The organism is Vibrio sp. A1-b2 (genome assembly GCF_021726015.1).
GTDB lineage: Bacteria > Pseudomonadota > Gammaproteobacteria > Enterobacterales > Vibrionaceae > Vibrio > Vibrio diazotrophicus.
The window spans coordinates 980411-1038081 of record NZ_JAKKCI010000001.1; the positions used below are offsets into that span (position 1 = coordinate 980411).

51 protein-coding genes, 1 tRNA gene and 4 pseudogenes (2 of these 56 running past the window's edge) are annotated in these 57671 nt (G+C 44.1%); 23 read left to right on the forward strand and 33 right to left on the reverse strand.

Translation table 11 applies throughout. From position 1 onward, the window contains the following. The 3 genes from cysW to cysP form a co-directional block, all read right to left on the reverse strand. Positions 1-498: the 5' portion of a sulfate ABC transporter permease subunit CysW gene (gene cysW / locus L3V23_RS04480; protein WP_042480575.1), read on the reverse strand. It extends 381 nt beyond the left edge of the window; only the first 498 of its 879 coding nucleotides appear in the window; its start codon is at positions 496-498; the stop codon falls past the left edge of the window. 14 nt (positions 499-512) lie between these two features. Continuing rightward, the gene (gene cysT, locus L3V23_RS04485) at positions 513-1382 is read right to left on the reverse strand and encodes a sulfate/thiosulfate ABC transporter permease CysT (RefSeq protein ID WP_042480579.1); all 870 of its coding nucleotides are present in this window, start codon (positions 1380-1382) and stop codon (positions 513-515) included. 82 nt (positions 1383-1464) lie between these two features. Next, complete coding sequence (cysP, locus tag L3V23_RS04490; RefSeq protein WP_042480581.1) at positions 1465-2466, reverse strand: thiosulfate ABC transporter substrate-binding protein CysP; 1002 nt, start codon at positions 2464-2466, stop codon at positions 1465-1467. Between the two features lie 213 nt (positions 2467-2679). On the opposite strand from cysP, the gene cysM reads away from it, so the two are divergent. Continuing rightward, the gene (cysM, locus tag L3V23_RS04495) at positions 2680-3570 is read left to right on the forward strand and encodes a cysteine synthase CysM (protein ID WP_237291938.1); all 891 of its coding nucleotides are present in this window, start codon (positions 2680-2682) and stop codon (positions 3568-3570) included. A gap of 201 nt (positions 3571-3771) precedes the next feature. Further along, entirely contained in the window at positions 3772-6357 is a 2586-nt protein-coding gene (gene mutS, locus L3V23_RS04500; RefSeq protein WP_237291939.1) for a DNA mismatch repair protein MutS, read from the forward strand. Positions 6358-6436: 79 nt separating this feature from the next. Here the strand turns inward: mutS and rpoS are convergent, their stop codons facing one another. The 11 genes from rpoS to folB all read right to left on the reverse strand — a co-directional run bounded on the left by rpoS (position 6437) and on the right by folB (position 14102). Beyond that, on the reverse strand, positions 6437-7435 hold the full coding sequence (gene rpoS, locus L3V23_RS04505; protein ID WP_042480590.1) for an RNA polymerase sigma factor RpoS: 999 nt from the start codon (positions 7433-7435) through the stop codon (positions 6437-6439). 71 nt (positions 7436-7506) lie between these two features. Continuing rightward, positions 7507-8430 (reverse strand): peptidoglycan DD-metalloendopeptidase family protein, encoded by a 924-nt coding sequence (locus tag L3V23_RS04510; protein ID WP_042480594.1) that lies wholly within the window; start codon positions 8428-8430, stop codon positions 7507-7509. Continuing rightward, entirely contained in the window at positions 8430-9056 is a 627-nt protein-coding gene (locus L3V23_RS04515) for a protein-L-isoaspartate(D-aspartate) O-methyltransferase (protein ID WP_042480597.1), read from the reverse strand. The genes L3V23_RS04510 and L3V23_RS04515 overlap by 1 nt, the downstream gene beginning before the upstream one ends. Further along, positions 9049-9816, reverse strand: coding sequence for a 5'/3'-nucleotidase SurE (gene surE / locus L3V23_RS04520; protein WP_102955399.1), 768 nt, complete (start codon positions 9814-9816; stop codon positions 9049-9051). Before surE ends, L3V23_RS04515 begins: the two co-directional genes overlap by 8 nt. Next, entirely contained in the window at positions 9809-10855 is a 1047-nt protein-coding gene (gene truD, locus L3V23_RS04525; protein WP_102967126.1) for a tRNA pseudouridine(13) synthase TruD, read from the reverse strand. Before truD ends, surE begins: the two co-directional genes overlap by 8 nt. 10 nt (positions 10856-10865) lie before the next feature. Then, positions 10866-11342, reverse strand: coding sequence for a 2-C-methyl-D-erythritol 2,4-cyclodiphosphate synthase (ispF, locus tag L3V23_RS04530; protein ID WP_102967125.1), 477 nt, complete (start codon positions 11340-11342; stop codon positions 10866-10868). 2 nt (positions 11343-11344) lie between these two features. Further along, the gene (gene ispD / locus L3V23_RS04535; RefSeq protein WP_102967124.1) at positions 11345-12040 is read right to left on the reverse strand and encodes a 2-C-methyl-D-erythritol 4-phosphate cytidylyltransferase; all 696 of its coding nucleotides are present in this window, start codon (positions 12038-12040) and stop codon (positions 11345-11347) included. Further along, entirely contained in the window at positions 12040-12321 is a 282-nt protein-coding gene (gene ftsB, locus L3V23_RS04540) for a cell division protein FtsB (RefSeq protein ID WP_042480612.1), read from the reverse strand. The genes ispD and ftsB overlap by 1 nt, the downstream gene beginning before the upstream one ends. Positions 12322-12447: 126 nt before the next feature. Then, positions 12448-13251 carry an undecaprenyl-diphosphate phosphatase gene (locus L3V23_RS04545; RefSeq protein WP_042480616.1) on the reverse strand — a complete coding sequence of 268 codons (804 nt, stop codon included), beginning with the start codon at positions 13249-13251 and terminating at the stop codon, positions 12448-12450. A 9-nt stretch (positions 13252-13260) separates the two neighbouring features. Then, on the reverse strand, positions 13261-13752 hold the full coding sequence (folK, locus tag L3V23_RS04550; protein ID WP_102967123.1) for a 2-amino-4-hydroxy-6-hydroxymethyldihydropteridine diphosphokinase: 492 nt from the start codon (positions 13750-13752) through the stop codon (positions 13261-13263). Next, positions 13749-14102 carry a bifunctional dihydroneopterin aldolase/7,8-dihydroneopterin epimerase gene (folB, locus tag L3V23_RS04555; protein ID WP_102967122.1) on the reverse strand — a complete coding sequence of 118 codons (354 nt, stop codon included), beginning with the start codon at positions 14100-14102 and terminating at the stop codon, positions 13749-13751. The genes folK and folB overlap by 4 nt, the downstream gene beginning before the upstream one ends. A 235-nt stretch (positions 14103-14337) precedes the next feature. On the opposite strand from folB, the gene plsY reads away from it, so the two are divergent. Further along, complete coding sequence (gene plsY, locus L3V23_RS04560; RefSeq protein WP_042480627.1) at positions 14338-14934, forward strand: glycerol-3-phosphate 1-O-acyltransferase PlsY; 597 nt, start codon at positions 14338-14340, stop codon at positions 14932-14934. A 69-nt stretch (positions 14935-15003) separates the two neighbouring features. On the opposite strand, the gene tsaD is transcribed toward plsY, so the two are convergent. Beyond that, positions 15004-16020 carry a tRNA (adenosine(37)-N6)-threonylcarbamoyltransferase complex transferase subunit TsaD gene (tsaD, locus tag L3V23_RS04565; protein WP_102955394.1) on the reverse strand — a complete coding sequence of 339 codons (1017 nt, stop codon included), beginning with the start codon at positions 16018-16020 and terminating at the stop codon, positions 15004-15006. A 240-nt stretch (positions 16021-16260) separates the two neighbouring features. Between tsaD and rpsU the strand changes: the two genes are divergently transcribed. The 5 genes from rpsU to L3V23_RS04590 all read left to right on the forward strand — a co-directional run bounded on the left by rpsU (position 16261) and on the right by L3V23_RS04590 (position 20992). Further along, the gene (rpsU, locus tag L3V23_RS04570) at positions 16261-16476 is read left to right on the forward strand and encodes a 30S ribosomal protein S21 (RefSeq protein ID WP_001145625.1); all 216 of its coding nucleotides are present in this window, start codon (positions 16261-16263) and stop codon (positions 16474-16476) included. A gap of 27 nt (positions 16477-16503) precedes the next feature. Next, complete coding sequence (locus L3V23_RS04575; protein ID WP_102967121.1) at positions 16504-16947, forward strand: GatB/YqeY domain-containing protein; 444 nt, start codon at positions 16504-16506, stop codon at positions 16945-16947. A 107-nt stretch (positions 16948-17054) separates the two neighbouring features. Continuing rightward, the gene (dnaG, locus tag L3V23_RS04580) at positions 17055-18800 is read left to right on the forward strand and encodes a DNA primase (RefSeq protein ID WP_102967120.1); all 1746 of its coding nucleotides are present in this window, start codon (positions 17055-17057) and stop codon (positions 18798-18800) included. A gap of 97 nt (positions 18801-18897) precedes the next feature. Next, positions 18898-20760: an RNA polymerase sigma factor RpoD gene (gene rpoD, locus L3V23_RS04585; protein ID WP_042480640.1), complete on the forward strand. Its 1863-nt coding sequence runs from the start codon at positions 18898-18900 to the stop codon at positions 20758-20760. Between the two features lie 156 nt (positions 20761-20916). Then, positions 20917-20992: transfer RNA gene (locus L3V23_RS04590), tRNA-Ile, on the forward strand. A gap of 976 nt (positions 20993-21968) precedes the next feature. On the opposite strand, the pseudogene L3V23_RS04595 reads toward L3V23_RS04590, so the two are convergent. Beyond that, positions 21969-22679: pseudogene (locus L3V23_RS04595) on the reverse strand (IS3 family transposase); the annotation flags it as partial. A 456-nt stretch (positions 22680-23135) separates the two neighbouring features. Beyond that, positions 23136-24137 carry a LacI family DNA-binding transcriptional regulator gene (locus L3V23_RS04600; RefSeq protein WP_102967119.1) on the reverse strand — a complete coding sequence of 334 codons (1002 nt, stop codon included), beginning with the start codon at positions 24135-24137 and terminating at the stop codon, positions 23136-23138. 242 nt (positions 24138-24379) lie between these two features. Between L3V23_RS04600 and L3V23_RS04605 the strand changes: the two genes are divergently transcribed. The 7 genes from L3V23_RS04605 to L3V23_RS04635 all read left to right on the forward strand — a co-directional run bounded on the left by L3V23_RS04605 (position 24380) and on the right by L3V23_RS04635 (position 30553). Further along, positions 24380-26140 carry a class I mannose-6-phosphate isomerase gene (locus tag L3V23_RS04605; protein WP_102967118.1) on the forward strand — a complete coding sequence of 587 codons (1761 nt, stop codon included), beginning with the start codon at positions 24380-24382 and terminating at the stop codon, positions 26138-26140. Positions 26141-26142: 2 nt separating this feature from the next. Beyond that, positions 26143-26571 (forward strand): PTS fructose transporter subunit IIA, encoded by a 429-nt coding sequence (locus tag L3V23_RS04610; RefSeq protein WP_102967117.1) that lies wholly within the window; start codon positions 26143-26145, stop codon positions 26569-26571. Between the two features lie 11 nt (positions 26572-26582). After that, a complete protein-coding gene (locus L3V23_RS04615) occupies positions 26583-27077 on the forward strand; it encodes a PTS sugar transporter subunit IIB (protein ID WP_102967116.1) in 495 nt (164 codons plus the stop codon). A gap of 80 nt (positions 27078-27157) precedes the next feature. Continuing rightward, positions 27158-27961, forward strand: a complete 804-nt coding sequence (locus tag L3V23_RS04620; protein WP_102967115.1) for a PTS sugar transporter subunit IIC — start codon at positions 27158-27160, stop codon at positions 27959-27961. Then, positions 27961-28809: a PTS system mannose/fructose/sorbose family transporter subunit IID gene (locus L3V23_RS04625; protein ID WP_102967114.1), complete on the forward strand. Its 849-nt coding sequence runs from the start codon at positions 27961-27963 to the stop codon at positions 28807-28809. Before L3V23_RS04620 ends, L3V23_RS04625 begins: the two co-directional genes overlap by 1 nt. 51 nt (positions 28810-28860) lie before the next feature. Further along, positions 28861-29988, forward strand: a complete 1128-nt coding sequence (locus L3V23_RS04630; protein WP_102967113.1) for an AGE family epimerase/isomerase — start codon at positions 28861-28863, stop codon at positions 29986-29988. Between the two features lies 1 nt (position 29989). After that, the gene (locus L3V23_RS04635; RefSeq protein WP_102967112.1) at positions 29990-30553 is read left to right on the forward strand and encodes a glucose-6-phosphate isomerase family protein; all 564 of its coding nucleotides are present in this window, start codon (positions 29990-29992) and stop codon (positions 30551-30553) included. A 150-nt stretch (positions 30554-30703) separates the two neighbouring features. Here L3V23_RS04635 and L3V23_RS04640 read toward each other — a convergent pair. The 6 genes and pseudogenes from L3V23_RS04640 to L3V23_RS04665 all read right to left on the reverse strand — a co-directional run. After that, positions 30704-31682 (reverse strand): annotated as a pseudogene (locus L3V23_RS04640) (IS3 family transposase). 73 nt (positions 31683-31755) lie between these two features. After that, a pseudogene (gene fecE / locus L3V23_RS04645) lies at positions 31756-32516 on the reverse strand (Fe(3+) dicitrate ABC transporter ATP-binding protein FecE). Positions 32517-32518: 2 nt separating this feature from the next. After that, on the reverse strand, positions 32519-33490 hold the full coding sequence (locus L3V23_RS04650; protein ID WP_237291940.1) for an iron chelate uptake ABC transporter family permease subunit: 972 nt from the start codon (positions 33488-33490) through the stop codon (positions 32519-32521). Next, positions 33487-34527, reverse strand: coding sequence for an iron chelate uptake ABC transporter family permease subunit (locus L3V23_RS04655; protein WP_237291941.1), 1041 nt, complete (start codon positions 34525-34527; stop codon positions 33487-33489). Before L3V23_RS04655 ends, L3V23_RS04650 begins: the two co-directional genes overlap by 4 nt. After that, the gene (locus tag L3V23_RS04660) at positions 34524-35447 is read right to left on the reverse strand and encodes a Fe(3+) dicitrate ABC transporter substrate-binding protein FecB (protein ID WP_237291942.1); all 924 of its coding nucleotides are present in this window, start codon (positions 35445-35447) and stop codon (positions 34524-34526) included. The genes L3V23_RS04655 and L3V23_RS04660 overlap by 4 nt, the downstream gene beginning before the upstream one ends. Before the next feature lie 113 nt (positions 35448-35560). Then, a pseudogene (locus tag L3V23_RS04665) lies at positions 35561-35848 on the reverse strand (TonB-dependent siderophore receptor); the annotation flags it as partial. 462 nt (positions 35849-36310) lie between these two features. Here L3V23_RS04665 and L3V23_RS04670 point away from each other — a divergent pair. After that, a complete protein-coding gene (locus L3V23_RS04670) occupies positions 36311-38074 on the forward strand; it encodes a lysophospholipid acyltransferase family protein (RefSeq protein ID WP_102967108.1) in 1764 nt (587 codons plus the stop codon). Between the two features lie 86 nt (positions 38075-38160). Here L3V23_RS04670 and L3V23_RS04675 read toward each other — a convergent pair whose 3' ends face one another. The 3 genes from L3V23_RS04675 to hutX form a co-directional block, all read right to left on the reverse strand. After that, the gene (locus tag L3V23_RS04675) at positions 38161-40245 is read right to left on the reverse strand and encodes a TonB-dependent hemoglobin/transferrin/lactoferrin family receptor (protein ID WP_180980363.1); all 2085 of its coding nucleotides are present in this window, start codon (positions 40243-40245) and stop codon (positions 38161-38163) included. A 184-nt stretch (positions 40246-40429) separates the two neighbouring features. After that, the gene (gene hutZ, locus L3V23_RS04680; protein WP_102955389.1) at positions 40430-41005 is read right to left on the reverse strand and encodes a heme utilization protein HutZ; all 576 of its coding nucleotides are present in this window, start codon (positions 41003-41005) and stop codon (positions 40430-40432) included. Next, entirely contained in the window at positions 41002-41523 is a 522-nt protein-coding gene (gene hutX / locus L3V23_RS04685; protein ID WP_237291943.1) for a heme utilization cystosolic carrier protein HutX, read from the reverse strand. The genes hutZ and hutX overlap by 4 nt, the downstream gene beginning before the upstream one ends. A gap of 379 nt (positions 41524-41902) precedes the next feature. Here hutX and L3V23_RS04690 point away from each other — a divergent pair, with 379 nt between their 5' ends. Genes L3V23_RS04690 through L3V23_RS04715 form a run of 6 tightly spaced genes read left to right on the forward strand, consistent with a single transcriptional unit; the run spans position 41903 to position 46445 of the window. Further along, positions 41903-42547 carry an energy transducer TonB gene (locus L3V23_RS04690; RefSeq protein ID WP_237291944.1) on the forward strand — a complete coding sequence of 215 codons (645 nt, stop codon included), beginning with the start codon at positions 41903-41905 and terminating at the stop codon, positions 42545-42547. 8 nt (positions 42548-42555) lie between these two features. Next, on the forward strand, positions 42556-43239 hold the full coding sequence (locus tag L3V23_RS04695) for a MotA/TolQ/ExbB proton channel family protein (RefSeq protein WP_237291945.1): 684 nt from the start codon (positions 42556-42558) through the stop codon (positions 43237-43239). Beyond that, the gene (locus tag L3V23_RS04700; RefSeq protein ID WP_237291946.1) at positions 43239-43661 is read left to right on the forward strand and encodes a biopolymer transporter ExbD; all 423 of its coding nucleotides are present in this window, start codon (positions 43239-43241) and stop codon (positions 43659-43661) included. The genes L3V23_RS04695 and L3V23_RS04700 overlap by 1 nt, the downstream gene beginning before the upstream one ends. After that, positions 43658-44527 carry an ABC transporter substrate-binding protein gene (locus tag L3V23_RS04705; RefSeq protein ID WP_102967101.1) on the forward strand — a complete coding sequence of 290 codons (870 nt, stop codon included), beginning with the start codon at positions 43658-43660 and terminating at the stop codon, positions 44525-44527. The genes L3V23_RS04700 and L3V23_RS04705 overlap by 4 nt, the downstream gene beginning before the upstream one ends. Positions 44528-44565: 38 nt before the next feature. Further along, positions 44566-45606, forward strand: coding sequence for an iron ABC transporter permease (locus L3V23_RS04710; RefSeq protein ID WP_102967100.1), 1041 nt, complete (start codon positions 44566-44568; stop codon positions 45604-45606). Continuing rightward, positions 45606-46445: a heme ABC transporter ATP-binding protein gene (locus L3V23_RS04715; protein WP_102967099.1), complete on the forward strand. Its 840-nt coding sequence runs from the start codon at positions 45606-45608 to the stop codon at positions 46443-46445. Before L3V23_RS04710 ends, L3V23_RS04715 begins: the two co-directional genes overlap by 1 nt. Positions 46446-46506: 61 nt before the next feature. Here L3V23_RS04715 and L3V23_RS04720 read toward each other — a convergent pair whose 3' ends face one another. The 7 genes from L3V23_RS04720 to L3V23_RS04750 all read right to left on the reverse strand — a co-directional run bounded on the left by L3V23_RS04720 (position 46507) and on the right by L3V23_RS04750 (position 56799). After that, positions 46507-48663 (reverse strand): TonB-dependent receptor, encoded by a 2157-nt coding sequence (locus L3V23_RS04720; protein WP_102967098.1) that lies wholly within the window; start codon positions 48661-48663, stop codon positions 46507-46509. A gap of 278 nt (positions 48664-48941) precedes the next feature. Beyond that, a complete protein-coding gene (locus tag L3V23_RS04725; RefSeq protein WP_102967097.1) occupies positions 48942-49892 on the reverse strand; it encodes a GntR family transcriptional regulator in 951 nt (316 codons plus the stop codon). A 96-nt stretch (positions 49893-49988) separates the two neighbouring features. Beyond that, a complete protein-coding gene (gene fhuB / locus L3V23_RS04730) occupies positions 49989-51989 on the reverse strand; it encodes a Fe(3+)-hydroxamate ABC transporter permease FhuB (protein ID WP_102967096.1) in 2001 nt (666 codons plus the stop codon). Then, positions 51989-52882, reverse strand: a complete 894-nt coding sequence (locus tag L3V23_RS04735; RefSeq protein WP_102967095.1) for an iron-siderophore ABC transporter substrate-binding protein — start codon at positions 52880-52882, stop codon at positions 51989-51991. The genes fhuB and L3V23_RS04735 overlap by 1 nt, the downstream gene beginning before the upstream one ends. A gap of 17 nt (positions 52883-52899) precedes the next feature. After that, a complete protein-coding gene (locus L3V23_RS04740; protein WP_102967094.1) occupies positions 52900-53667 on the reverse strand; it encodes an ATP-binding cassette domain-containing protein in 768 nt (255 codons plus the stop codon). Between the two features lie 435 nt (positions 53668-54102). Continuing rightward, on the reverse strand, positions 54103-55935 hold the full coding sequence (gene glmS / locus L3V23_RS04745; protein WP_102955381.1) for a glutamine--fructose-6-phosphate transaminase (isomerizing): 1833 nt from the start codon (positions 55933-55935) through the stop codon (positions 54103-54105). A gap of 102 nt (positions 55936-56037) precedes the next feature. Continuing rightward, positions 56038-56799, reverse strand: a complete 762-nt coding sequence (locus tag L3V23_RS04750) for a DeoR/GlpR family DNA-binding transcription regulator (protein ID WP_102967093.1) — start codon at positions 56797-56799, stop codon at positions 56038-56040. A 427-nt stretch (positions 56800-57226) separates the two neighbouring features. Here L3V23_RS04750 and pykF point away from each other — a divergent pair, with 427 nt between their 5' ends. Further along, positions 57227-57671 carry the 5' end (the start) of a pyruvate kinase PykF gene (pykF, locus tag L3V23_RS04755; protein ID WP_042480699.1) on the forward strand. It continues 968 nt past the right edge of the window, so the window shows 445 of its 1413 coding nt (coding positions 1-445); it begins with the start codon at positions 57227-57229; its stop codon lies beyond the right edge, outside the window.

The window sequence follows — 57671 nt, forward strand, 5'->3', positions numbered from 1 at the left end:
TTCTCTGGCAACAAATGGACAGGTCACAAACACCGTCACAAGCACAATACCCGGCCAAGCAAACATGATTTGTAGATCGCGTTCATATAACCATTCACCGAGCCAACCGCTGCTGCCATAAAGCAGCAGGTAAAGCAGTCCTGCAACAACAGGCGATACCGCGAATGGAATATCAATTAAGGTGGTAAGAAATTTACGCCCTGTAAACTCAAAGCGAGTCACTGACCACGCTAGCATCACACCGAATACTAAGTTAATCGGCACCGTCAGTAACGCCACCACCAAAGTTAGGCCGATTGCATGCAGGGTATCTGGTTCACTGAGGTTAGTAATGTAAGTTTCTAGGCCACTGGCAAAGGCTTGTTGAAATATGCTCAGCAGTGGAATCAACAGCAGCACTGCCACAAAAAATAACGCCAGAGAGATTAAACTCCATTTAACCCAAGGCTGTTCACCGACTCGTAAAGGTCTTTGATTTGCCGTTCTTTGACTAGACATAACGAATAGACTCCCTATCGACCATGAATTCGGCGTAAATACGCGCCTTGCCACAGGTTGATCACCAACAGAAGTGACAACGAGGTAAGAAGAACGACTGAAGCAATCGCACTCGCCGCAGGGAAATCAAATTCCTGTAAGCGGACAAAGATCATCAGAGAAGTGATTTCACTGACATAAGGCATGTTGCCCGCAATAAATATCACCGCACCAAACTCACCTAAACTACGTGTGAATGATAAAGCAACGCCCACCAGCAAAGCTGGCCAAAGCGAAGGCATTATCACACGCCAAAATACTGCGCTGTCAGAAGCACCAAGCGTCATACCCGCTTCTTCTTCCTCACGGGAGATTTCTTCAAGTACTGGTTGTACGGTACGAACAACGAAAGGAATACTGGTGAAAGCCATAGCGACAATAATGCCCAAAGGGGTATACGCCACTTTCAAACCGATACTTTCCAGCACACTGCCTATCCAACCGTGGCTTGAATACAAAGTTGCAAGGGTAATACCCGCAACCGCTGTAGGTAACGCGAAAGGCAAGTCAACTAATGCATCAAGAATTCGTTTACCCGGAAAGGTGTAGCGAACTAATACCCAAGCCAGTAGCAGACCGAAAGCACCGTTAAACAGTGATGCAACGAATGCGGATAACACGGTTACTTTGTAACTTGCTACCACGCGAGGATCAGCAATCACCTGCCAATATTCACTAAGAGACATGCCTTTGGTTTGCATTACCAGACCTGTTGCTGGGAGCAACAAAATCAAGCTAACAAACAACAATGAGATACCTAAACTTATCGCAAATCCCGGTAAAACACGGGTTTTCTTAGGTACACCATGATGTTTCGGGCGAGATGTCACAACAGATCCGCTCATAAACTCTCAATCTAACTTATCAAAGAGAAAAATAACCGCCTCTCAGCCCTGATTTAGCAGTGTAAGAGGCGGCACTTATCGATTAACGACGTTGTAGTTGGTCTAACTTAGCGCCATTAGAGAATTGGGTTTTCATCGCTTGATCCCAACCACCGATGATCTGCTCAACAGTCAGTAGTTCTACTTCAGGGAAACGGTCAGCAAATTCTGCTTTTACTGTTTCATCGTGCACGCGGTAGTTAAAGCCAGCCAACATACGTTGTGCATCTTCACTGTACAGGTATGAAAGATACTCAGTTGCGACTTCTGTAGTCCCGTTACGTTTCGCATTGCGCTCAACAACTGCTACTGGGAACTCCGCAAGAATTGACGTTTTCGGTACCACAACTTGGTAGTTATCTTCGCCGTACTGTTTGCGGATATTGTTTACTTCTGATTCGAACGTGATAAGAACGTCGCCTAATTGACGTTCAACGAATGAAGTTGTCGCGCCACGGCCACCTGTATCAAATACCGCGACGTTTGCTAGGAATTGCTTCAAGAATTCATCTTGTTTCGCTTCGTTATCTTTACCAAACGCTTTCTGAGCGTAGCCTAGAGCCGCTAGATATGTGTAACGAGCGTTACCCGAAGTTTTCGGGTTAGGGAAAACAGATGACACATCTTCACGAGCTAAATCACCCCAGTCTTGAATATTCTTAGGGTTACCTTTACGCACCAAAAATGCCGTTGTTGAGTAATAAGGTGAACTTGCGTTTGGTAGCAAATCTTGCCAGTTGGCAGGAATCAATTTTCCTTTGTCATGCAGTACTTGTACGTCTGTGACTTGGTTAAAAGTCACAACATCCGCAGACAGACCTTGAAGAATAGAACGAGCTTGCGCAGATGAACCGCCGTGCGATTGCTTAATCTCAATCGTTTTGCCTGTTTTTTCTTTCCAGTGTTCTGCAAACAACGGGTTATATGAAGCAAACAACTCACGAGCAATATCGTAAGAAGAGTTCAAGATTGTTTGATCTGCTGCTGAGGCGTTAAATGATCCCGCAATTAATAAAGCTGCGAGTGCTGACTTCATCTTTTTCATTATGTTCATACTCCAAAATCATCTTGCCGATATGGCTTCCTTTTAGACTAGAGTATGTGCATAAAACGATTATAACAAAGGTTATAAATAGAACCTTTTGGAATAATATCAAACAATAAATTGTATGCTCATCACTAATAGAGACTTGTGCAGGAGTGGAGAAGAATTAGACAATAGCAGCACTTAAAAGACTGACAATAAAAGGCTGATAACGTGTCTGACTTTCCAACCATTGAAGCTTATGTAGGCCAAACGCCTCTGGTAAAACTGCAACGTCTAGCATCGGGTAGCCAAAGTACCGTGCTCGTGAAACTGGAAGGAAATAACCCTGCTGGCTCGGTTAAAGATCGCCCTGCACTGAATATGATTATTCAAGCCGAAGCTCGCGGCACTATTCAACCAGGTGACACCATTATTGAAGCGACGAGCGGCAACACAGGTATCGCTCTGGCGATGGCAGCGGCTATCAAAGGCTATAAGATGATTCTTATCATGCCGGATAACTCTACTCAGGAGCGTAAGGATTCGATGCATGCTTATGGCGCAGAGCTGATTCTGGTGAGTAAAGAACAAGGGATGGAAGGCGCGCGAGACCTAGCATTACAAATGCAAAGTGAAGGCAAAGGTAAAGTTCTCGATCAGTTCAACAACCCAGACAATCCTGATGCACACTTTCACTCTACTGGGCCGGAAATCTGGCAACAAAGCCAAGGCAAGATCACTCACTTTGTTTCAAGCATGGGTACAACCGGCACTATCATGGGTGTGTCTCGCTACCTAAAGAGCCAGAATCCTGAAATTAATATTGTTGGTCTGCAACCTTCAGAAGGCAGTGCCATTCCGGGTATTCGCCGCTGGCCGCAAGAGTATTTACCGGGCATCTTCAATGCCGCTGACGTTGACCAAGTGATAGATATTAATCAACAAGATGCAGAAAATACAGCCAGAGCACTGGCGCGTGAAGAAGGCATCTGTGCAGGCGTAAGCTCTGGTGGTGCAGTATTCGCAGCGATTGAAATTGCAAAACAAAATCCGGGCTCGGTGGTGGTTGCGATCATCTGTGATCGCGGTGATCGTTATCTTTCTTCAGGTCTTTTCTCTTAGCACTTCTTCCCTTCGTAGCATTTGTCTCGCATTCATCCCCTTATTATTCGCATTGTAAGGGGATAATTGCTCTGTCGTTGTTTGATTTGTTATCATCACTCACCGTTTTCAAGTGACCTTACGCGTGACTTAGCTCATGACTATTTATCTGATAGTTAGAGCAAAAGGACTGCCAACGATACCAACAAGTGATGTAACGCCATGAATCAATCGAGCGAGTCTCTTTCGCACCACACTCCAATGATGCAGCAGTACCTAAAACTCAAGGCTGAAAACCCTGAGATATTGTTGTTCTATCGTATGGGGGATTTTTATGAGCTTTTCTACGATGACGCCAAACGTGCGTCGCAACTGTTGGATATCTCTCTGACCAAACGAGGCGCATCTGCCGGAGAACCGATTCCAATGGCGGGCGTTCCATTCCACGCGGTTGAAGGTTACTTAGCGAAATTAGTTCAGTTGGGTGAGTCTGTCGCAATCTGCGAACAGATTGGCGATCCTGCCACCAGCAAAGGTCCTGTTGAACGTAAAGTAGTACGAATTGTTACTCCGGGTACAGTCACTGACGAAGCACTGCTATCTGAACGCCTTGATAACCTTGTGGCTGCTATTTATCACCACGACGGCAAATTTGGTTACGCTACTTTGGATATCACTTCTGGTCGTTTCCAACTGAGTGAACCTGAAACCGAAGAGGCAATGGCGGCAGAGTTACAAAGAACCGCGCCTCGTGAACTGCTTTTCCCTGAAGATTTCACACCAGTTCAGCTAATGGCGAGCCGCAAGGCTAATCGTCGTCGCCCTATTTGGGAATTTGAACTTGATACCGCGAAACAACAACTTAACCAACAATTTGGCACTCGTGATCTAGTCGGCTTTGGGGTTGAAAATGCAAAATTGGGATTATGTGCCGCTGGCTGTTTGATCCAATACGTCAAAGATACTCAGCGCACTGCGCTACCGCATATCCGTTCACTAACGTTTGATCGCCAAGATCAGTCGGTGATTCTCGATGCTGCAACACGTCGCAATTTAGAGCTGACGCAAAACCTCGCAGGTGGTACAGACAACACATTAGCGGAAGTGCTTGATCACTGTGCAACGCCTATGGGCAGTCGTATGCTCAAGCGTTGGATCCACCAGCCTATGCGTTGCATTAAGACACTGAATCAACGTCTGGATGCGATTGGTGAGATCAAGCAACAAGGTCTATTCGCCGATCTTCATCCTGTTTTAAAACAAATTGGCGACATTGAACGAATTTTAGCGCGTCTGGCACTACGCTCTGCCCGACCAAGAGATTTGGCTCGCCTGCGTAATGCCATGCAGCAGCTTCCTGAACTGAGCGATACATTGACTGAGCTGTCGCATCCTTATCTGGCGAAGTTACGTGATTACACTCAACCGATGGATGAACTGTGTGATCTGTTAGAAAGAGCTATCAAGGAAAACCCTCCAGTGGTCATTCGTGATGGTGGCGTGATTGCTGAAGGCTACAACGCAGAGCTCGATGAATGGCGAGCTCTCGCCACTGGCGCGACCGAATATCTGGAAAAACTGGAAGCGGATGAGCGTGACCGTCATGGTATCGACACGCTTAAAGTCGGTTACAATGCGGTTCACGGTTTCTTTATTCAGGTGAGCCGAGGACAAAGCCATCTTGTTCCACCGCATTATGTGCGTCGCCAAACCTTGAAGAATGCAGAACGCTACATTATCCCAGAGCTGAAAGAACACGAAGATAAAGTGCTGAACTCAAAATCGAAAGCACTGGCTTTAGAAAAGCAACTTTGGGATCAACTGTTCGATTTATTACTGCCTCATCTTGAACAAATGCAGAACCTTGCATCCGCTTTGTCACAGCTGGATGTACTGCAAAACTTAGCAGAGCGCGCAGAAAGTTTAGATTACTGCCGCCCAACTATTACCGAAGCTCCGGGGATTCATATCCAGTCAGGTCGTCATCCTGTGGTTGAGCAAGTAATGAATGACCCGTTTATTGCTAACCCAATAGAACTGCACGCTCAACGCAAAATGTTGATCATTACAGGTCCAAATATGGGCGGTAAATCCACCTATATGCGTCAAACTGCGTTAATTGCGCTGCTTGCACACATTGGCTGCTATGTTCCTGCCGAATCGGCACAAATCGGTTTGTTAGACAGAATCTTCACCCGTATCGGCGCTTCGGATGATCTTGCTTCTGGACGTTCAACCTTCATGGTGGAAATGACAGAAACAGCTAATATCCTGCATAACGCAACAGAGAAAAGCTTAGTCTTAATGGATGAAATAGGCCGAGGTACCAGTACTTACGACGGCCTTTCATTGGCTTGGGCAAGTGCCGAGTGGTTGGCGAAACAGATCGGCGCTTTAACCCTGTTTGCTACTCACTATTTTGAGCTCACTGAATTGCCGAATGTGTTGCCAAACTTGGCGAACGTTCACTTAGATGCGGTTGAGCATGGTGACAGTATTGCCTTCATGCACGCGGTACAAGAAGGCGCTGCCAGCAAATCTTATGGCTTGGCAGTAGCAGGTCTGGCTGGTGTACCGAAAACGGTGATCAAAAATGCGCGCAGCAAACTGACTCAACTTGAGCAGCACAGTCTACAACAAGCGGGGCAACCTTCATCGGCATCAAGCTCTAAAGTCGATATCGCCAACCAGTTAAGTTTGATCCCTGAGCCAAGTGAAGTTGAGAATGCATTAGCCGCTATTGACCCTGACGATCTAACTCCACGCCAAGCGTTAGAAGAGTTGTACCGTCTGAAGAAATTGCTGTAACTATCTTTGTAGGATTCAATAACAAAAAGGCACTCATTGAGTGCCTTTATACTAGATAAAATTTGTGAACTTAAGAGTATTAAGCTTCTGCTTCCACATTGAACAAAGATTCCATGTTCAAACCTTGTTTCATCAGAATCTCTCTCAAACGACGTAAACCTTCTACCTGAATCTGACGAACACGTTCACGAGTCAGGTTAATTTCACGTCCAACTTCTTCCAAAGTTGATGGCTCATAGCCTAACAAACCAAAGCGTCGTGCTAACACTTCTTTTTGTTTAGGGTTTAGTTCTTCAAGCCACGCAATCAATGAATCTCGGATATCATCATCTTGAGTCGAAACTTCAGGATCGGAGTTATTAATATCAGGAATAATATCGAGTAGCGCTTTATCCCCGTCACCACCAATAGGTGTATCTACAGAGCTGATGCGTTCATTTAAACGCAGCATCTTGCTGACATCATCAACCGGTTTATCCAGTTCAGAGGCGATCTCTTCCGCTGTTGGCTCATGGTCGAGTTTTTGCGAAAGTTCACGTGCGGTACGTAGATAGATATTGAGCTCTTTAACTACGTGTATAGGTAAACGAATCGTACGAGTTTGATTCATCAGCGCACGTTCAATCGTTTGACGGATCCACCAAGTGGCGTAGGTTGAAAAGCGGAATCCACGTTCAGGATCGAATTTTTCAACCGCGCGGATCAAGCCCAAGTTACCTTCTTCAATAAGATCCAGTAAAGCGAGACCACGATTGCTATAACGACGGGATATTTTCACCACCAAGCGTAAGTTACTTTCTATCATACGTCGTCTTGCAGCTTCGTCTCCACGAAGTGCTCGGCGAGCATAAAGAACTTCTTCTTCGGCGGTTAAAAGAGGTGAGAAACCAATCTCGCTGAGATACATCTGAGTCGCATCTAAGCTTTTGGTTGAAGCATCGAACTCTTCACGGACTTCTTCCGCTTGGTCAATGTCATCGTCTTCGGTAGTAAGCTTAGCGTCAACTTCAACAGCCTCTGTTGAATCAATATCTAAGTCAAACTCTTCTTCCTTGGTTACTGTATTGCTGATACTCATAGCGCCTCCCCCGGCGAGCTAGCAAGACATTACTGCTCAATATGTCACTACATAACTCTTCACAAGTATGTTTAAGGTAAATACCGTTTTGGATTAACAGACTTACCTTGATAACGAATTTCAAAGTGTAGACGAACACTGCTCGTACCGGAGCTGCCCATTGTTGCTATTTTTTGGCCAGCTTTAACACTTTGTCCTTCTTTAACCAACAGCCGGTCATTATGGGCATAAGCACTTAAATAATGCTCATTATGCTTTACGATGATTAAGTTGCCGTAACCTCGTAATGCATTACCCGAATAGACCACGGTTCCAGCAGCAGTAGAAGTAATGGATTGACCTCGCTGTCCTGCAATGTCGATACCTTTATTCCCTTGATCCCCTGCTGAAAAGTTTTTAACAACTCTCCCCTTCGTTGGCCATAACCACTTATCGACTTTATCGTTTTGTGGTTTGGGTTTACTTATAGTTTTGTTAACATTTTGTTGAGTATTAGAACCAACATACTCTTTTGTTTTCGATTGATCAATCGTCTTATTTGGATCTTTTTTGACCGAACTTTTCGATTTGTTAGCTTGAACAGCATTAGAATTTTTGCTCGATTTCGGGGGAGAAACCGACGTTGATGTGGCTGCAACTGCCGCTGGAACACTAGATGTAGTAGCAACCACTGCTCCAGCCCCTGTACCACCGTAAGCAGGTGCAGTGTATGCCGGACGCCAAAGTCTTAACTTTTGACCAGGATGAATGGTGTAAGGAGGAGTGAGTTTATTGTAACTAATTATATCGTTTACATCTTTGTCTGTGACATAAGCTATAAAATACAGCGTATCACCACGGTTCACTTCATAGTAACTACCACGGTAACTACCACGCCCAATTTCTCGATAGTCTTTCTTTAGCCCAGAAACTGGCGCAGGAGAGCTTGCTGTACAGCCTAACAATAGGCCACACAGTCCACACGCCAACAATGTCTTAAGCTGAAAACGCTTCATTACGCTAAATCACCAGCGACTAAAGGAACAAAACGCACCGTTTCTATTAGCTGAGAAATAAACTCATCACCTTTACGAATTATCTTGTACAACTGCTGCTCATCTTCACCGACAGGGATGACTAAACGCCCTCCGTCAGCAAGCTGATCCAGCAAAGCTTGTGGCACTTTCTGTGCCGCTGCCGTCACTATGATCGCATCAAATGGGGCTTTTGCTGCCCAGCCCTGCCATCCGTCGCCATGTTTAGTCGAGATGTTATAAATATCGAGCTGCTTTAGACGACGTTTCGCTTCCCATTGCAAAGATTTAATCCGTTCAACAGAAAACACATGCTCAACTAAGTGAGACAAGATCGCGGTCTGATAACCAGAGCCAGTCCCTACTTCCAACACTCGGCTATTTCGTTGCAGTTCGAGCATTTGAGTCATTTTTGCAACAATATACGGCTGAGAGATAGTTTGCCCCTGACCAATCGGCAGAGCATTGTTGTCATACGCCTGATGAACCATTGCTTGAGAAACGAAGTATTCACGAGGCAACTGATGTATTACCTGCAACACTTGTTGATCAGTAATACCGTTTGCTAATAAAAACTGAATTAATTTATCGGCTTTTGGATTAGCCATCAGTTCTGTCCTTTAACCAATGATCCATACTACCTAAAGACTCATGAGCGGTAAGATCTACCTGCATTGGAGTCAGTGAAACAAATCTATGCTCAATGGCATAGAAGTCAGTCCCTTCACCGGCATCTTGCTCTTTACCTGGAGGGCCTAACCAATAAATATCATGACCTCGAGGATCTTTCTGCTTAATCATGCTTTCTGCGTGATGACGAGCACCTAATCGAGTCACTTGGGTACCGGCAAGCTCTTCAAATGGGACATCTGGAACATTCACGTTCAATAAACGATTAGTTGGAATAGGTCGACGCAGATGTTGCTCTACCAATTGGCGGGCAATTTTTCCTGCTGTAGAAAAGTGTTGGTTTCCAACTAACGAAAAAGCAATCGACTGGACACCGAGGAAGTGACCTTCCATTGCAGCGGCAACAGTACCAGAATAAAGAACGTCATCGCCAAGGTTTGCGCCATGGTTGATTCCGGTTAACACCAGATCCGGCATTGAATCTTTAAGCAGTTCATTCAACGCGAAATGGACGCAGTCCGTTGGCGTACCTTGTACTGAGTATGTATTCGGCGCAACTTTAGAAACACGCAGTGGCTGTTCTAATGTCAGAGAGTTCGACGCACCAGAGCGGTTTCGGTCTGGTGCAACAATAATAACTTCTGCGAGATCCGAGATAGCAGCCGCTAGAGCATGGATGCCATCGGCAAACACGCCGTCATCATTGCTTAACAGTATTTTTAGTTTCTTATCACTCATAAACACGCTCTACAGGAATCTCTTCTATTAGTTCTCTCACTATCGAAGTCGCAAAACTGCCAGCATCAAGAGCGAATTTTAACGTAATAGAATCACCATCCACTTGCCAACTCAAATCTTGAGCTTTCAATGCTATTGCTCTGCGATCATGACGCATGCGATTGCCGCGAATCAGCTTCATTAAGTCTTCTTCAGCATCGATAAAGTGCTGTTCAATCTTCTGCGCTTCTGCTTGTGTCGGCAATGCGTTATCACCAGCTAAAGCCGCAGAAATCTGTGCTTTATCTTGCTCAAGCAGTTGGTTGAATTCTGAAACCTTGTCCGCACTCACCGACGTTTGCTCACCGTTAACCAGAGCGATATCACCGTCGATGAAACGATAGAAACAGTTTTGCTCAATACGCGAAGAAACAATGCGGTTGAAAATCCATGAACGAGCAGTCGAAAGATAAAGACTACGTTGGTTCTGGTTACGAGTACGGACGTTTTCACGCCCCCAACGGCGAGCTTCTTCTAAATTGTTACCATCTTTACCAAAACGCTGATTACCGAAGTAATTAGGCACACCTTGTTTTGCCACCACTTCCAAACGTTTAACCACTTCTTCAACATCGGTGACTTCTGACATAGTGACTTCGAAGTAGTTACCCGCTAAGTCACCCGGACGTAACTTTTTGTTGTGGCGAGTCATCGTTAGCACTTCAATGCTCGGATGCTGTGATTGAAACAGCGCAAGATTCGGAAAACCTGCGGTAGGTAAATGAACACTTAACCATTGTTCTGTCACTGCATGGCGGTCTTTCAAGCCTGCCCAGCTAACATCTTTTGACTTTACGCCACACGCTTTAGCCAGTTCATTCGCAACAAAACTGGTATTTTCACCCGTCTTACGAATAGAAACCATGAGATGCTCACCGCTACCCGTAAACTCATACCCCAGATTTTCAACGACTTTAAAATCTTCTGGTTTAGCTTTAATTTTGCCTTTCGCTGTGGGTTTACCACACAAGTAAGCGAGTGAAGATAGAATATCTGTCATTTTCGACTCTTTATGCTTTCATCAGTAGTACAACGGCTTCACACGCAATGCCTTCTTTGCGGCCAGTGAAACCTAAACGTTCAGAAGTCGTTGCTTTGACATTGATATTACCAATATCTGTTTCTAGATCCTGAGCAATAGCCGCACACATCGCTTCTATATGAGGAGCCATTTTAGGTGCCTGAGCAATAATGGTGACGTCCGCGTTTCCTAGGCGATAGCCCGACTCTTTTACTCGACGATAAACATCTTTCAATAGTTCACGGCTATCTGCTCCTTTCCATTTATCATCAGTATCCGGAAAGTGCTTACCAATATCACCCGCAGCAATCGCGCCGAGCAGCGCATCACATAATGCATGCAAAGCAACATCACCATCAGAATGTGCAATTAAACCTTGTTCATAAGGAACGGTAACTCCGCCAATAATGACAGGACCTTCACCACCAAATTTATGCACATCAAAACCATGGCCAATTCGTATCATGCTTATTCCTTATTTCGGCTCAAATAGAACTCAGCCAATGCGAGATCTTCTGGCTGAGTAATTTTTATGTTATCTGCTCGACCATTAACTAAAGCCGGGCTTAAATTCAGTCTTTCGAACGCGGATGCTTCATCGGTAATATTCGCTTTGCTCGCTAACCCATCAATCAAAACTTCGCGCAAAGGTAGTGTGCGGAACATTTGTGGTGTCAAAGCATGCCAGAGATTCGAACGTTCAACCGTATGATCTATATTCTGCAGCTCATCGCTACGCTTCATCGTATCTCTGACTGGAGCGGCGAGAATGGCGCCAACAGAATGATTTTCAGCACATTCGATGAGTCGTGTAACATCCTGATCTGTGAAGCAAGGGCGGGCCGCATCATGAACAAGAACCCATTCGCTGACTTCATGTTTACAGATGTAATTCAATGCTGAAAGAACAGAATCTGCTCGTTCTTTGCCGCCGTTAACTCGGATAACTTGAGGGTGGTTAGCAAGTGCTAACGTAGAAAAATAAGGATCATCTTCGCTGACGGCAACAACCACTTTAGAGACTTTAGGATGTGCCAGTAGCTTGGACACGGTGTGCTCAAGTACGGTTTTTCCCAAAAGTTTTAAATATTGTTTCGGACGGTCGGCTTGCATCCGACTGCCAACGCCCGCAGCAGGGACAACCGCAATGATTGATTTATCCATTAACGATTATCCTCTCCGGTAATACGGTAAAAAGTTTCTCCACTTTTCACCATTCCTAATTCATGACGAGCTCTTTCTTCAATCGCATCAAGGCCTTGTCGCAAATCATCAATTTCCGCGAACATCTCTTGATTACGTTGATGTAAGTTAGTGTTCACTTGCTCTTGAACTTCTATCTCTGCCGCAACAGCATGATAATCAGATATTCCGTTCTTCCCCTGCCATAAGCTGTATTGTAGAAAACCAAGCAGCAGGGTTAATGTCACCGCAAGTACTCGCATTACTTTCACACTCGTCAATATTGATAAAAAATCGGTGTATATAGAAGAAAGGCCGAATAAAAACGGCCTTTTTGTCAATTTGGGTAGAAACGCCCTATTTATACCATAAGCCCCCTTTTCAGGCGACTAACGGCTTAATAGAAAGGCAAATAACCCGACACCTAAAATCAAACGGTAAATTACAAATGGGGTCATACCCATTCGAGAAATAAGCTTTAAGAAAAAGAAAATACAGATATAGGCGCTAACAAATGACGTCAAAATACCTGTCATCAAGAATCCTAGATGGATTGGTTCACCACTGGTAACCAGTTTCAAACCTAGGTAGCTTCCCGCCAGTACGATAATCGGAATCGACATTAAAAACGAAAAACGCGCTGCCGCTTCACGAGTAAAACCAAGATAAAGAGCCGCAGTAATGGTAATACCAGAACGAGAGGTCCCCGGAATCATTGCCACCGCTTGTGCGAAACCGATGAAGAGCGCTTTCTTCCAACCCGCTTGATACTCATTAATATTCTGTTTAGCAGCTTTATCAGCGTACCAAAGAAGAATACCGAAAATAATGGTAGTAGCAGCAATAACCCAAGCGCTGCGTAAGTAGACTTCGATGACGTCTTTCATCACCAAGCCAAAAATACAAGCTGGTATAGTCGCTAAAATAATGCACCAAGCTAAGTTTGCTTCTTTGCTTCGATCTCCTTTGAAAATAGAGGCAAAAAATGCGCTTAACAATGCTTTAACTTCGTTTCTAAAGTAAATCACAACCGCAGTTAGGGTGCCGACATGAACAGCCACATCAAACGCTAAACCCTGATCAGCCCAACCTAATACTGCCGATGGCAAGATAAGATGTGCAGAGCTGGAAATTGGCAAAAATTCAGTAAAACCCTGAATTAAAGCCAACATAAAAGACTCGAAATAACTCATTATTTTCTCTTACTTGATACTAAACCAGAGGGGAACTGGTTTTAGTTGTTCTAAAAGTTCAGCGTTTTGCCAGACCTTTTCGATAGACAAATCTGTTCCCGGAATATTGAGTTCGGGGCATAACTCATACAAAGGCTGTATCACAAATGGATATTGATAAATATCCGGACGCGGGACAACAGGTGAGCTTGGGGATATGACATCACCAAACAGAATAATATCCATATCCAGTGTACGATCTTGATACTTTTTCGCATCAATATCGCGCCCCCAACGATACTCAGCATCTTTTAAACACTGCTGAAAATCGTGTAGAGACAATGAAGTTTTTAACTCCACCACTAAATTGAAAAAAGGATGACTATCAAACCCTTGAGCTGGGCACTCATATATCGTTGAAAGACGTAATTCGCTTCCCACTAAGCTCAGCTCTTGAATTCCCGCTTCAATATGACGGCGTCGTTCTATGTTAGAACCTACGCCAACATAGGCAGTGATCATAATGATCCTCTTTCGATGATCACTCCTACACCTTTCGCCTGCGGAACTGCACCCGGTTTTGTTAGTCGAATACGAATCCAAGGCACACTAAAGCGTTGCATGATTAAGCTAGCGACTTCTTCTGCCACCCTTTCAACCAATAAGAAACGGCCTGATTCAATATGTTCAATCACAGCTTGGCTGACTTGAGAGTAGTCTAGAGCATGCGCAACATCGTCGCTGTTGCCTGCTGGCTTATTGTCATGAGCCATTTCCAAATCGAGAACCAGTTTTTGTTTAATGGTCTGTTCCCAGTCATAAACACCTATTGTGGTAATGACTTCTAGCTGCTCTATAAAGACTTTATCCATCTTCTATCGAATTCCTTCCAACAGTTACACTCAATTACAGGTCGGATACCTATATTGAGTAAAAAAACGTACTATCGTCGCCAATCGCGATATCATATACGAAACCGCGTTTAGATGGGTAAAGCAAACAGAATTTTTACTTAAAGACACTCATGCCAACTTGAAGTTACCAGTCGCATGGGTATAACAAGACAATGTAAAGTCCAGTTCAAAAAATCACCGTATTGAGGCAATAATGACGCCATTGGCACTAATAATGATAATTTCCGCTTATTTACTGGGGTCGATCTCCAGTGCGGTGCTGATCTGTCGTTTATTACGCCTACCAGACCCCAGAGGTGTCGGTTCAAATAATCCGGGCGCTACAAACGTATTACGAATTGGTGGAAAAAAAGCCGCTGCTGCTGTGTTACTGTGCGACATGCTCAAAGGCACGATTCCTGTTTGGGCGGGTTACTTTCTAAAAATAGATCCACTTATTTTAGGTTTGGTTGCCATCGCGGCATGCCTTGGTCATATGTACCCAATTTTCTTTCACTTTAAAGGTGGGAAAGGTGTCGCTACCGCTTTAGGTGCTATCGCCCCTATCGGATTAGATTTAACAGCCATGATTATGGCGACTTGGCTATTTGTGGCGGTCATTTTCCGCTATTCATCTTTGGCCGCGATAGTCACCGTGTTGCTTGCCCCTCTTTATACATGGCTGGTGAAACCCCAATACACTCTGCCAGTAGCCATGCTCTGCTGTTTAATTATCTTGCGCCATCACCAAAACATTAAGCGTCTCTTTGCCGGAACTGAACCTAAAGTCGGCGAAAAAAAGAAAGCTTAATCACTTAGTTACACAGGCTCCAAGCATAAAAAACGGCCGCAATTGCGACCGTTTTGTTATTCGGCTTTGTTACTCAATCGGTGTCAATTGATCAATTGGCCAGCGAGGACGAGCTTCGACACTCAAATCTGTCACGTCACCATTCTTCAAACGCTGCATACCAGCAAACGCAATCATGGCACCGTTATCAGTACAAAACTCGGTACGTGGGTAATACACTTCACCACCGATTTTTTCTGCTAGCTTAGCTAAATCAGCGCGTAACTGTTTATTGGCACTTACACCACCGGCAATAACAATTCGCTTCATGCCAGTTTCTTCCAACGCACGTTTACACTTAATCACCAGCGTTGAACAAACTGCATCTTGGAATGCATAGGCAATATCGGCACGAGTTTGTTCATCGTCACCGTTTGCTGCAATGGTATTAGCCGTAAAAGTTTTCAGGCCAGAAAAGCTCATATCTAAACCAGGGCGATCCGTCATAGGACGAGGAAACTTAAAGCGCCCCGGTGTGCCTTTTTCTGCTAAGCGTGAAAGCAAAGGACCACCAGGATAATCCAATCCCATTAGCTTCGCGGTTTTATCAAACGCTTCACCCGCCGCATCATCAATAGATTCGCCAAGAATGCGGTACTCACCAATACCTTTTACTTCAACCATCATGCTGTGACCACCAGAAACAAGCAGTGCAACAAATGGGAACGGAGGTGGATTGTCTTCCAACATTGGCGCGAGTAAGTGGCCTTCCATATGGTGTACAGCTACCGCTGGAACATTCCACGCGTAAGCAATACTGCGTCCAATGGTTGCACCAACTAATAAAGCCCCTACTAGACCTGGTCCTGCTGTATATGCAACACCATCAATGTCTTTAGGCGTTAAATTCGCTTCTGCCATTGCCGCCTTAATAAGAGGTATGGTTTTCTTAACGTGGTCACGCGAAGCCAGTTCTGGCACAACACCGCCGTAGTCAGCGTGAAGTTTAACTTGGCTATAAAGCTTATGTGACAGCAATCCCTTTTCGTCGTCGTAAATCGCTATACCCGTCTCATCACAAGAGGTTTCAATACCAATAATACGCATATTTTTCTCAGCACACTGCCATCTAAAATTTCAAATTGGCGCAATGTTACAACGGCTTCGCTTCACAAACAAATTTTGTACAGAGGCTAAGCGACAAAGTACTTTACAAAGGCACAACGATCGGATTAAAATTCCGCACCATTTTTGATCTAGCTGATTAAAGACCAAACGAATAAGAAACCTTGTTGATTTGGTCACTGAATATCAGCATTAACGAATAACCCCTGAGGTGAAAGGCATATGCCAGTAGTTAAAGTACGTGAAAACGAACCGTTCGACGTTGCACTACGTCGTTTCAAACGCTCTTGCGAAAAAGCAGGTATCCTTTCTGAAGTGCGTCGTCGTGAGCACTACGAAAAACCAACTACAGTTCGCAAACGCGCTAAAGCAGCAGCTCAAAAGCGTCACGCTAAGAAGCTTGCTCGCGAAAACGCTCGTCGCGTTCGCCTGTACTAATAACTTTTCCTAACTAAGGAACGAGTTATGGCTCTTATTGATAATCTCAGAGAAGAGCAAAAATTAGCGATGAAAGCCAAGGACAAAGCGCGCCTTGGCACTATTCGTTTAGCCCTTTCAGCAATCAAACAACGTGAAGTTGACGAGAAGATTACTCTGACCGATGACGATATCGTTGCAGTGCTGACAAAAATGGTTAAACAACGTCGCGACTCTGTATCGCAATACGAAGCAGCAAATCGTTTAGATTTAGCTGAAGTGGAGCAAGCAGAAATCACTATACTTGAGGAATTTATGCCTCAACCATTGAGTGAAGAAGAAGTGTTAGCACTGATTGAAGGTGCTATCGCAGAATCCTCTCCAACGGGCATGCAAGACATGGGTAAAGTGATGGCTATCTTGAAACCACAAATTCAAGGGCGTGCAGATATGGGTAAAGTCAGCGGTTTAGTTCGCGCTAAGCTGGCTTAATCCAGAACTCTATTGCAGCAAGCCGTGCTATTCTCTGAATGCACGGCTTGTTTGTATCTAAGGTCTGTTGACCTTGCACATTCGTTTTTATCTTTTTTTTAGGTTTTATGGCAGGACAGATCCCTCGTAGCTTCATCGATGACCTCCTAGCTCGACTTGATATTGTCGATGTTATCGACGCACGTGTGAAACTTAAAAAAAAGGGCAAAAACTACGGTGCATGTTGTCCGTTCCACAATGAAAAAACCCCGTCATTTAGCGTAAGCCAAGAAAAGCAGTTCTATCACTGTTTCGGCTGCGGCGTGCATGGCAACGCCATCGACTTCATGATGGAGTACGAACGTCTTGAGTTTCCCGAAGCAATTGAAGAATTAGCTTCATCTCTCGGATTAGAAGTACCCAGAGAAGAGCGCTCAAATAGCGGTTTTAAAAGTAATACGCCAAAAGTCAGCAGTGACGAAAAACGTAATCTTTACGATTTAATGGGCAGCATCGCTCAGTTTTATCGTCAGCAACTTAAAGTTCCTGCTAACCGCCATGCCATTGAATATTTAAAAAATCGCGGTTTATCCGGCGAGATTGTTCAAAAGTTCGGTATTGGCTATGTGGCTGACGAATGGGATTTAGTTCGTAAGAATTTCGGACAACAAAAACATGCACAAGACATGCTAGTTTCTGGCGGCATGTTGATAGAAAACGACAACGGTAAACGCTATGACCGTTTTCGAGGCCGCGTTATGTTCCCTATTCGGGATCGTAGAGGCCGTGTAATTGGCTTTGGTGGTCGTGTGATTGGTGATGGTTCGCCTAAGTACTTGAACTCACCAGAAACGCCTATCTTCCACAAAGGCAAAGAGCTGTACGGACTTTATGAAGTTTTACAGGCTTACCGTGAACCACCGCAGATCCTAGTGGTCGAAGGTTATATGGATGTGGTTGCTCTGGCTCAATATGGCATTGATTATTCCGTAGCTGCTCTAGGAACATCAACCACAGGTGACCATCTACAATTGCTGTTCAGACAAACCAATACTGTGGTTTGCTGTTATGACGGTGACCGTGCAGGTAAGGAAGCGGCATGGCGAGCACTGGAAAACGCGCTTAGCTATCTGAAAAGTGGCAACATATTAAAATTCCTGTTCCTTCCAGATGGCGAAGACCCTGACAGCTTTGTTCGTAAGAACGGTAAAGAAGCATTTGAAGAAATGGTTCTAAATGCAGAACCATTATCAAAATATCTGTTTTCTAATTTGCTTACCCAAGTAAATGTAGGTAACAACGAAGGCAAAGCCGCATTAGAAGCGCTTGCTCTTCCTTTGATCAATAAAGTACCTGATGAGTCCATGCAAAATCAGCTACTTAAGATTTTAGGCCAAACGACCGGGATTTATAAAAAGCCAACATTGCCGACGGATTCTAAAACTAGACCTCAGCCGCATAAAGAAATAAAGCGAACACCGATGAGAGATGTCATCGCTTTGCTTCTTCAGAATCCGAGCTATGCTGATATGGTGCCAGACCTTTCTACAACACAAGGTTTGGACATTCCGGGACTGAAATTGTTAACAGAAGTGCTTGAAAAATGCCGACAGCATCCCAATATAAAAACGGGTCAATTGTTAGAGCATTGGCGAAACACAAAAAACGAGGCACTGTTGTCTCGACTTGCAAGCTGGGATATCCCGCTTGTAGAAGATAATCAAAACGAACTATTTTTTGACTCATTGGACAAAATTATTGCCCAGTGCGTAGAGAAACAAATTGAAAACCTGCTGGCTAAATCAAGAAGTATCGGTTTATCAAGCGACGAAAAAAGGGAGCTTCAAGAACTCATGAGAGATTTGAAAGCGTAACCCTGTTTGAATAGTCAGCAACAATTTAATTTGTTATTATCCGTGGTTTGCATTTCGCATACTATTCCTTCACCAGATACGAAGTTGGATACCGTCTATGGATCAAAATCCGCAGTCACAGCTAAAGCAACTTGTCATTCGCGGCAAGGAGCAGGGCTATCTGACCTACGCCGAAGTAAATGACCACCTACCAGCAGAAATCGTAGATTCTGAACAGGTAGAAGATATTATTCAGATGATCAACGACATGGGTATCAAAGTTGTAGAAACTGCCCCTGACGCTGATGATCTAGCTCTTAATGATGATGAAACCATCACCGATGAAGACGCAGCTGAAGCTGCTGCTGCTGCGCTGTCTAGCGTAGAAAGCGAGATTGGTAGAACAACTGACCCTGTTCGTATGTATATGCGTGAGATGGGTACAGTAGAACTACTAACTCGTGAAGGTGAAATCGATATCGCGAAGCGTATCGAAGATGGTATTAACCAAGTACAAAGTGCTGTTGCTGAATACCCTGGAACTATTCCATACATTCTTGAACAATTTGACAAAGTTCAAGCTGAGGAACTTCGCCTAACCGATATCATTAGTGGTTTTGTAGACCCTGATGATGTTGAAAGTGAAGCACCAACAGCAACACACATCGGTTCAGAGTTAACAGGTTCAGACCTAGATGACGAAGACGACACCGATGATGAAGATGAAGACGAAGATGGCGACGACGATAGCAGCGATGAAGAAGAAGTTGGTATCGATCCTGAACTTGCTTTAGAGAAATTTACTGAGCTTCGTAATCAATATCAGAATCTTCAACTTGCTATCAACGAGCATGGCGACAACAGCCCCAAAGCTCAAGAAGCGACTGAACTTGTGTTAACGGTCTTCCGTGAATTCCGTTTGACACCTAAGCAGTTCGATCATCTTGTAAATACGCTACGCAATTCTATGGATCGCGTACGTACACAAGAACGTCTGATCATGCGCTCTGTTGTTGAAAAAGCTAAAATGCCGAAGAAGTCATTTATTTCGGTATTTACTGGCAATGAATCTGATGAAGCTTGGTTTGACCAAATTCTTGCATCAGATAAGCCATACGTAGCCAAGATCCGTGAAGATGAAGAAGATATTCGTCGTTCAATTCAAAAGCTACGTATTATCGAACAAGAAACATCTTTAACGGTAAACCGTATTAAAGATATCAGCCGTCGCATGTCTATTGGTGAAGCGAAAGCTCGCCGTGCGAAAAAAGAGATGGTTGAAGCGAACTTACGTCTTGTTATCTCTATCGCGAAGAAATACACCAACCGTGGCTTACAATTCTTGGATCTTATTCAGGAAGGTAACATCGGTCTGATGAAAGCGGTAGATAAGTTCGAATATCGTCGTGGTTACAAGTTCTCAACTTATGCAACTTGGTGGATCCGTCAGGCAATTACTCGTTCAATTGCAGACCAAGCTCGTACGATCCGTATCCCTGTGCACATGATTGAAACGATCAACAAACTGAACCGTATCTCTCGTCAAATGCTACAAGAAATGGGGCGCGAGCCTCTGCCGGAAGAATTGGCAGAACGTATGCAAATGCCGGAAGATAAGATTCGTAAGGTACTGAAAATTGCTAAAGAGCCAATCTCAATGGAGACACCAATCGGTGACGACGAAGATTCGCATCTAGGTGATTTCATTGAGGATACCACTCTAGAACTACCACTAGATTCTGCAACGGCAACCAGCCTACGTGCAGCAACTCGTGACGTTTTGGGTGGCCTAACACCTCGTGAAGCAAAAGTACTTCGCATGCGTTTCGGTATCGATATGAACACTGACCACACTTTGGAAGAAGTAGGTAAGCAGTTCGATGTTACTCGTGAACGTATCCGTCAGATCGAAGCAAAAGCACTACGTAAGCTTCGTCATCCAAGCCGCTCAGAAACTCTGCGCAGCTTCCTAGACGAGTAAGATAGTAGCGAGCTTTCATAAAGCATTGAATAAAAGGTGAGCGACAGCTCGCCTTTTTTATTATCTACAGTTCTAAGTGGATAAAAACTAAGCGCTATTACCCTACTTTGCGTCTAGACACACCCCAACCCTTCCCCTATAATCATTGACCTATTAGGCCCCTTAGCTCAGTGGTTAGAGCAGTCGACTCATAATCGATTGGTCCCCAGTTCAAGTCTGGGAGGGGCCACCAAATTCCGATAAGGCTTATGGAGAAATCCGTAAGCCTTTTTTCGTTCTAGTCCTTTCCATATCCGGTCCGCAATTACTTCCGGTAAGCTCTGGTCCATTAGGTCAGCCGAAACTCTCCACGTAGTCGCCACAGAGTCACACTTCCCCTGTCAGAGTGATATCCACCACCAGAACTCTCTCTAGTCTGTACAACGTAAATCAGAGCAGATACATACCTCTTAACACCAGAACAGAACTCCAGAAAAACTTCGCGCTGGAACCAACAAAAATATAACCAACATTCCGTTCCATTAGGTCCAGTTATTAATATAAATATAATTTAGATACCTGAATGGGGTTCTAGCTGAGATTACACAGGAGACTCAGCACCGAAGATTAGGACAAGATGAATGTTGAATCATGATGACCGATTACCCTCAGTGGTAATCGGTCTGTTATCTCTTAAGTGATTTAGGCTAGTAATCAGCAGCACTCAACCACAGCACCAGAAACAGCGGCTAATCACGGGGCATTCATACTGGAACCGGAATTACTAACGGCACACTGGATTACAGCGCGAATCTGGTATGAGTTAGGGTGTCGAGTTGAGTTAGTTGAATAGGATGTGAATCTAGCTGGCTACTGTCGGGACTGTCACGGCTGTCAGAACCGTCGGCACTGTCATGACCGTCGCAACTGTCAGGACAACAGGGAAAATGCATCTACTGCCGCCGCCGTCGGCAAACTGGACGGAAAACCTAAATAGGAAATTTACATTAGGGTTCGTGTCCAGCTCGGTATCTAGCCAAAATCACAGCTAAAGACCGGACAGAGACCGGACCGACGACGCCGTCGCGATAATTACAGAAACTACATCATGCAGGAAGTCAGGCAGAGTAAGCCTTAGAGCGAGATTACAGGGCCTGTCTGATGTGACCGACCCAGCGTTCTAGGGTTTTAGGTGGTGTGTTACTACCACATATCAAATTTCTCGAATATTCGCTTGTGGCTATTAGGCGATGTCTCTAGCCCATTTTTCATTCGGAGCCGATGAGCTAAAGTTCTGAGCCACCAGGTTTGGAGTAACAGGCATTCGATGCTTGCTGTCCGTAGTGCACTTAAACTTGCGTGCAGCTTTCGGCGTTAAATCTTGACGTTTCATACTGGCAGCAATGGTTTTAACATTGTAGTTATCACCGCTATCAGACAGTTCTTTTTGGATACGCCTTGAGCCATCTTGGCCTTTGCTGTTATCAAAAGCTTCTTTGACTTTTGTATCAAGCTTTTGGCGAATTGTCTCGTGTTGGATGGTCTTATGCCGGTGCTTAACCCAGTAATAAAAACCACTTCGGGATACCCCGAACACCTTAGCCATACGCACAATACTGAAGCTCAGCAGGTGTTCGAGCATAAATTCATAGAAATTTACTTTAGATTTCTCGCGAAATAGGTGGCGGCCTTATTTAAAATTTCTAACTCTTCTGCTTGCTCAGCCAACTGCCTTTTGAGTTTGGCAACCTCTGCGGCTAGCTCTTGCTCTCGCTGACTAGTATTGGTGTCTTTCTTCGAGTTCTTCCGCCCCCGTAGATTTGAGATTCATATAAAGAAAGCTGCCTTGCTGTCGCAGCTACTCCAACTTTATCTGCTAACTTCAGGGCTTCTGCCTTAAATTCAGGGGAATGTGTAATTCTAGTTTTCTTAGTTGTCATTGTTCACCTCGTTAGGATTGTACTCACTTAACTCGGTATTCAAAACTGCTGGGGCGGATCACTAAGCAACTACATGCCAAACTGTTCCACTACATCTCGAAATCGATGATTCACTGCGAATACATTATTGAAGTAGAAAAAGTGATATTGCAAAACGAGATTTCATTACGTCTTCTTACTGTCGTCAGCCAAACTACAGTTTGTCACTGAGTGATTTCAAGATAATGATACTTATAAGACTACTTCTAGCTTAGTATTCATCAAGTTACCTTATTCAGCACAAAAACAATAATGCCGTTCACTTAAGAAGAACGGCATTATTCTTTCTTGGATATCTACTTTGCTTTTTCTTCTCTACTCGATTAGAAAAGCAGGTCACTTACTTATCCGCAAAGTACGACGGATGACAGTAAAACTACGCTAGCTCGAAGACCTGACTTTATCGCAAGTTTCACCTCAACCACATGAACGTCTCACCACCAGCCTTGGTGGAAACACCACGCTTTTGTATGGCTGCTTGTCACCCTCCATACGAGAAAGAATGATCTCTCCTGCGGCCCGGCCTATTTCTCTCGCAGAAACAGAAATGGAAGTCAGCGCTGGATTGGTATCCGCAGATTCCGCTACATCATCAAAGCCGACAACCGCGATGTCTTTACCAACGGTTTTCCCAAGATCTTTAATTGCTCGCATCACACCAAAAGCGACGATATCTTGGTAGGCAATAATTGCGGTAATTTCAGGGTGCTGAACCAATAACTCTCTTGTCACCTTGGCCCCCTCAGAACGGCTCGCTGAACAACTTCGAATGTATCGTTCATTGAATGGAATTCCATGCTCCATCAGCTTTGACATATAACCACCAAGACGGTGGGAACGCGTTTTCGAGATCTCCACCCCACCCACGAAAGCAATATGTTTGTGACCTTTTTTAATAAGGTGTTCCGTCGCCAATTGTAAGCCCATAAAGTTATTGGTACCGACGAAATCAAATCGATCTTCACCAATAGGCCTAACAGCCAACACAATCGGAAACCCTCGGCTTTGCACTGTTTCTAAAAAGTCCAGATTGGTTTCCATCGCTGGGCACATGACTACCCCACCAGCATTTTGGCTCAACAACGAATCAATGAACTTGCTTTGTCGCTCAACGCTCTCTTCAGCATTAGCGAGAAAGAGTAACGAATCTTGCTCTTCAAGATAGTCGCTCAGCCCTGCGATCATTTCAGAGAAAAATGGGTTGGTAATATCAGGTGTGACGAGCCCGACTAGGTTGCTGCGCTTATGTCGCAAGTTGGCCGCTGCCTGATTGTAAACATAACCAAGCTCTTTAACCGCCTCTAATACCCGCTCACGCGTGGTCGCCGAGATTCGCCCTTTGTTCGTCAATACCATGGACACAGTTGCGGTGGAAACGCCGCAATACTTAGCTACATCCGCAATGGTTGCTTTCGCCATGTTGAGCTCCAGTAAATAAAATTAACACCAGTTATAGCGACTTTCTCATCTGATTAAAATAAGGTTAATCGATTAACCTCACCGATTAACATTTATCATCATGATTATGTGATTAACTACAAAATCACCCCTTAAATCAATGGTTAACAAATGATAAATGTGCAGTTAAACGCATTAACCAGTTTGTCAGTTGATTAACTGAGTGATTAGACTGTAGTCAAATGATTAACTCAAGGTGATATATGAAGTACCTATCTGGTCAATCCAATTATGATAAGTTTCCAAATATAGAAGTGAAGGGCTTTGAGCAAGATGCCATTCGCGGTTGGGACAATATCGTTGAAAGAATTGAGGAACGTATTCAGTGCCAAGATAAGCATATTTTGGTGATCGACACCTATCATGGAGTCAATCACAACGAAATCCTCGACCAACTTGTTGCACCGCTCTCCCCCGCTTTAGTGGTGTCAATGGACGATGCGAAATACTCCGAAGAACATATCTTCGCTATGTTAGAGCGTAACATTACTGATGATCGAGTATTTGGCTTCATTGCACCACACAAGTTGGGCGAGTTCTTTAATAGCGAGAAGCTACAAACTCTGAAACAAACCGTTCGCGATGCTGATACTGGTTTGATCGTTGTTATTGGCCATGGAGCTAGGTTGATCGCTGACGGCGATACCTTCGTTTACGCTGACTTAGCTCGTTGGGAAATTCAACAACGCTTCCGTCGCGGTGAACTTGGTAACTGGGGTGCGGAAAACTATAACGAAGACGTACTGCGTAAATACAAGCGCTCGTTCTTTATTGAATGGCGTGTCTTCGACCGCTATAAGACCAAGCTACTGGCTGACATCGACTTTTTATTAGACACAAATACTGCTTTTGACCCTAAGATGGTCTCTGGCAAAGCATTTACTGCTGGCTTGAAACAAGCTACTACTCAACCATTTAGACTCGTACCATTCTTTGACCCAGGTGTTTGGGGGGGGCAATGGATGAAAGAAGTCTGCGACCTAGACCAAGACAAACCCAACTACGCATGGTGTTTTGACTGCGTTCCTGAAGAGAACAGCCTACTGCTTAAATACGGTGACATTGTTGTCGAAGTTCCATCGCAAGACCTGGTATTAACACAACCACGCGCTCTATTAGGCGACAGTGTTCACGCCCGTTTTGGAGCCGAGTTTCCAATTCGATTCGACTTCCTAGATACCATGCAAGGTCAACATCTGAGTCTGCAAGTACACCCTTTAACGGAATACATTCAGAACGAATTTGGCATGCACTATACCCAAGACGAAAGCTACTACATGTTAGACGCGGGTGAAAAAGCCAGTGTGTATCTTGGTACTAAGTCAGGCATCAACCCAGATGAAATGATGGCTGATTTGTATGCGGCACAACGAGGTGAGAAATCGTTCAATGATGAGCGCTTTATCAACCAATTCCCAGCGAAAAAGCATGACCATTTCTTAATCCCTGCAGGCACTATTCACTGTTCGGGCTCCGACTCTATGGTGCTTGAAATCAGTGCAACCCCGTACATCTTCACGTTCAAGCTGTGGGATTGGGATCGACTAGGACTTGACGGCCTGCCACGACCAGTCCATTTAAACCACGGTAAAGAAGTCATACAGTGGGAACGCGACACCGAGTGGTGTGAGAAGCACTTAGTCAACGCTATCACGCAACTCAACAACGGCGATGGCTGGAGAGAAGAGAAAACTGGACTACACGAACGCGAGTTTATTGAGACACGACGCCACTGGTTCAGCAAACCTGTACTTCATAAAACAGAGGGAACAGTTAATGTACTGAACTTAGTCGAAGGCAAAGAGGCAATTATCTTGAGTCCAGACAATAAATTTGAGCCATTTGTTGTTCATTATGCTGAAACCTTCATCATCCCAGCTCACGTGGGTGCCTATGTCATCCAACCATACGGTGAAAGTGAAGGTAAAGAAATTGCCACCATTAAAGCATTCGTAAGAGGTTAACCATGATCCATTTTATCGTAGCCAGTCACGGTCCATTAGCCACTGCACTTATCAGCAGTGCCAACATGGTATTTGGCGAACTGAGTAACACGACTGCGATCTGTCTTACTGAAGAGGGAGGCATTGAGCAATTTAAACAAAACTTCCACAATGAAATCACCGCAATAGCACCTAATGTTGATGGCATTGTAGTGCTATGCGATTTGGAATGTGGCACGCCCTACAACATTGCCTGCACTTACGCATTCAACCCAGATTTCAATCCGAAGGTTGAAGTCGTAACAGGGGTAAATTTCCCAACACTTTTAATGACGGCAGACTTTGTTGAAGAGATCAACGCCTCGTCCGTTGCAACTACCTTGCAGCAAGAAGCGCTAAAAACAGTTGTCGTTGCCAAGCCAGTAGAGCTGACACAAGAAGAAGACTTTTAAGGAGAAACACTATGGCTATTTCATTTGTGCGTATCGACGACCGCGTTATCCATGGACAGTTAATGACTCGTTGGGCTAAAGAACTCCCTTGTGATGGCATCGTTGCCATTGACGACGCAGTAGCATCTGACCCATTACTATCGCAAGTCATGAAAGGCGCTGTTACCGACGTTAAGGTTTGGCTGTTTGATACCGCGACCGCTGTAAGCAAACTGCCTAAGGTGATTGCCAGCGATAAGAAATACTTTGTCATCGCAAAATCCCCGGTCACGCTGCGCCGAATTCGTGAGGCGGGCATTAGCCTTGAAAACCTCAATAACAAAATTAACGTTGGCCCAATGAGCGCTAGAGAAGGCACAACTACCATTGGCAGTAACCAATGTGTCAACCAAGAAGAAATTTCCGCATTTAATTACCTCTCTGATGACGGTCACCACATTGACTTCAGATTGGTACCTGATGCCAGTTCCTACACTTGGCAAGATGCACTGCAAAAACTGAAATAACGACAAAACAACCTCCACTTTTGACGCGACTTTAAGGATCAAAAGTAGGGTAAATAATACGTGAGCTAAAGGATGACATTATGTTTATAGAAGCAATATTTATCGGGATACTTTGCTATCTCGGTGCCCTTTCCACACCCTGGTTACTTGGATTAACTGGTGGTTGGTACACCATAACTCGACCACTCGTATCCGGTATGTTAGTCGGTATCATTTTAGGTGATATCCAAACTGGCATCATGGTAGGGGTAGCTGTTCAGGCAGTTTATATCGCAATGGTAACACCTGGTGGTTCTATGCCAGCCGACCTTAACTTTGTTGCCTATCCTGCGGTCGCATTGGGCGTCATGTCTGGACAGGGCGTGGAAGTAGCCGTTGCTATCGCTGCCACTATTGGTATTGCTGGGACCATTATCTTCAACTTTATGATGGTGATTAACTCTTACTGGAACCATAAAGCCGATTTAGCGATAGAAGCGGGTGACGAGAAAGGCGTATACATGAACTCCGCCATTTATCCACAAGTCACCAACTTTTTAATGCGCTTTATTCCGACCTTTATTGCCGTTTACTTCGGTAACCAATACATCGAAGGGTTTATGGCAAGCCTGCCAGATATGGTGATTGACACCATGACTGTTCTAGGTGGCATTTTACCTGCTGTTGGTATAGCTATCCTTTTAAAGCAGATCATCAAAGAATCAACGATGCTGATTTATTTCTTAGTCGGTTTCGTTGGCATCGTATTCCTAAAGCTCAACATGGTGGGTTTAGTAATGATTGGCGCACTGTTTGCTCTACTTCATTACAACTATAAACCAGAACCACAAACGGCTAACAAAGCGCCAGCTCAACAGGCTGCTGATGACGAGGATGAATTCTAATGACTGAACAAGACAACAAAATTGGTACTGAGATCGAACCAAAAGTCACTCTAGATAAAAAAGATCTGACGAAGTGCTGGCGTGCATGGATGATGTATAACCTATCATCAATGAGTTTTGAACGCTTGGAGTCGTTTGGTTTCTGTCTAGGCATGATGCCTGCTTTAAAAAAGCTCTACCCTAACCAAGAAGACCGTAAAGAAGCGATGAAGCGTCATGCGTCGTTCTACAATACTGAGCCACAGTTGGGCGCTATCATCAATGGTATGGCTGTGGGTATGGAAGAGAAGAAAGCCAACGGTGAACCAATTGATGGTGAGACCATCAACACGCTCAAAGTGGGCTTGATGGGGCCAGTCGCTGGCATTGGAGATTCAATGATTCCGGGAATGTTAGTGCCGATTCTATTAAGTATCGGTATGGCTCTTGCCGCTGGTGGTAGCATTTTGGGCCCCCTCTTCTACATTGTCACCTTTAACGCGATTGCTATCATCGGTTCATACCAGCTGTTTATGAAAGGCTACAAGATGGGCGCTGGGTCAGTTGAGATACTTGTTAGTCACCGTTCAACTAAGATTCGCGAAGCATTGTCATTGCTAGGAGTGTTTGTCATGGGCGGTGTTGCAGCCAGTTACGTCAACCTAGGCACAGGACTTGAGTTTGTAACCAAAGACGGCGTCGACATCAATGTACAAATGATGCTCGATGGGATTTTCCCGAAACTGCTACCGTTGTTTGTAGTGCTAGGCACTTGGTTTGCGATGGCGAAAAAAGGTCTTAGCCCTGTAAACGCAATGCTTTCGCTTGTAGTTATTTCTTTCATCGGTGTCGCTATCGGTCTCTTCTAACTTTTCAATACTTAGGGCACTCAACGAGTGCCTTACTCTTTGGAACAAACCATGGACTCCCTAACCTATCAAATCACTCGTTGCCAACATTGGCTCACTCAATATGCCCTACCTCGATGGCAAAAAACACAATCCGCTCAAAACGGAATTTTCGCCGAAGGCTTGCTTTCCAATGGACAAGAATTTAGCCACGATTTACTTAGATTTCGCGTGCAGCCACGCCAGGTTTACGTCTTCGCTCACGCAACTGAGCTAAGCCTGATCGACGGCCGCAATCAAGTTTTGGCTGCCATTGAACAAGGATTTGCACACTTTGGCTCACCATCATCCGGTTATCGTTTCGCGCTGTGCAAAAGCAACGACAGCAAGAGTGATGCGACTAACCTATACGAACAAGCTTTCGCACTTCTTGGGTTTGCTTGGCATTACAAACTAGCGGCTGATGAAAGTGGTCTAGCCTCAATGGAAGCCATTTACCAGCACATATCAACACATCTTTGGGATACAGAACAAAGTGGTTTTTTTCTGACTGAAGGCAACGCTGTCAACAAAGAGCAAAACCCTCACATGCATTTGTTCGAAGCATTAATGGTTAGCTACGAATATACCAACAATCCCATTTGGCTGGAACGAGCAACTCAAATCTATCAGTTGTTCCAAACTCATTTCATGCAAAGTGATCATTTAGCTGAGTTCTTTCAGGCCGATTTCTCACTTGATTCGAAAATAGGTACTCACATCGATCCTGGTCATCATTACGAGTGGATCTGGTTACTCAGCCATTACCAAAAACTCACAGACGTTGACGTAAGTAAGACGATTGATATTTTATACCGATTTGCACAACAATATGGCCATAACGACAACGGCCTTGTTAGGGACGAGATATACGCCAACGGAAAGCCACTGCGTTCAACTTCGCGCCTTTGGTGTCAAACCGAGTACTTAAAAGCCTGTATTGCACTTTGGGAACGCGCCCCCACTGACACCAACCGAGCCGCAATCATTCAAGCGGTGGAACACATCTTCATTCATTACTTAAATCCAGCGTTACCCGGATTGTGGGTCGACCAAGTAGATAACACGGGAGAACCATTAAATGAACACTCTCCAGCAAGCAGTTTCTATCATCTATTTCTAGCATTTTCTGAACTACTAAGAATTGGCAATAAGGATTAACATGCATTTATCTATTCCTCCGAGCATCAATTACTCAACAGGTCATATTGATGCAGAAAACGTAGTCTGCAAAGAAACCGTGCTTGGCGCACTTAAAGGCGTATTTGCTAACGAAACCCAGCGCGCTAAAGCTGCTCAGGATCAAGTCATTTACCAAGTAGAGATGCTGCCTACTCAGCAAAAAGAAGGAGAGTTAAACTTTGGTGTTTCGCATATCGAACCGGGCTCCATAGGTGATGAGTTCCACATGACTAGAGGACATATTCACCAACGTAAAGAACAAGCGGAGTTTTATTTTGGCTCACAAGGGGAGGGTTTACTGCTCATGCAAACGGAGCAAGGAGAAGTGTCCATTGAGAGAGTCTTTCCGGGCAGCGTGCATCATATCCCAGGATTTGTCGCTCACCGATTGATAAATACGGGTAACACTCGATTGTCTGCACTTGCCGTCTGGCCTGCTGTTGCAGGGCATAACTACGATTTTCTAAAGGAGATAGGATTTAAAGTTCGTGTATTTAAATCATCGACATCCTATAGCATTGTTTCTGTGGATGATGTTGAATAACCTGAACTCAGGATAAGAATAGAAGGGAACTAAGAGCAAGTTCTACAATCAGATCTTTCTACTAAGAGAGAACAACCGTTGGTCAATTTTAATTGACCAACGGTCAACTTTGGATCAAAGTGATCTGCTACAGCCAGACTGAACACTTCATTAAGCGACATTTTGCTGTTCAAAGTTAACTGAGCTTAGATATCCAAGAGCACTGTGCCTTCTCGTTCGATTATAATCAGTTATGCGGTCTCGATAATCTTTTGAGCAGTACTGACTACCTCGATCATTATGAACGATAACCTGCTCGGGGAATCCGCAACGGAACAACGCCATTGATAGCGCATTACAGACCAGCGTAGCCGTCATTCTGGTATCCATAGACCATCCAATTACTTGTCTTGAGTAAAGGTCAATAATTACCGCCAAGTACAGCCAGCCTTCGCTTGTGGCTATATAGGTGATGTCTCCAGCCCATTTTTCATTCGGAGCCGATGAGCTAAAGTTCTGAGCCACTAGGTTTGGAGCAACAGGCATTCGATGCTTGCTGTCCGTAGTGCTCTTAAACTTGCGTACAGCTTTCGGCGTTAAATCTTGACGCTTCATACTGGCAGCAATGGTTTTAACATTGTAGTTATCACCGCTATCAGACAGTTCTTTTTGGATACGCCTTGAGCCATCTCGGCCTTTGCTGTTGTCAAAAGCTTCTTTGACTTTTGTATCAATTGCCTCGTGTTGGATGGCCTTATGGCGGTGCTTAACCCAGTAATAAAAACCACTTCGGGATACCCCGAACGCCTTAGCCATACGCACAATACTGAAGCTCAGCAGGTGTTCGAGCATAAATTCATAGAAATTTACTTTAGATTTCTCGCGAAGTAGGTGACGGCCTTATTTAAAATTTCTAACTCTTCTGCTTACTCAGCCAACTGCCTTTTGAGTTTGGCAACCTCTGCGGCTAGCTCTTGCTCTCGCTGACTAGTATTGGTGTCTTTCTTCAAGTTCTTCCGCCCCCGTAGATTTGAGATTCATGTAAAGAAAGCTGCCTTGCTGTCGCAGCTACTCCTACTTTATCTGCTAACTTCAGGGCTTCTGCCTTAAATTCAGGGGAATGTTTAATTCTAGTTTTCTTAGTTGTCATTGTTCACCTCGTTAGGATTGTACTCACTTAACTCGGTGTTCAAAACTGCTGGGACGGATCAAACTGAATAAAATCAAGCTACCACACACATCGGAGTGCCAGAAATTGGGTCGTTAAATACCCGAGCTTGCAAATCAAATACCGATGCCAACATGCTTTCTGTCAGTACCTCTTGCGGCTCTCCTTGCGCCACCAATTGACCTTTTTCCAACACAACCAAATGGTCGCAGTAGCGACAAGCTTGGTTTAGATCATGCAGCACTACCACCACGGTTTTGCCTTTTTCATTCATCTGTCTCATAAGTTTCATCAGTTCGACTTGGTGGGAAAGATCCAGATAAGTCGTTGGCTCGTCTAGCATTACCACATCAGTGTCTTGCGCCATCACCATAGCAATCCAAGATCTTTGTCGTTGACCACCAGACAGCGAATCAACAGGCATATCTGCAAAATCCATCACCCCAGTGTCTTGCATAGCTTGCTCAACCAATGCTTTGTCATGCAGAATCTACCCCAATGAGAAAGATAAGGTGAGCGACCATACTCAACCAACTTTCTGACTGTAATGGCTTCCGGACTGACAAGAATCTGCGGTAACAAAGAGAGAGAACGGGCCAAACGTTTATCGTCGTAACTGCTCAATGGCCTGTCGTTATACAGCACTTGCCCAGAGGTAGGTTTATTAATGCGTACCAAGGTTTTTAAGAGTGTCGATTTACCGCAGCCATTGGGGCCAACTAAAGCGGTAATTTTGCCTTGAGGAATAGACAAAGAAAGAGCTGGAATGATGGTTTGTTTGCCGTACGCGACGGATAGGTTTTGCGTTCGCAACATACTTACCAACCTCGATAACGATACAAAAGAAAAATAAAATATGGCGCACCAATGACAGATGTCAGCACTCCTGCAGGCAGCTCAATTGGTGGCTGCAAACTTCTGGCAAATCCATCGGCACAAATAACTAACAGTGATCCAAGCGCAGCAGCAGCAGGTATCAATAACTTGTGGTTATGACCAAACAACAAACGCGCGAGATGCGGTGCAAGAAGGCCAACAAAGCTGATTGTACCAGCAACAGATACACTGATACTCGCGAGCAACACTGCAGAAATGAGTGCAAGAATTTTAACCTTTTGGGTTTTCACACCAAGTGTTGTAGCACTTTCCTCCCCCAGCCCCATGAGATCTAAACGCCATGCAAGCCAAAATGCCAAAGGTAGCAGTAGCAAAAGTGCACTCCAAATAAACGGCACTTGTTGCCAGTTTCTTCCCCACAAACTTCCTGTAAGCCAGACCATTGCAGTGTTGATTTCAATTGGATTAGCGATCAATAGAAAGTCGATACCACTGACCAAGAATGCACTGACCGCAACGCCAATAAGCGCCAAACGTGCTGGTGTTGGCTTCGACCAATAAGCCAATAAACCAATAGAGCCAGCAGCAAGCAAACCTCCTACCATGGCGACTATCGGCAACAATGAAGTTGGCGAATCGGGATACAACACTAAGCAAGCGGTAGTAGCCAATCCTGCGCCCGCACTTATCCCCATTAAATCTGGCGATGCAAGTGGGTTACGTATTACCCCTTGCACCAACACACCTGATAGCCCTAGTCCTGCTCCAACACCAATAGCGAGCAACATTCTCGGCAATCGGTATTGGTGAATGACAAAGTCCGAATCCGAAAAAGAAAATAGCAATGTGAAAACTTGTTGGACGGACAAAGAAGCCGCGCCAACAAACAGCGTGACGACGGATGCCATCAGCATAATAACTACCAACGAGCTCAGTTTGGCCTGATTCATCATAATGGTTTCCTCATTGCAATCACGATAAAGCAAGGCGTGCCCAATAGTGCGGTTATCACCCCTACAGGCGTTTCAGCCGGAAATGCAATCGAACGCGACAAAGCATCCGACCACGTTACTAATGCCGCACCACAAAGAGCGGAAACCGGAATTAAAATGTGATAGTTAAGACCAACAACCGGCCTTACTAAGTGCGGCACTAATAACCCAACAAAGCCTATTGGCCCAGCGATAGCAACGCTGGATCCAGCCAGTAGCACAACCACTAATCCGCAGACCAAACGTGTAATGCGAATGTTGCCACCAAGCCCTACTGCGACCTCTTCACCCAGAGCGAGCAAATTTAAGTTACGCGCTAATCCCATCGAGATCACTAAACCTAACGTCGCAAATGGCCATAGCAGTTGCCATTGTTCGGAATTCACAGCAGAGAATGATCCCGTCAACCAATGCAATACGCTGTATGCCATGTCATCAGCCAAAATCACGGATGCACGTGTTAACCCTACAAGTAACGCACTGATTGCGATGCCAGCTAGAACCAAACGCAGCGGGTGAGATCGAGAAGAGAAAAAACCACCCAATAACATCACCGCACCGCCGCTCAACAGCGCACCCAATACCGCACTGATAACTGTATTTAGCTGACTAAAGATAGGCATGCCAATCGAAGACAGAGCGACAAAACACGCTGCTCCAGCGTTGATACCAAGAATGGATGGAGACGCTAAAGGGTTACGTGTTAACCCTTGCATTAGAGCTCCAGATACCGCAAGCGAAGCACCAATCAATAACGATGCGTAGGCTCTTGGAGCACGGAGTGTAGCGAGTATTTGATGCAACATATTGCCTTCATCAAAATCGAACCAATAGTTTGCTAAATCAATGATACTCAGTGAGAAGTTAGACCAACCAATCATCGATGCGGTATAACCTGACAAAGTCAATAACGCGATTGCACAAACAAACAGACTCACCTGACAATAATACTGATAGCTAACCGAAACGGGACGATCTGCTGTTATCGAAGCATTCATGATCGACCCAGCAACTCTTCAAGATTTCTGGCTATTTCTTCAGCAGCCAACATGCCACGATTCAACGACCACAATTCAGGTGAGACTTCGACTATTTGCTGCTTTTTAACAGCAGTTAGAAGCTTAAATAATGGATTTTGTCGCCATTCATCCATAACATTTGGCTGAGAATAAAATCCAACTAATAGCCAATCTGGATTGGTTTTTAGTAATAGTTCGAAGCTGGTTGGTATGTAGGCATTTTGCGTAGATTGAGCAAGCGGACTTTGGATTCCTAATGTACTCAATACACCACCAGCGTAAGACGCAGGGCTATGCAGCCACATACCTTTATCAGAAACAACTCCAAACTGAAACGTTTCTTGTGTAGTGAAGTACTGTTTGAACGCCGCCATAGTCTTTTCATGCTGATCCACTCGTTGCGTCATTTGTGCTTGTTTGCCAATCGCAACACCGATTTTTCGCGCAGATTCGAGATTTTCTTGGTATGTTTCACCACGGCTTTTCAGCAACAAAGTTGGCGCAATTCGCTGTAAATCTTGATAAATCGCACGATGACGTTCGGCGTCTGCAATGATCAAATCCGGTTTGAGTACAGCAATCGCTTCGACACTTGGTTGTGAGCGCATGCCAACCGATTCCCAAGGCTCTATCTTTGCGCGGACCGCAGGGATCACACGAGTAGCATCGTTATCATCTGCAACACCAACTGGCGATACACCGACTGCGGCAAGTGCATCCACAAACGAAAACTCTAAAACCACAATTCGCTGCGGTATCGATTCTATCTCAAAGGTGCCCTGCTCATCTTGCACACTGCGTGTTTGAGCCATCGCGGTAAATGACGCGAAAATAGTGCTCAGCAGCATCAGCAGAACAGTTGAAAAGTGTTTGATCGTAATTTGTTTCTCAATTTTCATAGTGCTTTCTTTTTTCAATATTAAGTTCAGCAAAATCGACAAGGTAAGCATTTCATTTTTCTCTTTAAACTCAGTGAACAAACCACTTAAAACTGATAAATCAGAGCAAGCGGGTTATTAACCCCATCTAACGCATCCACTAAACGCACAGCACCACGATCTTGCATTTCAGTTTTAGTCACAACCGATACAGCTTGCGGCACATCGAGCCATTCCACATCCGTTTTGTTTCCCGACTGCGGCATATGTTCGGCGTAACCTTCGTACTGATACCCATAAACTTGAATTGTTTCGGTAGCCGATGGACTGGAGTTCGCCTGTTCTGAAGCCACTGTACTTAGAGCCACTAGCGTAGAACTAATCGCGACCGCCAAAGGAGCCTGAGTCAATAATTTATTCATTCAATAATTCCGTTTACTTGTTATAAATTCAACAAACAAAATGAGAACAAATATTATTTGTATTTGCAATATTAATTTTATGATCTATCTTTGTTTACTCAAAAATACAATCCGCAATAAAAATCAACACAATAGGAGTAAAGATAGAACCTTCAGCCCCAGCGCCTCGCTGATAGGCACATAGGGGATAGACGATGAGCTGCGGCATCAGCGTTAGAAAATCCAAAAAAACAATGAAATATAAGGAAGTTTTCTCAAACCATGCTGTTGATGATGCAGTAACTCACTGCTCCGCGCCGGCAACCAAAGTAATAGAAGACCTCGTTGTTCCTATCCTTCGGCCAACAACCAATCATTCATCATTTTGCAAAGAATCCGACATCAAAGACTCACATAACTGCAGCTTAGGTGAAATATTAACCTTCTAGCATGGGCTCATAATACAAGTATTGTGAGGTTAACATGCTGTCTAAAAGCCCTTTTAAATTGCCACGAAAAACGCCGTTTGGTTTAGGTGAAAACCTAGCAGAATGGGCAACGGGTTTAAGTCAACTTGATAAATTCTATGCACAGCGCCCTGCAGGGTGCGACACTCGCCAGTTCCTTCGCTTCACGCTCGAAATATTAGGTATTGATTACCAACTGATTAAAGGTTCACTTAACAACGTACCGCAAATTGGACCAACGGTTGTGGTTGCCAACCACCCGCTAGGCTGTGTTGAAGGTGTGATATTGGCAGAGATGCTCCTTACGATTCGATCTGACGTTCAAATACTCGCAAATCAATATCTTAAAACAGTCCCAGAGCTGGACTCCCTGTTTATTGGTGTCGATGTATTTGAAACAGATAAAGCACGTAAAGCTAACTTACAAGCGATGCGTCAGGCACATAAGCATTTAGAGCAAGGCGGCTTATTGTTGATGTTCCCTGCTGGCGAAGTCTCCCAATTGGTAGACAGCAAACAACGCCGATTGGAAGATAAAGAATGGAGCCAGTCGGTTAGCCGACTGATCAAAAAACACAAAGCAGCAGCATTGCCCGTTTATATCGAAGGTCATAACTCGACTCGTTTCTATATGGCAGGGAAAATACATCCGCTGCTCCGTACCGTAATGCTCGGTCGCGAATTGCTGAATAAAAAACAAACCTGTATCGACATCTCGATTAGCGATCCAATTCACTACAAAGAAATGCAACATCTTTGCGATCAGCAGTTGGTCAATTACTTACGTTTGAACACCTACCTGCTCGGTGCAAAAAAAACACTGTCGCGAGATAAAACCAACTTAGATGACACTTCACAACCTATAGCTGACAGATTACCGCTTGTTGAACTGCTTGAAGATATTGAAGCACTTCCTTCATCAGCACACTTGCTTAGCCTTAACGAATTTGATGTTTACTGTACTCAGTCCGAAAACATCCCTTCTTTAATGCATGAGATTGGACGCTTGCGTGAAAAGAATTTTCGTCAAGTAGGCGAAGGGACTGGGATGGCGTTAGATGTGGATGAGTTTGACCGCGAGTACTTGCATCTTTTCATCTGGGACAGAGAACGAGATGAAATGGTAGGCGCTTATCGCTTGGGGCTGGTAGACAAAATTGTCGCAGCCCAAGGTATTCAAGGGCTCTATTCCAGCACCCTATTTAATTACGATCCGCGCTTTCTAGAAAATATGGGTAACGCTATAGAACTAGGACGCTCGGTGATTGATGAGTACTACCAGAAGAGCATGGCACCATTGCTCCTGCTCTGGAAAGGAATTGGCGCATTTATTCATAGAAATCCTCAATACACTCACCTGTTTGGCCCCGTCAGCATCAGCAATGATTACAGTGAACAAGCGCGTCGCTTATTGGCGGATACCATGACACTGCATTACTACGACAACAAACAGGCAGATTTAGTGGTAGCTTCCAACCCATTACCAACGGTGCCGGCCCAATGGAACGCGAGTTTGCTGACTTCTCTGGCTGATCTTCAACTGCTGTCTCGAGTGATTGCTCGTATTGATGAAGGGAAAGGTGTACCAGTGTTGCTTCGACAGTATCTCGGTTTAAACGGAAAACTGGTCAGCTTTAACGTTGACCCAGCGTTTAATGATGCCTTAGATGGTTTGATCGTGGTGGATTTACACGATGTTCCGATGAAAACTCTAAGCCGTTATATGGGAGTGAAAGAAGCGGAAGAGTATTTGAAAGTGTCGGCATCAACTTCCCAATAACAACCACTTCCTAATAGCAAAATCCCCGAGCAGTAAAACTCGGGGATTTTTCGTTCTTTGTCTTTACTAATAACTAGAATTAACGTCTAGAACTCATACTTAGCAGTAAGAGAGAAGTTACGTTTTGCTTGAGTAAGATCTTTATCTTCTGCACTCAGACCACGGACATCGTTCCAATTGTAATATTCTTCATCAGTGAGATTGAAGATACCAGCACGTAAAGTTAGGTCGTTAATTGGCTTGTAGTAAGCCGTAATATCAACCACGGTCGCCGCATCGATTGGTAAGTAGTCACCATCAATATCGCTCTGTTTCTTATTCGCTGTATAGGTCAGGTTAATGGTTGTACCCCATTGATTGACCGAATCATAGCTAACGCCCACAACAGTATTCCATGGGTTAACACTATTTAGCGGATTACCTTCCCCGTCCTCACCTTCAGTATAAGCAGCTGCAACACGTGAACTAAAGCCTTCAACTGGCATGAAAGCATCCCATGACAACTGATTGGCAAGCTCTACGCCTTTGATGGTTGCTTTCTCAATATTAATTGACTGGTAAACAGCATTCCTTGTTTGGAAGCTGCCCGAAACTAACTGATTATCAATGAAGTTATCGTAATCACTGTAGAAAACCGCGATTTCGTTACTCATTGAATCTGAGTTAAAACGCCATCCAGCTTCATAAGAGATACTCTCTTCCGCTTCTAAATCTGGGTTCGGTTTATTAACGTATCCATAAGTTGGGTTGCCGTAAGAGTAATACAATTCCTCGAAATCTGGAGCACGGAAACCTTGGCTGACTTGTGCAAACAAGCGATGTTGCTCCGTCAGTTTGTAAACCGTTCCTAAACGAGCAGTAACAGCTGAATCAGAGTAGTTTTTATATTCACTGGCATCATTTTGACTTGGGTTCGCACTGGTATCGCCCGGTTTAGTTTCGAATGAGTCAAAACGAAGCCCTGGTGTGACAATGAAATCATTCCAAGAAACTTCGTCTTGTACAAACATACCGTAACGCGTTTCTGCTGCTTCAGGAATATAGAAAATAACTTGGTCATTACCTACAGAGTTGAACTCTTGGTTAGTATTAGCAATATCTTTGTCTGAGAAAGACGCGCCATAAACTAAGTTGTGCTCAGCACTGCCTATTACAAAAGACTTATCAAACTGAGCATCTAGCTGGATGCCTTCATCTGAATAAATGTAATCTTTCTTTTGCACGTTCCCAGTTCGAGTTGATGTGCGATCAGTGATGCCATTTTCTTCTTTGCTCATCCAATCAAGCTGCCAGGTAATTCGGTCAGCCAATAGAACGTCTGCATCCCAAATATGCTTAATACCAACTTGATATTGTTCAGTTTCGTCGCTACCAGATGCATTCTGATACCCACTAAAAGTCAGTGACTCCAAGTCGTTCTTGTTGCGAATATAGTTTCCAGAAAACTCTAACCGATGAGCTGGATTTAATTGGTACTGCAGTTTCACCAATAGATTATTAGCACTGCTATCTTGTTCATCTGGTTGACCAAAATTATCCACTTCCTGACCATCTCGTCGGGTATAAGCAACCAGCGATTCTAAATCACCCATCTTATTTGCTAATGCAATAGACTCACTGAAAGTTTTATCCGAAGAAGAGTAGTTGAGTTTTGCATAACCGCCGAAATCACGACCTTTTAAAATATCTGCTGGGTCTTTGGTTTCAAACGCGACAATGCCACCAATCGCATCTGAACCTTGTAAAGACGAAGCTGCACCTTTGACGATCTCAACGGCTTTAATCATATCGGTATCAACATCAACGCGAGACGAGTTAACAAACGTCGCTCCAGAATCAAATTGATTGGGTTGTGCTACCCCATCGACAATAACTTTGATGCGGTTTCCTTCTATACCGCGAATATTGATACTTTGCACACCTTGCCGAGCATTCGTTTGCAAAGTGACGCCCGGTGTATATTTAAATAGGTCTTCAACATCTTCGACCATATTGTGTTCAATAGCCTCTTCATCAATCACGGTAACTGATGCAGCGGTATCAATCGTTTGAGTATTTAGACGCGTTGCCGACACAACGACTTCGTCAAATGAATAGGTAGTTTCTTCTGCAACAGCAGGCGCTGATAGCAACGCGCCGATAACTATCGCAAGCGGAGTTTGCTTAATCATTATTATGTCCATGTTTAAATGTTAAGTGAGCTCAGTGGTTTCCCTGAATTTGAAGTGCACGAATCCAAGCGACGTTCGCACGCGAGCCGCTTCGAGGCATCAAAATTATGGAAATATTGTTATTAGTTGAGCTGAGATTTCAGATTATGTATTTACTTAGTAAGCATTGGCTTTTAAGTATTAGTTATTGCTCCATACGCTCCTTTTCAGCTTTCACATGCCCTTCTGTTAAATGAACAAAATCGAGCATGTCATTGCCGGAAATAACAAACGCTTGTCCGAACCCTTTAACATAACGTCCTGATTCAGGCACTAAGCGGTAAAGATTGAAGTCACCTAGCTGGCTTAAATTATCGATAATCTCTCCAAATCGCGCTTTTAGCGCGGCAACACCTTGGACCCAATCTTCGGTCTGTCTTTCAACAAGTTCTGCGCGCGTGTCGAAAGTCAGTCTCTTACGGGCGTAAATGTTCTTACATTCACTTTCATCTTCGATCATTAAAATCGAAACATTGCGGTTCGTTTTTAAGTTCTGCCCATGAGCGGCAATATCACTCACGAGGATGTAATAAGCTTTGCTATCAAAAGCAAATGGCGCATAGGTAGCGTTCGGAATACCAGCAGCGTTAATGGTTGCTAACTGCAAGGTTTTGCGAGAATCACGAAATTCACGAACTTCTGGCTCTAATCGACCTTGCAGACGTTCGCGACGAACTTCTTCTCGTTGAACATTTTCTTGTGGCTGACTTTCAATATTCACGCGGCAAACTCCTTTTTCATTTGCTTAAACGCTTCTACCTGCTGAGGGAAAAGCTGACGTTTTTTGTCTCGGCCTACGTACACTTTAAACACGCAATCCCCATCGGAATTGAAGAAACCAATATAGTAACTTTCCATGCCTCGGAATGGCTTACTCACAAACGCGATATGTTCTACGAGATCTAAGCGAAGATGACCATGAAGTTCGCCCTCTCTTCCCATTAAGTTATAGTAGCCGTGCGCTTCTTTGCCTTTCGGGAAATTGGCTTTGGTTTCAAAGATCGAGCCGAAAGAGTGAACAATAGTCGTGACACTTCCCCACTCTGGTAACTGTTCTAAAATAGTCTGGGCGTGTTCACCTGCTACTCGGGTTACCATCTCGTCAGGCAGAGCAAAAGTAATGGCGCCTTCGCTTAACCCCAATTGCTGAGACATGTTAAATACTGGGGTAGAGTCATCTTCCGACAACGCTGCTGTCACTTTGTGTTTTACTTCTTCTTCGGGAAAAGTGGTGTACATGTTTACTCCTAGTTACGCTTTGGCATTCAAGTAGTTACCACTACTATTGAACAAGCCATTCGCCAAATCCCAACTTAAAATTCTTAATTCATAAAACGAAAATCGGATGAGTGGCTATCATACCCACTCATTTTAACAATGCAAATGATATTTGATATCATTTGCATTTAAGAATATTATCATTTTTAACATTCTTTGATAGATTCATTAATGGCTGAAAATGACAAAGCTCCGTTATCTCATTGCTGGCTTAATAGCATGCCTAATACACGGTATTGCGCTGTCGTACACTCCACAGAAAGACACAATTAATGTATCGACTGAGGAAGGAGCACAATCTTTTCAAATTCAGCTGATGACGATTTCTGCCGTTAAGCCCATGATTGAAAAAGAAAATAGCATCACGGAAAAAACAGTAACAGCAACGCCGCCAAAGGAACAAAAAACAGCGGAAGTTGAACAACAAAATACTCAAGCTCCAGCATCAGTCAGTGAGCCAAATACAAAAGCCGCTTCTCTTCTTCCGGAGAAAAGTCCCCCTATTAAGCAGAAAAAAGATCAAGCTAGAAGCAAAACCCCTACTCCAATCGTAGAACAGAAACCACTAAGCAAGCCCGAAAAGAGTGTATCCAAAGCTGAAGAGCACGTTTCCGTTCAACCTTCGAAGGAAGAACCAGCAACACCCCAAACCGAAAAGCGACAGCACACTCCACCAGCACAGGTAAACGCACAAGACAGTAAACCTATGTTGGTGAAAAAACCTAGATTTAACGCAAAACCGACACCTGTGACCTATCCAAGGATCGCAAGGAAGAAAGGCTTAGAAGGCAAGGTTATGATTGAGGTGTGGCTTGACGAACAAGGTAATCAAATCAAGCAATTACTGCTTGAGTCCAGTGGCCACCGCGTACTTGATGAACGGGCCCTAAGCACGATTAAAGAATGGCGTTTTTCAAATCAGCTAGAGCAAGGGCAAGCCATCGCTCATCGGGTACAAATTCCAATTAATTTCCAATTACAGTAGTCACTATCATGCAAACATTAACCAATATTCACAGTCAGCTCGGCATTATGACATGGCCACTTATCATCATGTCATTCCTCACTATCGCTATCTTGGTCGAACGTACGATCTACATGCTACTCAACAGCCGCACGCATACCACAGCGATCCTCAGAAGCATCCATAAACTGGATTTTTCTCGCCCGCAGGAAGTGGATGCGTTTATTAACAATGAACTAAACGGCAAACAACTGATATTTCAATCCATGCGGATGCTTTTGGGTCATCGTCATTTTACCAAACCACTGCGTGAAGAAGCCGTTGGTATCTGGCTATTCAAAAAACGACAGCAGTTTCGTTCAGGCATTCGTTTACTGTCGATGATTGGCGTGATCAGCCCGTTGATTGGACTACTTGGAACCGTATTAGGTTTGATGAAAATGTTTAGCGGCATGACCGACGCTAGCGCCGTCATTTCACCAGCAACCTTAGCGGATGGTTTAGGTCTGGCAATGACCACCACCGCAGCAGGTTTGATCATCGCGTTGCCTGCAATTACAGGCGCACAACTTCTAGGCATGTGGGTTGAAAAGACGCTTGCCAAGATTGAGTACACTCTGAATCACAGCAATCTTCATATTGAGGGGATTGTGGTTGATCCTTTCTCAGGTACTCAAAGCGCATATATCGTTGCCACTGACGAGGTGTTGTAATGATCCAGTCACACTCTCGTTTTCTCGAAGATGAATTTAAACCGGATCTCACGCCGATGATCGACATCATCTTTATTGTGATGGTGTTTCTTCTGCTTACGGCGAATGTCAGTGTGCAAACACTGAATGTCGACATCCCTAAAACAGAAGAAACCAGTCAGCTTACCTCACCTGATAAACCCGTTATCTCAATCGGCATCTTGCACAGTGAAGAGCAGAAATGGGCATTAGATGCTGAGAAGTTTAATGATTGGAACGCTTTCACATCTGCGCTTCTTAAAACTCGTAATCGCTTTCCAGACAAACCTTTAGTGATTGCTGCAGATAAAAAAGCAGATGTGGAATCCTTGCTCAACCTGTTTTCATTCATGCAAAAACACCAAATTCCCGCCACAAATATCGTTATGGAAGAACAACAATGAAAAAACTCGCTTTGGCATTCAGTCTATTTTTATCGATTCCTTTTTTATCAATGGAATCGGCTTATGCTCAACAAGAAACACAGGCAAATAATCGCATCATTAGTGCGGGCTCAAGCATTACCGAACTACTGATTGCGTTAGGTGCAAAAGATCAGCTTATCGCCGTGGATGTGACAAGCCGAAAATACAACGCTGACGAAGCTTTGCCTCAAGTAGGGTATCACCGCCAGTTATCTGCTGAAGGATTAATGGCTCTTTCTCCGACTCATTTAATTGGCTCTCATGAAATGGGACCGGAGAACACCTTAACGCTTTTAAAAAGTGGCGGCATAAAAGTCGAGACAGTGCCTTCGGGAGATACAGAAGAAGACCTATTTGGCCGTATCGATAAAATCGCGCAAATCACAGGAACGCAAGAGAAAGCAAAAGCACTCAAAGCATCCATTGATAAGCAACTAAATGAGCTGAAATCTCGCAAGCTTGAGCATCAACCCAAAGTACTATTTGCCATGCTGACCAAAGGTAGACCAGCCACCATCGCAGGCGATCAAACCACCATCGACGTGATCATCAACCTTGCTGGTGGTCAGAATCCAGCGAAATCCGAAATGAGTTCATACAAACCACTAACCGCAGAAGCCATCGTACAAATGCAGCCTGATTTCTTGTTGGTCAGCACTCGTGCTTGGGAAGCATTAGGTGGGCATGAAGGCATTCTAAAAGAGTTCCCTCTTCTTGCGGCTACACCTGTTGCAGGCAAAGACCGCATTATTCCTGTCAGCAGTAGCGCCATCATTGGGGGCTTTGGACTTGAAAGTTTAGAGCTGACCGACAAGCTGTATAAAACATTCCAGACGTTCAATTAAGTCGAGTCTCACGCTCATCAAAACGAAGAAAAACAACAATGACAGATTCTAGAATGGTTTCAGCCAAGACCTTATGCATCTCATCGGCAGTCGCACTTTATTTGGCCACAGTCGCCTCCATCAGTATGGGTGCGATGAACATCAGTTTATCTGACAGCTTGAAATCCCTTTTACCACTTGGCAACCATGATCTTCCCGCACATGTCACTATGATTGTTCAACAAGTACGTTTGCCTCGTACTTTATTAGCAATTGCTGTCGGAGGGATTTTAGCGATTAGTGGCGCGGTAATGCAGGGGCTATTTCGCAACCCACTCGCGGATCCGGGCATTATAGGTGTCTCTTCTGGTGCTGCATTAGGAGCGGCTCTAGCAATCGTGGGGTTTGGTGATCTTGCTAATCACTATCCAAACTTGCTGTTATTCGGAACGGTCCCCATGTTCGCCTGTATCGGCGGCGCTTTGACTACCTTCGCCGTATATCGCCTTGGTACCAGCAGTAACGGAACTTCCGTCACTATGATGCTGCTTTCCGGTGTTGCTATTTCAACACTTACAGGCGCGGCATTAGGGTTACTCAACTATTATGCCGATGATCAAGCTCTGCGAGACCTTTCGCTTTGGACGATGGGAGCATTGGCGGGCGCCAATCAAAAAGGTCTATGGCTCGCTTTTGCTACACTCATCATTTTGTTTGTCGCTTACTATCGTGATGCGGATAAGCTCAACGCCATGTTATTAGGTGAAGCGGAAGCGCGTCATATGGGCATTAACGTTCAGGCATTAAAGCGCCGTTTAATTGTGTTAGCAGCCTTTGGTGTCGGAGTCACCGTCGCATTAAGCGGTATGATTGGCTTTATCGGGCTTATCGTTCCTCATTTAGCGCGTATGATCATTGGCCCCAACTATCGTTCACTATTGCCAGTAACACTCTTTCTCGGCGCACTGTTATTACTGATTTCCGATATGCTGGCTCGAACGGTGGTCGAGCCTTTAGATATGCCTGTTGGGATTGTCACCGCATTGCTTGGTGCACCTTTCTTTGTTTGGCTTTTGATTAAGCAAAAGGGGCGAATCTGATGCTGTCTCTCTTATCCTCGAAATTTACCTCATCAAACGCAGTGCAAGAATCGATTGAATACTCCGGTATTGAAACAGTCGAGATACGCCATTTGTCCGTGACTCTTGGTGATCAAAAAATACTGGATGATATTGACCTTACTCTGAATCGTGGAGAGTTTACCGTTCTGCTTGGTCCAAATGGCACTGGTAAAAGTACCTTGTTAAAAGCACTAACAGGTGAAATCAACACAAAAGGCGAGTTCGCACTCTTTGGTCAAAAACGAGATTCATGGCCAGCACCTTTGCTGGCAAAACATTTGGGTGTATTGCCACAAAGCAGTTCTCTATCGTTTAACTTTATGGCTAAAGAAGTGATTGAGTTGGGCGGTATTGGGTTAACGATGTCTAATCGGCAACTTGAAGATGTGGTGGCAAAATACATGTGTGAAACGGATGTTGAGCACCTGCGTTTTCGCTCATACCCTACTCTTTCAGGTGGCGAAAAACAGCGAGTACATCTCGCTCGTGTGCTCACCCAGCTGGAACAAAGTGATCACAACAAAATTCTGCTACTAGATGAACCCACCTCTGCATTGGATATTCACCACCAGCACACAACATTAGCCTTGGCACGTAAGCTAGCAAATGAAGGCGCTACGGTTGTCGCTGTACTGCACGATCTTAATCTGGCAGCTCAATACGCTGACAGAATCGTTATTCTAAACAAAGGCAACATTGCCGCAGACGATATTCCGGCTAAGGCTCTTAAACCCGAAATCATAGAAGCGGTTTACCACCATAAAGTCGATATCATTGCGCATCCTACGCACGGTCACCCTGTTGTCATTGCGAAATAATAAAACGTAAACGATCAAAAACAGCCACATTAACGTGGCTGTTTTGTTTTTTCCGTGTCGTTTAGAACTTAACTTGGTAGTTAAGTGTGTACGTTCGCCCACGGCCTTTATAATCGTATGCTGCTGAATCATAGTGTGCTGAGTAAACAATTTGCGCACGTTGTCCCCAAGCGGTGGTGTAGTCTTTATCAAGTAAGTTTTGAATACCAAAGCCTAAACTGCCAACTGGAAACTTATAGCTGCCGACTAGATCAAACAGGGTGTAACCTTCCAGCTTATTGTTTGATGCATCTTCATAATCAAACATCGTTTGGCTTTGCAGCTTGACCGCTAAGTCAGAGTCGTACCAGCCAACCCAAGCATTCGCCTTAGAAGTGCTTGCATAACCGGCATCATAATCTTCCCAACCTTTGTCTCCTTTCACTTCAGAAACAACATAATGACCAGAAGCACCGAGTTGAACATTCTCATGTACCCACAAAGACGCCATTGCTTCAAGACCGTAAACACGTTTCTTGTCTTCAAGTGTTTCGATTAGCATGGTTGTTTTGTTGTAAGTAACGTTTTTGTCTGACTGAGAGTAGTAGGCCGCAGTTTGCAGATTGAAATCGCCTTTATCTAAGCGGTAACCCAGCTCAAAACTGTTGGTCTTAATACCGAACATTTTTGAGTCATTGACGTTGATGCTCTCGTTAAGCTGCCAGTGATCACCCACTAAAGTGTAATCACCCTGACCGTAATATTTAGCAGGATCAGCCAGATCAAGTCCCTGAGAGAAGTTTGCCCAAATCTCAGAATCTGTGTTCAGACTGTATACCGTACCTAAATTGAATAGCGCTACCGTGTAGTCTGTTTCGCCCCCCGGAACGGCATCAGCGGTTAAGCCACTGCCGGCAGCAATTTTCTTCTGTTGATTGTATCCAACGAAGTCATCAATCTTGTTCGAGATGTATTGATAACGAACACCGCCTTCAACAATCCAATCATTAGTCAATGAATAGTCTGCTTGTACAAAACCAGCAACAGAGCTAACTTCAACGCCTGGGTAACGGCCTACTTGAGCAGAAGTTCGATTGACCAAATTACCGGAATCATTCGCAATCGTTGAATCATAGAGAGCCTGGTTGCTTTCGAGCTTATCTTGATAAGCATCAATACCATAGACGATATTGAACTTGTCGAAGTTCTTAGCCAAAACAGCCTTAAGAGAAACAACATCTGTAATTTGTTGACCTGAAGATTGGTAGTATGGAGTGAAAGTTTGATCTTCTTTACGGTAAGACGCTTCCGCGATCAACTGATGCCCAAGAACTTGTTCATCAATATAAGAAGCACTGAGCATAATGCGTTCAGTTCCATGTTCGCGGTCAGAATCAAAACCATTACGAACATCAACAAAATCACGGCCAACAATGTAAAGACCATACGGTGAATCTTGCTGGCTATCGTAATATTGAGCCAGCAAGTTCACTTTCTTAGTTTCCGAAACGTTGATACCGACTGTGGTTAGAAAATCTACGGTCTGGTTAAACTGCAATGACCCTTGTGAGATATCAGGAGTCGCAATCGTACCATTGCTATCAAAAACTCCCTGAGTTTCGGTATAAACGACAGAGGAACGAGCTTGAACGGTTTCATTACCACCTGAAATCGATTGAGCCACCTTGTAATCAAAGTCTTCACTAGAGTTGAGCCCCGATGTGCCCCCCACAAACGATTCAAATTCCAGCTCTTCACTTTGTGCTTTTTTAGTAATGATATTAATCACACCGCCAGAAGCACCTGCACCATAAATAGAGGTTGCTCCTGAGAGCACTTCAATACGATCAATATTAAATGGATCAATCGAGTCTAATTGGCGACTGATTTGACGTGAAGATTGCAACGAAACACCGTCGATGATCACGAGCATTGCACGTCCACGTAAGTTTTGACCAAAGTTGGTACGTGCGCCACTGCTGACATCGAGTGATGGAATCGCCGAAGCTAAAATGTCCCCTAAAGTCTTACCACCTCGGTACTCCTGTTCTATTTTCTCAGCATCGATATACCAAACCGTGCCAGGAATATCGCTGATCGCTTTAGGAGTGCGATTAGAGACCACCACCATTTTCTCTTGTGTTGTGATCTGTTGTGCTTGGGCTGTAAACACTGTAGTGACAGAAGCTATTGCTAACGCAATAGTAGACAGAGGAAACTTCCTTTTACTCGCTTTCATTATTTTCTCTTTGTTTATCAATATAAAGCTGCTCAATTTAACGTTCGAGCACGAAATTGTTTTAACCAACCATAAATGAGAATCATTATTATTGTATTTTTGCAGCGAAAACTCAATTGGTTAATGAGAATTATTTCCTTTTGTGCAATTGGCTATCGAGTAAAGTGAGGTTAATAGAAAAAACTACAGCGGTTGCTCACCCCTAACAGACGATAATTGGTTTAGTGAAGAGAAAAATAAGACCGATGTAAGCTGCCTTTAGTCAGCAGCCTACGCCGTTAAATGTTGTTGTCCGCAATACTACGAACGAGCTTTTCACGCTCTGATTGAGAGAGATTCACGATATGGTTATAGGTGCGTTGCATGACACGAATGTCATTTTCTAATAGCTGAGTCAATTTGTTGGAGGCTTCTAGGTTGTTACCTTCCAGTACTAGATTGATGATCTCTAGACGACGTTGACAAGACTTACTGACCGAAGATTGAAAATGCATCGACACTAGATCCGAGGCTTTACGCATACGATTGTGTTGCTGCATATTGCCAAGTAGAAAACGATTGCCAGAACAAGCCGCGAGTAACTCATGGAAATCGGCGCTCAGACGAAACAACTCACTTGAAGTGACTGACTTTGGATTTTGAATAGCTTTAACATGCCGATCACGACAATTTTCTAATCCATTTAGATCGGGTGTCCAGCTCGGTTCAAGTAAACCCGCAGGTTCAAAAATCAATCGAAATCGATAGCTTTCTGAATGTCTTTCAAGTGTGTTTAGAACACCATCGAGGTACCACTTATATCCAGGACTACGACGCAAAACACCATCGTTTTCCAATAAGCGAAGTACGCTCTGTACCTCTCCACGATTAGCTTGATAACGTTCTTGCAGCTCTTTTTCTGAGAACGCAGCTTCGATTTCGCCAAAGAACAGATCAATTAACAGTTTCAGATAGAGCTGCTCCTGACGAGACTCTTCATGATCGCCTGCAATTTCGATCGATTGAGCATCGACTTGTAACACAAAACCCTTATAAGGAACGGCCTTTGTGATACCTAATGTTGACATATACGCAAGAACGGCACGCAGGGGGGTTCTCGATACTTCGAACTGCTGCGCCATCAAAGATTCATTCAAACTGTCGCCGACGTTCGCTTGTTCAACTTTCAGTTTAGCGACCACTTTTATCAATAAGTCTTGCTGAAGCTTAGTAATTGCTGTCTGTTTCATGGGTTAATAGTCGATAAATTCGTTAACCAAATCATAAATATAAACGCCTTCAATTACTATCAATCGTCTTTTTGAAACCAAAAAACAATTATTTTGTTAACGTCGCATGAGATAGAGGAAGTATCCCCCACCAATCAAGGATGCAAGTAAACCAGCCGGGAACTGCCAAGGAAACCAAACCACTCGTCCTATCCAATCGGCTAAAACCATAATGACTCCACCAAGCAATGCAGCAGTAAGCATTTGGGGTATCGCTCGGAAATGGTGAAGTGAACGCGCCATATGTGGAGCTAATAAGCCAATAAAACTCAATGGCCCAATCACTATGGTACATAAAGTTGTTAAAGCCGCGACCAAAAGCAACAGCACTAGCCGCACAGCCATTGCGTTGATCCCTAAGCTACTGACAGTGACTTCACCTAGACCAATAAGATCAATCCAACGATTAAGTGATAATGCAATGATTCCGATAAAAGCCACACCAATAGCTAATAGAAGAACATCGTTATGAGAAACTAAGTAAGTAGAGCCCGACAACCAAGTCAACAGAGCGGCAGCATTATCATGACCGGAACTCATCGTAATTCTGAGTAGCGCATCTAAGCCCGCGCTCAATGCAATACCAGTCAATAGTGTTTGCGTAGGCGCGAAGTTGTGCTTACGGCCCATCAACCAAACAATAGCGGTCACCGATACTGCACCTAAAGTACCCAGCAATATTTGCTGTTCTCGAGTGGCAGCAACACCAAGCAAAGAGCCTAAAACAAGGGTTAGCGCAGCACCAGAACTAATTCCTAACACTTCCGGACTTGCCATTGGGTTCTGAGATATACGTTGAATAATCGTGCCGGCAAAGGCTAATCCAATACCAGCAATCAAAGCCACCAGAACTCGGGGAGCGCGCAGTTCAAACAGTGATTGATTAAACCCAAAACTCCAACCGAACTGGTTCTTACCAATGACAACAGCGAAAAAAGAAACCAAGATCACCGCACACGTCAACGTAAGCAACGTATTTCGCGTCTCAACTAACTTGTAATTCACTATGCTTTCACTGCGAGCCTTAAGATCGGATTGAAGCTTAGTACGTTGCAGTAACCACAATAAAAATGGCGCACCAATCAATGCTGTCATTGCACCAGTAGGTACAAGCTCACCACCCACACCCGACAAAGGCTGACTGACTAAATCGACGGTAAGCAAGATTAAGCTTCCTATCCCGCCGCTAACCATAATCTGCTTGGCAAGTTCTCTGACGCCAAGCATTCTCGCAATAGCAGGTGCAACGATGCCAACAAAACCTATCAACCCTACTTCACTAACCACTGACGCTGTAATAAATATCGCTAACGATAAGCACATCAACTTGATCTGTTTGATATTGATACCCAAGGAAGTAGCAACATCATCACCAAACTGCAGCGCGGACAGCGGACGTTGTAGAATCAAAAGCAACAGCACTGGCAGAAAAACTAAAGGCAACAATACTTGCGTACTCGACCAATCATTTTGGTTGAGTGCCCCTGCACCCCACACAAAAATACTGGTTAATCGCTGTTCATGCAGCATGAGCAACATTGTGTTTAATGAACCCAAGAACAGACTGACCACCATACCGGCTAATACCATATGCAGGGGCGAAAATCCTCTTACAGAACTGAGCGCGAAGACCAAAAGCGTCGATAGACAGCCCCCCACAAAAGCGGGAATAAATGCCGGAATCACAAAGTGAGCGGGAATGAGCAGAAGACCGAGCACCATACCAAGCTCTGCCCCTGCTGCAACACCTAATGTTGTCGGGGAAGCAATGGGATTACGCAGCACAAACTGCATAACACAACCTGCAACAGCGAGTGCAAAGCCACAAATAATTGCAACCGACAACCTTGGTAAATAGGTAAAATAAGTGATTAAGTGCTGATAGTTTGCTGAGTCAAAATGGAAAATCGTATCCCAGATGAGCCCTATTCCTTGTGAATAAGGGGCTGTCACTTGGATAAGAGTTCCAATGATTAAAGCAGCAACGCTTAACAAGGTTGCTGCTTTGATATTTAATCGACCGTTGGCCGGGTTCGCGATCTTTAAGGTGGTATTCATTAATGCTGGATAAGTTGCTCAGTAATGTGATCACTAAATCTTTGTGCTGCGATCAGACCACCAAACGTCCAAATCGCAGGGAGTTCATAAACCGAGTTGGTGCGGGTAAATTCCATCGCTTGCCAAAGAGGAGATTGCATGAGCTGATTACGTTGTTCTTCTTTTAAAGGGCCGAAAATCATTACGTTAGACTTTTGATGTTCCGCTAACTTCTCTGTTCCTGCGGTGGTAAATCCCCAAAGATTCGTTTGCTCTTGCCAATCATTTTTCAAGCCCATCGCTTGAATCGTGTCTTGTGCTAACGAACCTTGGCTATGAATGCGAAGTGTTTTGTCGTTAATAAAGCGAGCAAACAGAAGCGGTTTATCAGCTTTACCTGCTGAAGCGATTTTTTTGCCGTTGTTTTCTAAACGCTCTATTGTCTCTGCTATGACTTGTTGAGCTTGCAGCTCTTTGCCAAACAGCTTGCCTAAAGAGGTCGTAATGGATTTTGCTGACTCTATAGGTTGCTTCTCTTCACTGTAAACACTGTAAACGAGGACGGGCGCAATCTTGTTCAGTTGCTCATAAGCGGCAGCCATGTGTTTACTAATTAAGATAACGTCAGGCTTAATCTCTGTTAGCAACTCTAAGTTCGGTTCGCGGCGTGAACCGACATTTATCGCATCAGAGTTTAAACTGGGCTTCACCACCCATTCCTGATAGCCATCAGTATCTGCAACCCCTTCAAGTTCAACGCCTAAACTTAATACGGTTTCAGTCAATGCCCAATCTAACGCAACAACTTTGTTGGGTGTTGTTGCAAAAGAGGCCGTCCCCATTTCATGTGTAACGTCGAAAGCGTAGCTATTGAATGTTAATGCTGTCATAAGCATTAATATGAGTTTTTTCACAGCGGGTTCCTTTTTGTTTACGGAATATAACTGATTGGGTTTCCGGTGCTCGGATTATCAAAGATCGCTAATTCCATACCGTATATTTTCATTAATGTGTCAGGAGTCATGAGCTCTTGAGGGGATCCTGAAGCAATAATTTTTCCGGAATGGAGTGCGATGAGGTGATCGCTAAACTTCGCCGCCATGTTCACATCATGCAGTACCATGATCACGGTTAATCCCAAGGTTTGATTAAGCTCTCGAATCAAAGCCAACAACTCATGTTGATGAGCGACGTCGAGAGCCGAAGTTGGTTCATCAAGCAAAATACACTGGGTTTGCTGCGCTAGTAACATCGCAACCCAAGCCCTTTGCCTTTCACCTCCAGACAAAGTTGCAACAAAACGATCGACAAACGGGGTTAATCCCACTTTCTCAATCGCCTGATCTACAATTTCATAATCTTCTTTTCCATAACGTCCAAATGCGCCTTTCCAAGGATAACGGCCGAAACAAACCAGCTCTCGCACTGTCACTCCATCCGTTAACGGTGGATGCTGAGGAAGATACGCAACCTGATGAGAAAATTCTAAGTTTGAAAATGACGAGACTGGTTGTTGATTAAATAAAACCTGTCCGCTAGTTGGTGGATTTTGTCGACTAAGAAGTTTCACCAACGTTGATTTACCACACCCGTTATGACCAAGAAGCGTTGTCACCTTTCCCGACGAAAAAGTGAGGTTGGTAGGAAAAAGAATTGTCTTACCATCGATTTGGAAAGACGTATCGACAAGTTGGTACATGAGTAAAAGAGTAAGTTAATTGTTGCCTATATTGCGCTCACCTTACCACGCCAGAAAATAAATGAGAATCATTTTCATAATAAGAGTTGTTTTAATAATAACTATAGCCATAATCATCTAGTTATTGATTTATATAACAATTATAAAAAATCTGGTTGGTTAACTTTAAATGGGGAAGATAGGTTTGTGTGCTGATAGCTGAATACTAAAGCTGATATTGATGGTTCTAGGCTACTTATTAATATCTCTTCGATGAGTCCCTCCTTACTTCTTTCCGCCTAATAGAGGAGTAAGTTTGTTTTGTGTTCTCTACAATAAATTCTAAACAGATCAAAAATGGCCGAAGTCAAAATACGCTTGACCTCGGCCACAAACTCTAGAAATCAGCTATCACTAAGTTTCTATCAGATGACTGTTAAACTTGTTATCAAGTCGTTATTCAACCGTCACCGCTTTAGCTAGGTTACGAGGTTGGTCAACGTCAGTACCTTTAATTAGTGCTACGTGGTAAGAAAGTAGCTGCATTGGCACTGTGTAGAAAATTGGTGCTGTGATTTCGCTGACGTGCGGCATTGGAATGATTTTCAAAGTATCGTCCGCTTCAAAGCCTGCTTTTTCATCTGCAAATACATATAGCAGACCACCACGAGCGCGTACTTCTTCAACGTTTGATTTTAGTTTTTCAAGCAAATCATTGTTTGGCGCGATAACCACAACAGGCATATCTGCGTCAATCAAAGCCAATGGACCGTGTTTTAATTCACCCGCCGCATAAGCTTCAGCATGAATGTAAGAGATCTCTTTTAGCTTCAGCGCCGCTTCCATAGCGATTGGGTAGTATTCACCGCGACCTAGGAACAGTGTGTGGTGCTTATCAGCAAAATCTTCCGCTAGAGCTTCAATCTGCTTATCAAATGCTAATGCACTTTCGATTTGAACTGGAAGAGCATGAATCGCTTCAACAATTTCTGCTTCTTTAGCAGCATCAACGCGGCCTTGTTCTTTACCAATCGCGGTAACAAGCATCAACATTGCTGCAAGTTGAGTGGTAAATGCTTTAGTTGAAGCCACACCAATTTCAGTTCCTGCGCGAGTCATGAATGCAATGTCAGATTCACGAACTAGCGAAGAGCCAGACACGTTACAAATCGTCATCGCTGCCATGTAGCCTTTCTCTTTAGCAATACGCAGCGCAGCTAGTGTGTCTGCCGTTTCACCTGATTGAGAAAGCGTAATTAGCAAGCTATTTGGACGAGTCACAAAGTTACGGTAACGGAACTCAGAAGCGATCTCTACGTCACAGCTAACACCAGCGATATCTTCAAACCAGTAACGTGCCGCCATACCAGAGTTGTACGAAGTACCACACGCGATGATTTGAACGTGTTCAACCTTCTTAAGAATCTCAACCGCATTCACACCAATGCTTTCTGTGATCACGGAGTTATGTGTGATTCGGCCTTCCATCGTGCTTTTCAGCGCCATTGGTTGCTCGAAGATCTCTTTTTGCATGAAGTGACGGTATTGACCTTTATCACCCGCATCGTGTTCGATGTTTGATTCAATCACTTCACGCTCAACCAGCTTGCCCGCTTGATCGTAAATAGTGACGTCACGACGAGTAATTTCAGCCACATCACCTTCTTCAAGGAACATGAAGCGACGCGTTACACTTAGAAGCGCAAGTTGGTCAGAAGCCAGGAAGTTTTCACCGATACCCAAACCAATAACAATCGGGCTACCAGAACGAGCAACAACGATACGGCTAGGATCTTTACGATCAAGCGCTACAGTACCGTATGCACCTTCTAACTGAGCGGCTGTTTTTTGTAGTGCTTCTAAAAGTGTTTCTGAAGTACGAAGTTCCCATTCCACAAGGTGAGCAATTACTTCTGTGTCGGTTTGAGAAACGAATACGTAACCACGTTCTTGAAGCAGAGTACGAAGCTCTTCGTGGTTTTCGATAATACCGTTGTGAACAACAGCAATATCACCAGACACATGTGGGTGAGCATTCACTTCAGAAGGAACACCGTGAGTTGCCCAGCGAGTATGCGCGATACCTGTACCACCAACCACTTGTTCAGAGTTCACAGCATCAGCCAACTCCTGAACCTTGCCTAGGCGGCGAATGCGCGTCAGGTTGCTCTGAGCATCAACAACTGCAACACCTGCTGAGTCGTAGCCGCGATATTCAAGACGACGTAAACCTTCAACCAGAATTTCAGCTACATCACGCTGCGCAACAGCGCCAACAATTCCACACATGTTATTACTCCAATTTCTTTTTTATCTAGTGCACTCTACGGCTGCAAGCAAAGCCTTAAAGTAGAGGCGGATTTAAATTTTTGCGGGTCTCAATGACCCAGTCTAGGCTCGAATCACTCGAACCTTATGAGATTCTATTTTTGCAACCAGTTCGTCAGACAACCCTTTATCGGTTACCAGAACATCAATGTCGTCCCATGGCAGTTCTAAGTTAGGGATCTTTCTGCCGACTTTGTCGGACTCAACCATAACAACCACTTCTCTGGAAACTTCAGCCATGACCTTGCTTAAACCGACCAATTCATTAAATGTCGAAGTCCCACGTTCGAGGTCGATGCCATCCGCACCGATGAACAACTGATCAAAATCATAGGAACGAAGAACAGATTCAGCCACTTTGCCTTGGAATGACTCCGAATGTGTATCCCAAGTGCCACCAGTCATGAGCAATGTAGGTTCACTTTCAAGCTCATTTAGCGCATTCGCGACATTCAAAGAGTTGGTCATGACGATTAACCCATGCTTATCATTGAGCTGGTTAATCAGTGCTGCGGTTGTACTTCCGCTATCAATTACAATACGGTTATGGTCTCGAATCAGTTTTGCAGCGGCTTTTGCTAACGCTTCCTTTCGAACTGAAACTTTTGAGTTCAGTTCGTCATTCACCACTTCTTTAGGCAAAGCAATCGCGCCACCATAACGGCGTAATAGTAGGCCATTCTGTTCTAGTGACGCCAAATCCTTTCTTATAGTGACTTCTGAAGTTTCAAACTGAGTAGATAACTCTTCAACACTGACTTCACCTAATTGGTTAACTAGGTTAACAATCGTGTGCCTTCTTAGCTGAGTATTACGTTTTGACATGACATCCACAAGAACAAGTTACGAAACGAAAGTTATTATATTCAAAACGAAACTTTTGTGTCTATTTATTTCGATCTAAAAAATTAATATTTCTGGCTAAAACCTTGTCCTAAGACAATTCTTAAGCAGTGATATTGTAATGATTAGGTGTTAGAATTCGCACCCTAAAGAAAAAAAATTACAGAATGGTGTGTGATACTTTTGTAATTTTCACCAATCATGGTGATATGGATCACATTAAAATGATGATACGCCCTCAATAGGTAGTCATAAAATGACTAAACCTGTTGTAAGACTTTCAGTTTTGGAGTGAGCTGTACTCGAGAAAGAAATGTGGTAACGAAGAGATAAATTTGCCGCCATCGAGGCCATTCTTAAGCTATATATTAACTTTCAAATTGATAATATTCACCGGAGAGACTCTTCCATGAAAAAGACCAAAATCGTATGTACGATTGGCCCTAAAACTGAATCTGTAGAAAAATTAACAGAACTTGTTAATGCAGGCATGAACGTAATGCGCCTTAACTTTTCTCACGGAGACTTCGTAGAGCACGGTACTCGTATCGCTAACTTCCGTAAAGTTATGGAAAACACTGGTAAACAACTAGCAATCCTTTTGGATACTAAAGGTCCAGAAATCCGTACTATCAAACTAGAAAACGGTGATGATGTTGATCTAGTTGCTGGTCAAGAGTTCACTTTTACAACTGATACTTCTGTAGTTGGTAACAAAGACAAAGTAGCAGTAACTTACGCAGGTTTCGCAAAAGACCTAAGCGCAGGTAACACTATCCTTGTTGATGACGGTCTAATCGAGATGGAAGTTGTTTCTACAACTGATACTGACGTTATCTGTAAAGTTCTAAACA

What these genes read in the sequence shown, in the direction of transcription:
- L3V23_RS04675 (WP_180980363.1), bottom strand. Translation starts at nt 40,245, where the DNA reads ATGATTAAGCAAACTCCGCTTGCGATAGTTATCGGCGCGTTGCTATCA.
- L3V23_RS04620 (WP_102967115.1), top strand. Translation starts at nt 27,158, where the DNA reads ATGTTTATAGAAGCAATATTTATCGGGATACTTTGCTATCTCGGTGCC.
- L3V23_RS04600 (WP_102967119.1), bottom strand. Translation starts at nt 24,137, where the DNA reads ATGGCGAAAGCAACCATTGCGGATGTAGCTAAGTATTGCGGCGTTTCC.
- L3V23_RS04635 (WP_102967112.1), top strand. Translation starts at nt 29,990, where the DNA reads ATGCATTTATCTATTCCTCCGAGCATCAATTACTCAACAGGTCATATT.
- fhuB (WP_102967096.1), bottom strand. Translation starts at nt 51,989, where the DNA reads ATGAATACCACCTTAAAGATCGCGAACCCGGCCAACGGTCGATTAAAT.
- rpsU (WP_001145625.1), top strand. Translation starts at nt 16,261, where the DNA reads ATGCCAGTAGTTAAAGTACGTGAAAACGAACCGTTCGACGTTGCACTA.
- ftsB (WP_042480612.1), bottom strand. Translation starts at nt 12,321, where the DNA reads ATGCGAGTACTTGCGGTGACATTAACCCTGCTGCTTGGTTTTCTACAA.
- L3V23_RS04625 (WP_102967114.1), top strand. Translation starts at nt 27,961, where the DNA reads ATGACTGAACAAGACAACAAAATTGGTACTGAGATCGAACCAAAAGTC.
- L3V23_RS04545 (WP_042480616.1), bottom strand. Translation starts at nt 13,251, where the DNA reads ATGAGTTATTTCGAGTCTTTTATGTTGGCTTTAATTCAGGGTTTTACT.
- L3V23_RS04700 (WP_237291946.1), top strand. Translation starts at nt 43,239, where the DNA reads ATGATCCAGTCACACTCTCGTTTTCTCGAAGATGAATTTAAACCGGAT.
- ispF (WP_102967125.1), bottom strand. Translation starts at nt 11,342, where the DNA reads ATGATACGAATTGGCCATGGTTTTGATGTGCATAAATTTGGTGGTGAA.
- L3V23_RS04650 (WP_237291940.1), bottom strand. Translation starts at nt 33,490, where the DNA reads ATGATGAATCAGGCCAAACTGAGCTCGTTGGTAGTTATTATGCTGATG.
- L3V23_RS04630 (WP_102967113.1), top strand. Translation starts at nt 28,861, where the DNA reads ATGGACTCCCTAACCTATCAAATCACTCGTTGCCAACATTGGCTCACT.
- L3V23_RS04725 (WP_102967097.1), bottom strand. Translation starts at nt 49,892, where the DNA reads ATGAAACAGACAGCAATTACTAAGCTTCAGCAAGACTTATTGATAAAA.
- cysP (WP_042480581.1), bottom strand. Translation starts at nt 2,466, where the DNA reads ATGAAAAAGATGAAGTCAGCACTCGCAGCTTTATTAATTGCGGGATCA.
- L3V23_RS04605 (WP_102967118.1), top strand. Translation starts at nt 24,380, where the DNA reads ATGAAGTACCTATCTGGTCAATCCAATTATGATAAGTTTCCAAATATA.
- cysT (WP_042480579.1), bottom strand. Translation starts at nt 1,382, where the DNA reads ATGAGCGGATCTGTTGTGACATCTCGCCCGAAACATCATGGTGTACCT.
- L3V23_RS04655 (WP_237291941.1), bottom strand. Translation starts at nt 34,527, where the DNA reads ATGAATGCTTCGATAACAGCAGATCGTCCCGTTTCGGTTAGCTATCAG.
- L3V23_RS04670 (WP_102967108.1), top strand. Translation starts at nt 36,311, where the DNA reads ATGCTGTCTAAAAGCCCTTTTAAATTGCCACGAAAAACGCCGTTTGGT.
- rpoS (WP_042480590.1), bottom strand. Translation starts at nt 7,435, where the DNA reads ATGAGTATCAGCAATACAGTAACCAAGGAAGAAGAGTTTGACTTAGAT.
- L3V23_RS04710 (WP_102967100.1), top strand. Translation starts at nt 44,566, where the DNA reads ATGACAGATTCTAGAATGGTTTCAGCCAAGACCTTATGCATCTCATCG.
- L3V23_RS04705 (WP_102967101.1), top strand. Translation starts at nt 43,658, where the DNA reads ATGAAAAAACTCGCTTTGGCATTCAGTCTATTTTTATCGATTCCTTTT.
- plsY (WP_042480627.1), top strand. Translation starts at nt 14,338, where the DNA reads ATGACGCCATTGGCACTAATAATGATAATTTCCGCTTATTTACTGGGG.
- L3V23_RS04660 (WP_237291942.1), bottom strand. Translation starts at nt 35,447, where the DNA reads ATGAAAATTGAGAAACAAATTACGATCAAACACTTTTCAACTGTTCTG.
- tsaD (WP_102955394.1), bottom strand. Translation starts at nt 16,020, where the DNA reads ATGCGTATTATTGGTATTGAAACCTCTTGTGATGAGACGGGTATAGCG.
- L3V23_RS04690 (WP_237291944.1), top strand. Translation starts at nt 41,903, where the DNA reads ATGATTGAAAAAGAAAATAGCATCACGGAAAAAACAGTAACAGCAACG.
- L3V23_RS04510 (WP_042480594.1), bottom strand. Translation starts at nt 8,430, where the DNA reads ATGAAGCGTTTTCAGCTTAAGACATTGTTGGCGTGTGGACTGTGTGGC.
- L3V23_RS04740 (WP_102967094.1), bottom strand. Translation starts at nt 53,667, where the DNA reads ATGTACCAACTTGTCGATACGTCTTTCCAAATCGATGGTAAGACAATT.
- folK (WP_102967123.1), bottom strand. Translation starts at nt 13,752, where the DNA reads ATGATCACTGCCTATGTTGGCGTAGGTTCTAACATAGAACGACGCCGT.
- dnaG (WP_102967120.1), top strand. Translation starts at nt 17,055, where the DNA reads ATGGCAGGACAGATCCCTCGTAGCTTCATCGATGACCTCCTAGCTCGA.
- folB (WP_102967122.1), bottom strand. Translation starts at nt 14,102, where the DNA reads ATGGATAAAGTCTTTATAGAGCAGCTAGAAGTCATTACCACAATAGGT.
- L3V23_RS04720 (WP_102967098.1), bottom strand. Translation starts at nt 48,663, where the DNA reads ATGAAAGCGAGTAAAAGGAAGTTTCCTCTGTCTACTATTGCGTTAGCA.
- L3V23_RS04750 (WP_102967093.1), bottom strand. Translation starts at nt 56,799, where the DNA reads ATGTCAAAACGTAATACTCAGCTAAGAAGGCACACGATTGTTAACCTA.
- L3V23_RS04515 (WP_042480597.1), bottom strand. Translation starts at nt 9,056, where the DNA reads ATGGCTAATCCAAAAGCCGATAAATTAATTCAGTTTTTATTAGCAAAC.
- ispD (WP_102967124.1), bottom strand. Translation starts at nt 12,040, where the DNA reads ATGGATAAATCAATCATTGCGGTTGTCCCTGCTGCGGGCGTTGGCAGT.
- rpoD (WP_042480640.1), top strand. Translation starts at nt 18,898, where the DNA reads ATGGATCAAAATCCGCAGTCACAGCTAAAGCAACTTGTCATTCGCGGC.
- L3V23_RS04575 (WP_102967121.1), top strand. Translation starts at nt 16,504, where the DNA reads ATGGCTCTTATTGATAATCTCAGAGAAGAGCAAAAATTAGCGATGAAA.
- hutX (WP_237291943.1), bottom strand. Translation starts at nt 41,523, where the DNA reads ATGTACACCACTTTTCCCGAAGAAGAAGTAAAACACAAAGTGACAGCA.
- L3V23_RS04610 (WP_102967117.1), top strand. Translation starts at nt 26,143, where the DNA reads ATGATCCATTTTATCGTAGCCAGTCACGGTCCATTAGCCACTGCACTT.
- L3V23_RS04615 (WP_102967116.1), top strand. Translation starts at nt 26,583, where the DNA reads ATGGCTATTTCATTTGTGCGTATCGACGACCGCGTTATCCATGGACAG.
- truD (WP_102967126.1), bottom strand. Translation starts at nt 10,855, where the DNA reads ATGACAGATATTCTATCTTCACTCGCTTACTTGTGTGGTAAACCCACA.
- L3V23_RS04715 (WP_102967099.1), top strand. Translation starts at nt 45,606, where the DNA reads ATGCTGTCTCTCTTATCCTCGAAATTTACCTCATCAAACGCAGTGCAA.
- L3V23_RS04695 (WP_237291945.1), top strand. Translation starts at nt 42,556, where the DNA reads ATGCAAACATTAACCAATATTCACAGTCAGCTCGGCATTATGACATGG.
- glmS (WP_102955381.1), bottom strand. Translation starts at nt 55,935, where the DNA reads ATGTGTGGAATTGTTGGCGCTGTTGCGCAGCGTGATGTAGCTGAAATT.
- mutS (WP_237291939.1), top strand. Translation starts at nt 3,772, where the DNA reads ATGAATCAATCGAGCGAGTCTCTTTCGCACCACACTCCAATGATGCAG.
- surE (WP_102955399.1), bottom strand. Translation starts at nt 9,816, where the DNA reads ATGAGTGATAAGAAACTAAAAATACTGTTAAGCAATGATGACGGCGTG.